At 60.7% G+C, this 56795-nt stretch carries 55 protein-coding genes and 1 pseudogene (1 of these 56 only partly in view); 14 read left to right on the top strand and 42 right to left on the bottom strand.

Annotated elements, in window-relative coordinates; genetic code table 11:
- Positions 1-11: 11 nt before the first annotated feature.
- Positions 12-575, bottom strand: coding sequence for a TetR/AcrR family transcriptional regulator (locus ABH944_RS32145; RefSeq protein WP_404611248.1), 564 nt, complete (start codon positions 573-575; stop codon positions 12-14).
- 130 nt (positions 576-705) lie between these two features.
- Between ABH944_RS32145 and ABH944_RS32140 the strand changes: the two genes are divergently transcribed.
- Positions 706-1539, top strand: a complete 834-nt coding sequence (locus ABH944_RS32140; RefSeq protein ID WP_404611249.1) for an SDR family NAD(P)-dependent oxidoreductase — start codon at positions 706-708, stop codon at positions 1537-1539.
- 128 nt (positions 1540-1667) lie between these two features.
- Positions 1668-2552: an SDR family NAD(P)-dependent oxidoreductase gene (locus tag ABH944_RS32135; protein WP_404611250.1), complete on the top strand. Its 885-nt coding sequence runs from the start codon at positions 1668-1670 to the stop codon at positions 2550-2552.
- Positions 2553-2583: 31 nt separating this feature from the next.
- Here ABH944_RS32135 and ABH944_RS32130 read toward each other — a convergent pair whose 3' ends face one another.
- From ABH944_RS32130 to ABH944_RS32115, 4 genes are all read right to left on the bottom strand, one after another.
- On the bottom strand, positions 2584-3342 hold the full coding sequence (locus tag ABH944_RS32130) for an OmpW/AlkL family protein (RefSeq protein WP_404659615.1): 759 nt from the start codon (positions 3340-3342) through the stop codon (positions 2584-2586).
- Positions 3343-3410: 68 nt separating this feature from the next.
- On the bottom strand, positions 3411-5201 hold the full coding sequence (locus tag ABH944_RS32125; protein ID WP_404611252.1) for an acyl-CoA dehydrogenase C-terminal domain-containing protein: 1791 nt from the start codon (positions 5199-5201) through the stop codon (positions 3411-3413).
- A 14-nt stretch (positions 5202-5215) separates the two neighbouring features.
- A complete protein-coding gene (locus ABH944_RS32120; protein ID WP_404611253.1) occupies positions 5216-6163 on the bottom strand; it encodes an electron transfer flavoprotein subunit alpha/FixB family protein in 948 nt (315 codons plus the stop codon).
- Between the two features lie 15 nt (positions 6164-6178).
- A complete protein-coding gene (locus tag ABH944_RS32115; RefSeq protein WP_404611254.1) occupies positions 6179-6928 on the bottom strand; it encodes an electron transfer flavoprotein subunit beta/FixA family protein in 750 nt (249 codons plus the stop codon).
- Between the two features lie 391 nt (positions 6929-7319).
- Between ABH944_RS32115 and ABH944_RS32110 the strand changes: the two genes are divergently transcribed.
- The gene (locus tag ABH944_RS32110; protein WP_404611255.1) at positions 7320-10052 is read left to right on the top strand and encodes a winged helix-turn-helix domain-containing protein; all 2733 of its coding nucleotides are present in this window, start codon (positions 7320-7322) and stop codon (positions 10050-10052) included.
- A 16-nt stretch (positions 10053-10068) separates the two neighbouring features.
- Here ABH944_RS32110 and ABH944_RS32105 read toward each other — a convergent pair whose 3' ends face one another.
- From ABH944_RS32105 to ABH944_RS32020, 18 genes and pseudogenes are all read right to left on the bottom strand, one after another.
- The gene (locus tag ABH944_RS32105) at positions 10069-11358 is read right to left on the bottom strand and encodes a DUF445 domain-containing protein (RefSeq protein ID WP_404611256.1); all 1290 of its coding nucleotides are present in this window, start codon (positions 11356-11358) and stop codon (positions 10069-10071) included.
- Positions 11355-12188 (bottom strand): poly(3-hydroxyalkanoate) depolymerase, encoded by an 834-nt coding sequence (gene phaZ, locus ABH944_RS32100; protein ID WP_404611257.1) that lies wholly within the window; start codon positions 12186-12188, stop codon positions 11355-11357. Before phaZ ends, ABH944_RS32105 begins: the two co-directional genes overlap by 4 nt.
- A gap of 72 nt (positions 12189-12260) precedes the next feature.
- Positions 12261-12683: a phasin family protein gene (locus ABH944_RS32095; RefSeq protein WP_404611330.1), complete on the bottom strand. Its 423-nt coding sequence runs from the start codon at positions 12681-12683 to the stop codon at positions 12261-12263.
- A 76-nt stretch (positions 12684-12759) separates the two neighbouring features.
- On the bottom strand, positions 12760-14466 hold the full coding sequence (locus tag ABH944_RS32090) for an alpha/beta fold hydrolase (protein WP_404611258.1): 1707 nt from the start codon (positions 14464-14466) through the stop codon (positions 12760-12762).
- 52 nt (positions 14467-14518) lie between these two features.
- Positions 14519-14983: a MaoC family dehydratase gene (locus ABH944_RS32085; RefSeq protein ID WP_404611259.1), complete on the bottom strand. Its 465-nt coding sequence runs from the start codon at positions 14981-14983 to the stop codon at positions 14519-14521.
- Positions 14984-15005: 22 nt separating this feature from the next.
- On the bottom strand, positions 15006-16649 hold the full coding sequence (locus ABH944_RS32080; RefSeq protein WP_404611260.1) for a fatty acid--CoA ligase: 1644 nt from the start codon (positions 16647-16649) through the stop codon (positions 15006-15008).
- Between the two features lie 387 nt (positions 16650-17036).
- The gene (locus ABH944_RS32075; protein WP_404611261.1) at positions 17037-18053 is read right to left on the bottom strand and encodes a helix-turn-helix domain-containing protein; all 1017 of its coding nucleotides are present in this window, start codon (positions 18051-18053) and stop codon (positions 17037-17039) included.
- Between the two features lie 266 nt (positions 18054-18319).
- Complete coding sequence (locus ABH944_RS32070; protein ID WP_404611262.1) at positions 18320-18820, bottom strand: Ros/MucR family transcriptional regulator; 501 nt, start codon at positions 18818-18820, stop codon at positions 18320-18322.
- Between the two features lie 136 nt (positions 18821-18956).
- Positions 18957-20483 (bottom strand): MdtP family multidrug efflux transporter outer membrane subunit, encoded by a 1527-nt coding sequence (locus tag ABH944_RS32065; RefSeq protein WP_404611263.1) that lies wholly within the window; start codon positions 20481-20483, stop codon positions 18957-18959.
- Between the two features lie 6 nt (positions 20484-20489).
- Positions 20490-22652, bottom strand: coding sequence for an FUSC family protein (locus tag ABH944_RS32060; protein WP_404611264.1), 2163 nt, complete (start codon positions 22650-22652; stop codon positions 20490-20492).
- Positions 22649-23749 carry a multidrug transporter subunit MdtN gene (mdtN, locus tag ABH944_RS32055; protein WP_404611265.1) on the bottom strand — a complete coding sequence of 367 codons (1101 nt, stop codon included), beginning with the start codon at positions 23747-23749 and terminating at the stop codon, positions 22649-22651. The genes ABH944_RS32060 and mdtN overlap by 4 nt, the downstream gene beginning before the upstream one ends.
- Positions 23750-23770: 21 nt before the next feature.
- On the bottom strand, positions 23771-24049 hold the full coding sequence (locus ABH944_RS32050) for a YtcA family lipoprotein (RefSeq protein ID WP_404611266.1): 279 nt from the start codon (positions 24047-24049) through the stop codon (positions 23771-23773).
- 42 nt (positions 24050-24091) lie between these two features.
- Positions 24092-25813, bottom strand: coding sequence for a ubiquinone-dependent pyruvate dehydrogenase (gene poxB / locus ABH944_RS32045; protein WP_404611267.1), 1722 nt, complete (start codon positions 25811-25813; stop codon positions 24092-24094).
- Positions 25814-25894: 81 nt separating this feature from the next.
- Positions 25895-26218: a hypothetical protein gene (locus ABH944_RS32040; RefSeq protein ID WP_404659612.1), complete on the bottom strand. Its 324-nt coding sequence runs from the start codon at positions 26216-26218 to the stop codon at positions 25895-25897.
- Positions 26219-26223: 5 nt separating this feature from the next.
- Positions 26224-27924, bottom strand: a complete 1701-nt coding sequence (locus ABH944_RS32035) for an NAD-dependent malic enzyme (RefSeq protein WP_404611268.1) — start codon at positions 27922-27924, stop codon at positions 26224-26226.
- Between the two features lie 122 nt (positions 27925-28046).
- Positions 28047-28994, bottom strand: coding sequence for an AEC family transporter (locus tag ABH944_RS32030; RefSeq protein ID WP_404611269.1), 948 nt, complete (start codon positions 28992-28994; stop codon positions 28047-28049).
- Positions 28995-29746: 752 nt separating this feature from the next.
- Complete coding sequence (locus tag ABH944_RS32025; RefSeq protein WP_404611270.1) at positions 29747-30109, bottom strand: acyl-CoA-like ligand-binding transcription factor; 363 nt, start codon at positions 30107-30109, stop codon at positions 29747-29749.
- 543 nt (positions 30110-30652) lie between these two features.
- Positions 30653-31096, bottom strand: a pseudogene (locus tag ABH944_RS32020) (HipA domain-containing protein); the annotation flags it as partial.
- A 178-nt stretch (positions 31097-31274) separates the two neighbouring features.
- On the opposite strand from ABH944_RS32020, the gene ABH944_RS32015 reads away from it, so the two are divergent.
- The gene (locus ABH944_RS32015) at positions 31275-31622 is read left to right on the top strand and encodes a hypothetical protein (RefSeq protein ID WP_404611271.1); all 348 of its coding nucleotides are present in this window, start codon (positions 31275-31277) and stop codon (positions 31620-31622) included.
- Positions 31623-31830: 208 nt separating this feature from the next.
- On the opposite strand, the gene ABH944_RS32010 is transcribed toward ABH944_RS32015, so the two are convergent.
- Genes ABH944_RS32010 through ABH944_RS32000 form a run of 3 tightly spaced genes read right to left on the bottom strand, consistent with a single transcriptional unit; the run spans position 31831 to position 33679 of the window.
- Positions 31831-32226, bottom strand: a complete 396-nt coding sequence (locus ABH944_RS32010) for a nuclear transport factor 2 family protein (protein WP_404611272.1) — start codon at positions 32224-32226, stop codon at positions 31831-31833.
- 49 nt (positions 32227-32275) lie between these two features.
- Positions 32276-32890 carry an NADPH-dependent F420 reductase gene (locus tag ABH944_RS32005; RefSeq protein ID WP_404611331.1) on the bottom strand — a complete coding sequence of 205 codons (615 nt, stop codon included), beginning with the start codon at positions 32888-32890 and terminating at the stop codon, positions 32276-32278.
- Between the two features lie 54 nt (positions 32891-32944).
- Entirely contained in the window at positions 32945-33679 is a 735-nt protein-coding gene (locus ABH944_RS32000; protein ID WP_404611273.1) for an SDR family NAD(P)-dependent oxidoreductase, read from the bottom strand.
- A 109-nt stretch (positions 33680-33788) separates the two neighbouring features.
- Between ABH944_RS32000 and ABH944_RS31995 the strand changes: the two genes are divergently transcribed.
- Positions 33789-34190: a winged helix-turn-helix transcriptional regulator gene (locus ABH944_RS31995; protein ID WP_404611274.1), complete on the top strand. Its 402-nt coding sequence runs from the start codon at positions 33789-33791 to the stop codon at positions 34188-34190.
- Between the two features lie 59 nt (positions 34191-34249).
- Here the strand turns inward: ABH944_RS31995 and ABH944_RS31990 are convergent, their stop codons facing one another.
- The 4 genes from ABH944_RS31990 to ABH944_RS31975 form a co-directional block, all read right to left on the bottom strand.
- Positions 34250-34870: an NADPH-dependent F420 reductase gene (locus ABH944_RS31990; RefSeq protein WP_404611275.1), complete on the bottom strand. Its 621-nt coding sequence runs from the start codon at positions 34868-34870 to the stop codon at positions 34250-34252.
- Positions 34871-35031: 161 nt separating this feature from the next.
- Entirely contained in the window at positions 35032-35973 is a 942-nt protein-coding gene (locus ABH944_RS31985) for an SDR family oxidoreductase (RefSeq protein ID WP_404611276.1), read from the bottom strand.
- A 174-nt stretch (positions 35974-36147) separates the two neighbouring features.
- Positions 36148-37107, bottom strand: coding sequence for an SDR family oxidoreductase (locus ABH944_RS31980; RefSeq protein ID WP_404611277.1), 960 nt, complete (start codon positions 37105-37107; stop codon positions 36148-36150).
- Between the two features lie 52 nt (positions 37108-37159).
- The gene (locus ABH944_RS31975) at positions 37160-37840 is read right to left on the bottom strand and encodes an NADPH-dependent F420 reductase (protein ID WP_404611278.1); all 681 of its coding nucleotides are present in this window, start codon (positions 37838-37840) and stop codon (positions 37160-37162) included.
- 81 nt (positions 37841-37921) lie between these two features.
- On the opposite strand from ABH944_RS31975, the gene ABH944_RS31970 reads away from it, so the two are divergent.
- The gene (locus tag ABH944_RS31970) at positions 37922-38374 is read left to right on the top strand and encodes a winged helix-turn-helix transcriptional regulator (protein ID WP_404611279.1); all 453 of its coding nucleotides are present in this window, start codon (positions 37922-37924) and stop codon (positions 38372-38374) included.
- Positions 38375-38822: 448 nt separating this feature from the next.
- Complete coding sequence (locus ABH944_RS31965) at positions 38823-39749, top strand: LysR family transcriptional regulator (protein ID WP_404611280.1); 927 nt, start codon at positions 38823-38825, stop codon at positions 39747-39749.
- Between the two features lie 332 nt (positions 39750-40081).
- Here the strand turns inward: ABH944_RS31965 and ABH944_RS31960 are convergent, their stop codons facing one another.
- The 8 genes from ABH944_RS31960 to ABH944_RS31925 form a co-directional block, all read right to left on the bottom strand.
- Entirely contained in the window at positions 40082-40534 is a 453-nt protein-coding gene (locus tag ABH944_RS31960; protein WP_404611281.1) for a pirin family protein, read from the bottom strand.
- Between the two features lie 32 nt (positions 40535-40566).
- The gene (locus ABH944_RS31955) at positions 40567-41157 is read right to left on the bottom strand and encodes an NADPH-dependent F420 reductase (RefSeq protein ID WP_404611282.1); all 591 of its coding nucleotides are present in this window, start codon (positions 41155-41157) and stop codon (positions 40567-40569) included.
- 32 nt (positions 41158-41189) lie between these two features.
- Positions 41190-41798, bottom strand: a complete 609-nt coding sequence (locus ABH944_RS31950; RefSeq protein WP_120310670.1) for an FMN-dependent NADH-azoreductase — start codon at positions 41796-41798, stop codon at positions 41190-41192.
- Between the two features lie 1835 nt (positions 41799-43633).
- Positions 43634-43846, bottom strand: coding sequence for a hypothetical protein (locus tag ABH944_RS31945; RefSeq protein ID WP_404611283.1), 213 nt, complete (start codon positions 43844-43846; stop codon positions 43634-43636).
- Between the two features lie 353 nt (positions 43847-44199).
- Positions 44200-44988: an anti-sigma factor family protein gene (locus tag ABH944_RS31940; RefSeq protein WP_404611284.1), complete on the bottom strand. Its 789-nt coding sequence runs from the start codon at positions 44986-44988 to the stop codon at positions 44200-44202.
- Positions 44985-45524, bottom strand: coding sequence for a sigma-70 family RNA polymerase sigma factor (locus ABH944_RS31935; RefSeq protein ID WP_404611285.1), 540 nt, complete (start codon positions 45522-45524; stop codon positions 44985-44987). The genes ABH944_RS31940 and ABH944_RS31935 overlap by 4 nt, the downstream gene beginning before the upstream one ends.
- Before the next feature lie 726 nt (positions 45525-46250).
- Positions 46251-47843, bottom strand: coding sequence for an MFS transporter (locus ABH944_RS31930; protein ID WP_404611286.1), 1593 nt, complete (start codon positions 47841-47843; stop codon positions 46251-46253).
- A 245-nt stretch (positions 47844-48088) separates the two neighbouring features.
- Positions 48089-48391 (bottom strand): hypothetical protein, encoded by a 303-nt coding sequence (locus ABH944_RS31925; protein ID WP_404611332.1) that lies wholly within the window; start codon positions 48389-48391, stop codon positions 48089-48091.
- Positions 48392-49246: 855 nt separating this feature from the next.
- Between ABH944_RS31925 and ABH944_RS31920 the strand changes: the two genes are divergently transcribed.
- The 6 genes from ABH944_RS31920 to ABH944_RS31895 all read left to right on the top strand — a co-directional run bounded on the left by ABH944_RS31920 (position 49247) and on the right by ABH944_RS31895 (position 53399).
- Positions 49247-50191: a metallophosphoesterase family protein gene (locus tag ABH944_RS31920; protein WP_062091396.1), complete on the top strand. Its 945-nt coding sequence runs from the start codon at positions 49247-49249 to the stop codon at positions 50189-50191.
- A 36-nt stretch (positions 50192-50227) separates the two neighbouring features.
- A complete protein-coding gene (locus tag ABH944_RS31915) occupies positions 50228-50572 on the top strand; it encodes a cupredoxin domain-containing protein (RefSeq protein ID WP_062091397.1) in 345 nt (114 codons plus the stop codon).
- Positions 50573-50735: 163 nt separating this feature from the next.
- The gene (locus tag ABH944_RS31910) at positions 50736-51116 is read left to right on the top strand and encodes a DUF2946 domain-containing protein (RefSeq protein WP_404611287.1); all 381 of its coding nucleotides are present in this window, start codon (positions 50736-50738) and stop codon (positions 51114-51116) included.
- 108 nt (positions 51117-51224) lie between these two features.
- The gene (locus ABH944_RS31905) at positions 51225-52121 is read left to right on the top strand and encodes a hypothetical protein (RefSeq protein WP_404611288.1); all 897 of its coding nucleotides are present in this window, start codon (positions 51225-51227) and stop codon (positions 52119-52121) included.
- A gap of 14 nt (positions 52122-52135) precedes the next feature.
- Positions 52136-52516 carry a copper resistance CopC family protein gene (locus ABH944_RS31900; RefSeq protein WP_404611289.1) on the top strand — a complete coding sequence of 127 codons (381 nt, stop codon included), beginning with the start codon at positions 52136-52138 and terminating at the stop codon, positions 52514-52516.
- 1 nt (position 52517) lies between these two features.
- Complete coding sequence (locus ABH944_RS31895; RefSeq protein ID WP_404611290.1) at positions 52518-53399, top strand: CopD family protein; 882 nt, start codon at positions 52518-52520, stop codon at positions 53397-53399.
- A gap of 192 nt (positions 53400-53591) precedes the next feature.
- Here the strand turns inward: ABH944_RS31895 and ABH944_RS31890 are convergent, their stop codons facing one another.
- The 4 genes from ABH944_RS31890 to ABH944_RS31875 form a co-directional block, all read right to left on the bottom strand.
- The gene (locus ABH944_RS31890) at positions 53592-54146 is read right to left on the bottom strand and encodes a cytochrome b (RefSeq protein WP_404611291.1); all 555 of its coding nucleotides are present in this window, start codon (positions 54144-54146) and stop codon (positions 53592-53594) included.
- A 383-nt stretch (positions 54147-54529) separates the two neighbouring features.
- The gene (gene tatA / locus ABH944_RS31885; RefSeq protein ID WP_404611292.1) at positions 54530-54769 is read right to left on the bottom strand and encodes a Sec-independent protein translocase subunit TatA; all 240 of its coding nucleotides are present in this window, start codon (positions 54767-54769) and stop codon (positions 54530-54532) included.
- Between the two features lie 344 nt (positions 54770-55113).
- Positions 55114-55446 (bottom strand): DUF4148 domain-containing protein, encoded by a 333-nt coding sequence (locus ABH944_RS31880; RefSeq protein WP_404611293.1) that lies wholly within the window; start codon positions 55444-55446, stop codon positions 55114-55116.
- A 35-nt stretch (positions 55447-55481) separates the two neighbouring features.
- Positions 55482-55745 (bottom strand): DUF4148 domain-containing protein, encoded by a 264-nt coding sequence (locus ABH944_RS31875; protein ID WP_404611294.1) that lies wholly within the window; start codon positions 55743-55745, stop codon positions 55482-55484.
- Positions 55746-56609: 864 nt separating this feature from the next.
- On the opposite strand from ABH944_RS31875, the gene ABH944_RS31870 reads away from it, so the two are divergent.
- Positions 56610-56795: the 5' end (the start) of a sigma-70 family RNA polymerase sigma factor gene (locus ABH944_RS31870; RefSeq protein WP_404611333.1), read on the top strand. The gene runs 354 nt beyond the window's last position; the window shows 186 of its 540 coding nt (coding positions 1-186); its start codon is at positions 56610-56612; the stop codon falls past the right edge of the window.

The following is a 56795-nucleotide window of genomic DNA, read 5'->3' as shown; positions in this document are numbered from 1 at the left end:
GTCGAAAAGAATCAGCCTTTCCGGCCAATCGCGGCAGCGACGATCGCGACCTGCACGCCGATCATTCGCCGCATGTCTGCCCCATCGCGAGCGATTTCCTTGAACCCCTTGATCGCAAACACAATGGTCTCGGCCAGGTCCCCGGCCGCTATCCCGAGGCCGGATTCGGCAAGTGGCGCGCTGATGATTTCCGTCAGCAAGTCGCCGAACGCGGAGAACCCATTACAGACGGACGCGAAACCGAGGTCAAACATGTCTTTCGCGTCCGGGTGCGCCTGCACCAACTCGAATCCCTCCGCTCCCCACGCCTCGCAGGCATAGCGCAGCTTTTTTTCGAAGCCGCGATAGCGCGGCAGCCGCTGGCGAATCTCACTCAGCTTGTCAGCCACCATTGCGTCCACGACCGCGTGAAAAATCGCGTCCTTGTCGGGAAATGCCAGATACAGCGTCGGACGAGACAGACCCGCCGCTTGCGCGATGTCCGCCATTGTCGTGCGCGCGTAGCCATATCGTAGAAATACGCCTATTGCCGCCTGGACCACCTGGTCACGGCGCGTTGAAGTTGTTTCGCTCATGACCCCGATTATGGCACATCGACGACAAGACACTTTGACGAAAACTGTCAGATGAACTAGACTTTTGTCATTGACATTTTTACCAAAACTGTCAATTAGTAACATCTATCAACCAACTCGAGAGATACATATGGCCAGCCCCAAAGTGTGGTTTATCACCGGTGCGTCGCGTGGCTTTGGCCGTCGATGGGCAGAAGCCGCGCTGGCACGCGGAGACAAGGTTGCGGCTACTGCACGTGACGTGCAATCGCTCGTTGCGCTGCAAAAACAATACGCCGATACCCTGTTGCTGCTCCCGCTCGACGTCACCAACCACGACGAGGTTGTCCGCACCGTCAATCGAGCGCACCAGCATTTCGGACGCCTCGACGTGATTTTGAGTGTTGCCGGTTATGGCTATATGGGCGCCATCGAAGAGGTCAGCATCCAGGACGCCCGCGCCAACTTCGAGACCAACGTGTTCGGAACGCTGTCTGTAATTCAGGCCTCCCTCCCTCTGCTTCGAGCGCAGGGATCGGGACATATCCTGCCGGTGTCGAGTGCGGGAGGAATCGTTGCGTTCCCGACGGGTGGCATCTACGAAGCCACCAAATTTGCGGTCGAGGGTTTGGCCGAAGCACTTGCCGCAGAGGTGGCCGCATTCGGGATCAAGGTAACGATCATCGAGCCGGGTCCGTTCGCTACGGATTTCATGAATGAATCGTCCATCAGGCAGGCACCACCCATGCCGGCTTACGAGCCTGTGCGTCAGCACCTGGCGTCGATGTTGTCAGCCGACGCCTTTGGCGATCCCTCCGCGACGGGAGAAGCGATTCTCAAGGTGGTCGATTCGCTCGAGCCTCCCCTTCGTCTCATCCTTGGCAGCGCAATGCTGCCCTTGATCAAACAGGTCTACGCAGAACGCCTGAAGGTTTGGGAAAGCTGGGAGAACGTCTCGAAGGCCGCGCAGGGGAGCCACAACTAGATTGCCGTCACGAGACGCGCACGTTTTTCAATATTAATCGCACTACGAACGACGTTCACATCGTGATCCTGCACACGCGTTTGTAGCTAACATCGTTTAGATCTGTTGACCTGAAAATGGAATTCACTATGTCTGATACTTCAAAAACCTGGCTGGTAACCGGCGCTGGGCGCGGCCTTGGGCGCCTCATTAGCGAGGCGGTCCTTGCCGCAGGCGATCGCCTTGTTGCTGGCGCCCGCGATCCCGAACGTCTGGCAGATCTGGTCGAGCGCTATGGAGACAGGATTCATCCCGTTGCCCTCGATGTCACCGACGAGGTTGCCGCGCAGCACGCGGTCGACCACGCGATCAATGCCTTTGGCCACCTCGACGTGCTCGTCAATAACGCGGGTTATGGCCACACCGCTCCGTTCGAGCAAATGACATCGCAAGATTTTCGCGACCAGGTGGAAACCAACCTGTTCGGTGTGGTCAACCTGACCCGTGCGGTGCTGCCAGTGATGCGCAAACAGCATTCCGGTCATATTTTCCAGGTGTCATCGGCGGGCGGCCGTACGTCGACGCCGGGATTGTCCGCCTACCAGGCAGCGAAGTGGGCGGTCGGCGGGTTCAGCGACGTCGTTGCAAAAGAGGTTGGCCACCTGGGCATCCGCGTATGTACGCTGGAACCGGGAGGGATACGCACCGAGTGGGCCAGCGAAGCACGTTGCGGCATTGACGACATGTTGCCGGACTACGAACCGTCGGTCGGCAAGATGCTCACCCTTCTGGAAGCTTATGGCGGTCATGAGATCAGCGACCCTGCGAAGATCGCGGCATTGATTGTCCAACTGTCACGTCGTGACGAGCTGCCGCTGCGTCTGTTGCTCGGCGGCGATGCGCTGCACGTCTGCAGTCTCGCAGACGCCCAGCGCGCCGAGGAACAGGAACAGTGGCGCGCAACCACCCTTTCCACGCATTTCCCGGACGCGCAGTTGCCGGAAGGGCTCGACGTACTGAAGAAGCCGACATGACATGAAGTGGGCGTTGCAGCCGCTACGCTCGCTAGAACCGGTATCCAATTCCAAGAAAGACGATCACCGGATCCGCCGTGATGCGCGTCTTGCTGGACAACACCGTCTGACCGTTGGCGGCCACGGAACTGACCGTCGCATTTGTCTTCAGAGACAGATAGGTCACCGACCCGGTCGCATACCAGTTCTTGCTGATATTGTAAGAGGCGCCCGCGGTAACCGCTGGGTTCCATGATGGACTGAGCGAAGCCTTGACCTGTCCTCCCGGCCCTGCAATCTGCTGCAACGCACCACCGAATGTCGAATTGAGATTGGTATGTGAGAACCACGTGTAGTTCCCGCCAATACCAACGAACGGGCGCAGCTTCGTCTGTGCGTCGAAGAAGTAATACTTCAGGAACAGAATGGGCGACCACGACCGGGTGGTGGCGAGCGGCGCCAGATTCCCAAGATTGAGCGATGGGCCGCCAGCACCGAATGGTGTGGCGTTGCCCTGCGCAAAGAGCTGGAGCTTGGGCGGTATGCCCGCCGCCAGATCGAAAGCAATATGGTCCGTGACGAAATAAGTGGTCGATAGCTCCAGGGTGAACGTGTTATGTATCTGACCGCCCGTTCCCGTTGACGTGAATGTGCCGAAAGCCGAACTGCTCTGCAACGACGTTGCGGAAGACGGACCAAAGTCGAGCCAAACTCCACCCACGCTGGTTATGAGACTACCCGCGCTCTGCGCCATCGCACTGGAACATATCGCGGCCGGTATTAACGCAAGGTATGCAATTTTTTTCACCATGTCTCCTCAATTTATTTCGCAATACATATTAATGTTCTTGAATCACCGTTTTATTGCACCACCACTGCTCAGAACTGTTCAATCGGAAGGCTCGACCCGCTCGATGCGCCGCTGCGGATTGTCTCCAGAAGTGCGGTCGCTTTAGGCAAGACCTTGTCGGCGTAGAAGAGCGCGGTGGCAAGCTTCGCGCGATGGAAGTCCGGATCTTCACCCGCTGCGGCTTTGCTTGACGCAGCAAGCGCTGCACGCCCCATCTGCCAGCTGCCGCACACGTAGCCGGTGAGCATCAGATAGTCGACGGAGCTGGCAAGCGCTGCGTCGGGCTGAGTCGCCAATGCTTGCAGCATCCATGCAGTAGCGTCGTCCAGCGCCTGGATGCCGGCTGCGAGCGCGGTGCCAACAGACGCCACTTGGGTATCCGTGCTGCGCGCGAGCTCCAACGCGGCCTGACGCATCTCCGCGACTAGTGCAGCCATCCCTGCGCCCTGGTCCGACGCGAGCTTCCGGCTGACGAGGTCCGCAGCCTGGATCCCTGTGGTGCCTTCGTAGATCGGCGCGATTCGTGCGTCGCGCAGGAACTGGCATGCACCCGTCTCTTCGATGTAACCCATCCCGCCATGCACCTGCACACCCGTCGACGTAATCTCGACGCCCAACTCCGTGCACCATGCCTTCAACACGGGGATCAGCAGATCGACACGCGTCTGGCGACGTATGCGCTCATCGGCGTCAGGGTCGCGGTGCGCGCGGTCCATGTCCGCGGCCATCACGTACGCGAAAGCACGCATCGCTTCGACCTGGGACTTCATCGTCATCAACATGCGCCGCACATCCGGGTGATGAATGATCGTCACACCACCAACCGACTTGCTGGCCGCGAGCCGCCCCTGGACGCGTTCCTTCGCGTATTCGCGGGCCTGCTGATAAGCGCGTTCCGCAATCGCGAGCCCTTGAATGCCTACCTTCTGGCGCGCTTCGTTCATCATCGTGAACATATGCGCGAGACCTTTGTTCTCCTGCCCCACCAGATACCCGATCGCCCCGTCCTGATCGCCGAAGCTCATCACGCAGGTCGGGCTCGCGTGAATGCCGAGCTTGTGTTCGAGGGACACGCAGTGAACGTCGTTGCGTTGCCCGCTGGAGCCGTCGGCATTCAGCAGGAACTTGGGCACGACAAAAAGCGATATGCCGCGCACACCCTCGGGCGCATCCGGCGTGCGTGCAAGGACGAGATGAATGACGTTATCCGTCATATCGTGATCGCCCCACGTGATAAAGATCTTCTGGCCGTAGAGGCGATAGTGGTCGCCTTCGGGCACCGCCTTCGTGCGCACGGCGGCGAGATCCGAGCCCGCTTGCGGTTCGGTCAGGTTCATGGTGCCCGTCCATTCACCGCTCACGAGCTTGGGCAAATAGCGTCCCTTGAGTTCTTCCGAGCCGTGCTGCCTCAACGCCTCCGTGGCGCCCGCGGTCAGCAGGGGACACAGCGCAAACGCCATGTTGGACGAATTCCACATTTCGACGGTTGCCGCTTGCAGCAACTCGGGCAATCCCTGTCCGCCGAAATCCGGGTCACCGGAGAGGCCGGTCCAGCCGCCTTCGGCGAACTGCCGGTAGGCTTTCGCGAAACCGTCCGCCGCAACAACGCCGTCCTTGGTCAGGCGCGCGCCCTGCTCGTCGCCGGGCTTGTTAAGTGGCGCCAGCACTTCTGTCGCGAGCCTCGCCGCCTCGTCGAGCACGGCTTCGGTAAGATCGGTACTCACTTCCTCGAAGCCCGGCAGCGAAGACAACTCATCAAGACCGGCCAGTTCCGTCATCACGAAGCGCATGTCGCGCAGCGGTGCAATATAGGTGCTCATCATGGTCTCCGGAATCAGTTTTGTTGCAGTTTGTCCAGCTCACCGGACAACTCGGGCAATACCTTGAAGAGATCGCCGACGATCCAGTAATCGGCGACCTGGAAGATCGGCGCCTCCTCGTCCTTGTTGATCGCGACGATCACCTTCGAGTCCTTCATGCCGGCCAGATGCTGGATCGCGCCTGAGATACCGACCGCGATATAGAGTTGCGGCGCGATGACCTTGCCGGTCTGGCCCACCTGATAGTCGTTCGGCACGAAGCCGGCATCGACGGCAGCGCGCGACGCGCCGACCGCGGCGCCGAGCTTGTTGGCGATGTCCTCCAGCAGTGCGAAGTTTTCGCCGGAACCCATGCCCCGCCCACCCGAGATCACCCGCTGCGCCGCTGTCAGTTCAGGACGCTCGGAACGGGTCAGTTGCTGGCTCACGAAACGCGAACCCGGGACCTCGCGGGCCGGGGCGAGCGATTCGATCGCCGCCGCGCCGCCTTCGGCGGGCGCCGCGGCAAAGGCCGTCGTGCGTACTGTGATGACCTTGATGCGGTCCGAGCTTCGCACCGTCGCCAGCACATTGCCCGCATAGATGGGGCGCACGAACGTATCGGCGGACTCGACGGCAACGACATCGGAGATCTGCGCGACGTCGAGCAGCGCGGCCACGCGCGGTATCGCGTTCTTCGCGGTGGTGGTCGCAGGCGCCAGCACGTGGGTATAGTCGGCCGCGACCGTCGCAATCAGCGCAGCCAGGTTCTCGGCCAGCGGATGCGCATAGTGCGGCGCATCGGCGACGCGCACGCGGTTCACGCCGGCGATGCTCGCGGCCTGCCCGGCCACTGCTGCGCATTGCGCTCCGGCGACGAGAACATGAATATCGCCGCCAAGACGCGCAGCGGCGGTGACGGTGTTCAACGTCGCAGCCTTCAGCGTCTGGTTGTCGTGTTCTGCAATAACGAGTACGGACATGGTTTCCTCTTTCGATCAGATGACGTGCGCAACGTTCTTCAGCTTCGCCACGAGATCCGCGGCGTCGGCGACACGAATGCCTGCCTCGCGTTTGAGGGGCTCCGCGAGCTTCAGTGTCGTCAGCCGCGGCGTGATGTCGACGCCGAGGGAATCGGGTGTCACCACATCGAGCGGCTTCTTCTTCGCTTTCATGATGTTGGGCAGCGTCGCGTAGCGCGGTGTGTTGAGCCGGAGATCGGTGGTCACAACGGCCGGCAGATCGACCTCGATCGTCTCGAGTCCACCATCTATCTCACGCGTCACGGTCGCCTTGCCTGCTTCGACGCTCACCTTCGATGCGAAGGTCGCCTGCGGCCAGCCCAGCAGCGCCGCGAGCATCTGGCCGACCTGATTCGCGTCATCGTCTATAGCCTGCTTGCCGAGCATCACGAGTTGCGGCTGCTCCTTGTCCACCAGCGCCTTGAGCAGCTTCGCCACGGCGAGCGGCTGCAACTCGGCGCTGGTCTCGACGAGGATGCCGCGGTCGGCGCCGGTCGCCATCGCCGTGCGCAGCGTTTCCTGGCAGCCCTGCGCTCCGCAGGACACAACGACCACCTCGGACGCCGCGCCGGCCTCCTTCAAACGCACAGCCTCTTCCACGCTGATTTCGTCGAAAGGGTTCATCGACAGCTTCACGTTCGCGATGTCGACAGCGCTGCCGTCGGCCTTCACGCGAACTCTCACATTCGCGTCGACGACGCGTTTGACAGGAACCAGTACTTTCATTGCCTCCTCCGTTTCGATAAAAGACTTCGCCACGCCGGCCGTCCAAACCAATCTCGTTGTGTTCGTGCGAGATACACGCCGCGGGTCCGGGCTTATGCACTGCACTACGATTCAATTGGGGTAGACATGTCTCCTCGCCCAAGGTGGTTGGGCGTATCATTTCTTCAGAAAACACCGTTTCAGCCAGCACCCGCCGAGAGACGATTTCCCAATGACCGGCCGGCGTGCCGCACCGTTGTCCGGCGCCGTTGTCCAGTTGCGGAACTTCGCGTCTCCCCCTGGAATGCATGGTGTCTGAATGCGGCGCCGCGCAAAATCCCCCTTACAGGGGAGCGCGCGTGCATGGACGGGGAATGGCAGTCAGGGTCAACCCGAACGCCTGGAGCAACTGATGCACGTGATGCAAGCGCCGCCGCCAAACAGGCCGCCTCTGTTCCTCGCAACAAAGGTCTTTCCGCCGCGCCTGCCCGTCGGGTTGATAGATCGACCGCGCCTCGTCGCGCTGGCCGGGAAGGCGGAGTACAAACGGCTTACCGTAATCAAGGCGCCGGCCGGTTTTGGCAAGACATCGCTTGCACTCACGTGGCTCGACGGGCTGAATCTGAGCGGCGCCTATGTCGCGTGGCTGTCGCTCGACACGGAGGACGACGAACCCGCGCGCTTCTTCCATCATCTGGCACAAGCATTGCGCAACGCCTGTGCGGCCGTCGGCGCCTCCGCGCTCAGCCTGACCACCGAGGCGTCGCTCGTGCCCGCGCACTCGGTCGTGTCGACGCTGATAAACGAACTCGTCGAAGTCGACGACGAGATCTATCTGTTCATCGACGACTATCATCTGATCAGCTTGCCCGCCATTCACGACGCCATGTCGTACTTCATCGTGAATGCGCCGTCGAACGTGCATGTCGTGGTCTGCACGCGTACCGATCCCCCACTGCCGATCGCCAACCTGAGAGCCAGGAACGAGCTGCTGGAAATCGACGCGCTGACACTTCGCTTCAACTTCGACGAAACCCGCAGCTTTGTCGAACACGAATGCCCAAGCGGACTGCGCGCGGCCAACGTCAAGTCGCTCTTCGCGAGCACCGAAGGCTGGGCCGCGGCGCTGCGAATCTCCGCCTCGGTGATATCGCGTGACGAATGCAAATCAGACTGGGATGTGAGTGCGCCGTCTGGTGCATCCCGGCCGTTCGCCGCGTACCTTGAAGACATGCTCAAGCGGTTGCCGGCCGACATGGTCGGGTTCATGTTGCGCACGTCGATACTCGAGCGGCTGACGGCGTCGCTATGCGAAGCGGTAACCGGTATTGCGGCGCAACAAGGCATGCTGGACACAATCTCCGCCCGCCAGTTGCTGCTCGAACCGCTCGATATGGAAGGACGCTGGTTCCGCTATCACCATCTGATGGGCGAGTACCTGCGCCGGCGGCTCGAGACCCGGCATCGCGATGAAGTAGCTGACCTGCATCGTCGTGCGTGCCAGTGGTACGCCAAAGAAGAGCAATGGACAGACGCGGTCAGGCACGCGATCGCCGCGGGCGATACACAAAATGCCGTCTCCCTGATGGCTCACTGCGCGATGGCGCTCGTCACGAAAGGCGACCTGCTCACGCTGCTCGGCTGGCAACGCCAATTCCCGGCGCATCTGATGCGCGGGCAGGTCAAGGTCACGCTCGCGATCGCTTGGGGGATGGCGCTTGCAATGCGTTTTGACGAAGCGCTCGCGATGCTCGATGAGATCGAGCGCGACGCGGACACCGGCTCGAGCGAGACCGCCGAAAACATCCGCTGGGAGTGCCAGGCAATCCGCTCGGTGGTGATCGCGCTACAGGACGACTCGGAGCGTGCGCTCGTGATCGCCCAGCGATGCCTCGACCGGCCGTCGACAGACAACTGGACCACCAACGTCGTCTCCAACGTCGTGCGCTTCGGGCACTGGAAAGCAGGCAACCTGAAAGCGCTCTACGCGACACCGTGGATCCCCGATTCGATCGAGGAAGACCAGCGCAATATGTTCGCTTCGGTGTACCGGCTATGCCTGCTTGGCCACGCGGAAATGCAGCAGATGCACTTCGGGCTCGCCGAGCGCTATTTCACCGAGTCGATGCAGCTCGCCGAGCGCCATTCCGGTCCGAAATCCATCTCGGCTGCGTTGTGCGCGCCCATGATTGCGCAGATCTGGTACGAGCAGGGACGGCTCGACGAGGCGGAAGCGTTACTGGTCGATCTCATGCCGATGATCGACCTGGCGGTCCTGCTCGACAGCACCTTGATCGCCTATCGTGTGCTCGTACGGATCGCTATCTCGCGGGCCGACGCCGGGCACGCTTATGCGTTGCTCGACCGGGCACAGGTTCTCGGTTATGCACGCCGCTGGGACCGGCTCATTGCGGGCGTCCTTGTTGAGCGCGCGCGGCTCTACCTTGCTGAAGGCAGGATCACGGAGGCGTCGGCATGTGTCGTGCAACTGGATCAAGTGGTGGGCTCCCGTTGCGCCGCGGAGGAAGCAGTCTCGCCGGAGATCGAAACTTACCGCGCGATCGCGGTGGCCTGGGTGGCGATGGCACAGGACCGGACAGAAGAAGCCCTCGGGTCATTGACATGCGCTTTGCGAAGCGTCGAAAGCCGGCACGGCGACTATCTCGCGCTGCGCTTGCGCACCGTGCTTGCGCTCGTCTGGTTGCGTGCGAACGAACAGGCTCGCGCCATCGAAATCTTTCGCGAAGTCCTGAACGCAAGTAGCGATATCTATCGCTCGATTCTCGACCAGGGGCCCGAAATCGGGCCGCTCCTGCGTGCGGTTCGCGATGACACGCGTTCCACCCCACAGACGAAGGAGAGCGTCGCTTATATCGATCGACTGCTGGACGGCTGGCGAGCGCTGTACGAGCCCGCCGCCGGCCCCAGGCGCGACCCGGAGCGCGAGCCGCTGAGCGCACGGGAGCGCGGCATCGTCGAGCTGATTGCCCAGGGCCAGTCGAACAAGGAGATCGCGCGCACCCTCGGGATCACGCCCGAAACCGTCAAGACCCACGTCAAGAACATCTTCGTGAAACTGGCCGTGGACAAGCGCGCGCACGCCGTTGCGCGCGCGCAAACACTGGGACTGGTCGCGGCCGGCTAGCGCACCTGTAACCGTGTCATCGCACGAGGACGAGTGTCGCGGCGTGAATCAGCACGCCGACCATGCCGCCCACGAAGGTGCCGTTGATCCGGACATACTGCAGGTCGCGGCCGATTTCCGCTTCAATCTTCCGGCTCACTTCATCTGCATTCCAGCCTTTTACGACCTCGGTGATCAGCAGGGAGAGCTGGCGCCCATAGCGCACGACGAGTTCGCGCACGAGCGTGAGCCACCACGCGTTCAGCTTGTGTCGAATCGCAGGCTCACGGCTGATCCGCTTGCCGAGTGAGGCCAGCATGCTCGTCAGCGCATCGCGCAGAGCTGATTGCTCGTGACCGAGATCGGCGGCCACACGCATGCGCAAGCGCTCAAGCAGCACACGGTAGTAGTCCGCATGCCTGAAAAAACGGATGCAGTCGCGCATCAACGACCTGCCGAAACGGCGATGCACTGCTGACGTCTGCAATCGCACAATCAGCGCCTGCAAGCTCTCATCGAACTGATGGCGAAGCTCATGGTTGGGATTCGCCGCCACTTCATGGAGGAGCGCAATGATCCCCTCAATGAATTTCCTGACGATATAGTCGTCCAACTGCGCGGGCGTGTACCTCGAGGTTTCGCTGAATTTCGCCTTGATCATTTCGACGTTCGCCGCCAGCCACTTCTCCAGCGCCTCAAGTCCGTGAACCAGCCACGGCCGATGCCGCTCACTTTCAGTCAGCACTTTGAGGACATCGCCGGCTACGCGGGACACATCGAGCGTACGCAACTGCGGTATCACCAGACGATCGAAAAACCACTGCGCGTCGGCTTCCTCCATGCGGTCAAGTAATCCGGCAACGGCGTGAGCAACGACATCGGCGACCCCGCGGCTGTTCGCCGGCTGCGCCAGCCATCGGGCAAGCGCGTGTGCGGTATCGTGGCCGCTCAACCTGTCCGCGATGAGATCCGGCGTCAGAAAATTTTCCTCCACGAAGGTGCCGAGGCTCTCGGCAATGCGCTGCTGATTTTGCGGAATGATCGCCGTATGCGGCATCCGCAGGCCCCAAGGATGACGGAATAACGCAACGACCGCGTACCAGTCCGCGATCGCCCCGGCCGTGCCGGCCTCCGCAAACGCCCGCGGCCACGCAAGCCATGAATGGTCGGGCTGCCAGGCGACACACACGAGCAACAACGCAATCATGCAGGCGAGCAGGCACGTCGCCGTTCGCCGCATGCGCTTCAGGCCTCTTGCCGTGTGATCCTCGCGTGCATGGACGGTAGCCCGCCGCGCGCCGTCGCTGTCGTCCGCGAAGCAACTCAACTCGCCTCCTGCCTGAGAAACCTGCGCACCACGGGCGCGACTTCACTCGCGCGCGAGATGAGAAACAGATGGCCGTCATCGATCACATAAAGCGTCGCATCGCGGATACGGGCGGCGAGAATCTTCGCGTTGGTCAGCGGCACGATAGGGTCGTCATTGCCGTGCATGACCAGCGTCGTCTGACGCAACGCGCCGAGCCACGGCAGGCTGCTCCAGCCTGTAACAGCCAGCAGTTGATAAAGGTAGCCGCGGCCGCGCGGCGGCTGAATGTGCTGGCTGTGCGCCTTCAGCAACGATGGATCGCGCCGGTAAGCGCCCCCGTAGATGTCCGCGCCGACCTCTTGCAGGTAGGCGGGATCGGTGTAGCGGCGCGGACCGATCAGCTTTGACAATACCGACAGTTTGCCCGGCACCATGATGACGCCGGGAGAGGTTGCCGCAAGAATCAGCCTGCGGCAGCGCTCCGGATACAGATGCGCGAACTGCTGCGCCAGCGCGCCGCCCCACGACACGCCAAGCACATCGACGGCCCCGTCAAGGCCCAACCGCGTCAACAGCTTGTCGGCCAGCACGGACAACGTCGAGAAGCGATACGGCACGACCGGTGCAGGCGAGCCGCCGACGCCGGGGATGTCGAAGATGATGACACTCACGTCTTCGAGCGCCGTGACGAAGGGTTCCACCAGTTCGAGGTTGGCGCCGATGCCGTTGAATATGAGCAGCGGCGGCGACGCGTCACTGCCACGGCACGTTGCGACACGCAGTGTCTGACCGTCCAGATCGATCGTCTGGATTTGCATGCTGCAAAGAGACTCGGGGTTCGTGTTCATTTCTTGTTTCCGGATCATCTTCTGGACGGTAATCGTTCGACGTGTCGGCGTGCCGCACGGGCCCGCGTCCCATTACTTCTTCGGCTGAAGAAGCGTCTTCAGTTCCTCGACATGCTCGGCGACGCGCTTGGTGACCACCGCGACGCTGTCCGACTGAGCACGGTATGCGGTGCCCGCGAGTTCCTGCATGTCCGCGAGCGCCTTGCGCAGTGCCTGCTGCACCACTTCGCCCGTGTTGGCGGCGGGCTGGCCTCCCGACTGGGCGGCGCGGGCCGCGAACGACTGCAATTCGGTCAGCGTCGTGCGGAGGATCTCCGACTGCTTCTGAGCTAGCGACTGCACACCAGCAAGCGCGGTCGTGTTGGCTTCAGCTATTGCCTCGATGTCCTTGCGGCGCGACTCGAGGATCGCGCTGACGTCCATGCCGGGCAGCTTGAACTGTCCAATGACCTTCTTGTACTCGTCGAAAATGCTATTCGGATTGGTTGAATCCATCATCAATACTCCAATGAAACTACATTGAGAAAAATGTTGGCCGCCGTGCGGTCAACGAATGTGCCGGTGCGTGTGCCTATGCTTGCAGGACATACGTTCCCGGCGCCTTCACTCCCGCGGGGTGCCGCTTGTTGCCGAGCGTCTTCGGTGCGGGCCGCTGCTCGCCGGAATGGTTGGCGAGCCACGTACGCCAGTCGACCCACCACGAGTCCTTTTCAGTCTGGGCATTGGCGAGCCATGCGTCGGCATTGCCGCCCAGATCCGGATTGAGGAAGAACTTCGACTTCGGATTACCCAGCGGGTTGATCAGGCTCTGGATATGGCCGCTCGAACTCAGCACGAAGCGCGTGTCGCCGCCGAATGTGCGCGCTGTGTTGTACACGCCCTTCCATGGCGTGATGTGATCGGTCATGCCGGCTACGACGTATTTGTCGCAGGTTACTTCGGACAGGTCGATGGGTGTACCCAGGACCGTCAGCGCGCGAGGCTTGCTGAACAGATTGCCCGTGAAGATGTCGAGCAGTTGCCCATGCATCGCCGCGGGCAGCCGGGTTGCGTCATTGTTCCAATAGAGGATGTCGAAAGCGGGCGGCGTTTTACCGAGCAGATAGTTGTTGACCCAGTAGTTCCAGACGAGATCGTTGGGTCTCATCCACGCGAACACGCGGCCCATTTCTTCACCGGCGAGCACGCCCTTCGAAGTGCTGTTCTGCTTTGCGGCCGCGATGGCTTCCGGGGTTGCAAAGAGCCCGAGCTGCGAGTCAGCCGTGTTGTCCAGCACGGCGACCATCAGCGTGGCGGCATTGACGCTCTTGTCACCCTTGCTTGCCAGGTGGCCGAGAAGCGCCGAAATCGTCATCGCGCCCGAGCAGGCACCGTGCAGGTTGACGTCGTCGCTGCCGGTGATGTCGCGCACCGCCGCGATCGCTTCAAGGAGCGCGGCCACATAGGTATCGAGGCCCCAGTGACTCTGGGCAGCGGTCGGATTGCGCCAGCTCACCACGAACACCTGGAACTCGCTCTTCACGAGATAGTCGACAATGCTCTTGCCTTCGGACAGGTCGAAGACGTAGAACTTGTTGATCTGGGGGGGCACGATCAGTTGCGGCCGGGCATGCACATTTTCCGTTGCCGGCGTGTACTGGATCAGCTCGAGCACGTCGTTGCGAAAGACCACCGCGCCCGCCGACGTGGCGAGATTTCCGCCTACCTTGAACGCAGACCTGTCGACTTGCGCGGGCATCCCCTGGTTCTGCAGCATGTCCGTCATCAGGTTCCTGATGCCGTCCAGCAGGCTGGCGCCGCCCGAATCGATGACTTTCTTGAGTGCGGCCGGATTGCCCAGCAACGTGTTTGTTGGCGACAGCGCATCGGTGAACAGCGACAGCACGAACTGCGCGCGTTCCTTGCTCTTCTGATCGAGCGCGGAGCGATCGACAAACCCGGTCAGCGCGTTGCGCCACGCCACATAACCTTGCAGCGCCATGCGGTAAAGCGAATTGCTCTGCCATGCAGGGTCGGTGAAGCGCTTGTCGCCCTGAGCCGGCGTGGAGTTCGCACTACCGCCAAGCACCGCCATCAGATCCCGCGCCAGCGCCGCCTCCTGCTCAAGGAGCAAGGTCGGTTGCCGCAGCGCCTGGGCGCCGATCTGCTGCGCGGTTGCCATGATGTCTTGTGGCCGCAATCCCACGAACGGATTCGGTCCGAGTATGCCTTCCGCGGCGGACGCCGCGAGGTCGTTCGGCTGCTCGCTTTGTGCTGTGCTTTCATTTTTTGCCACCATCGTGCTGCTCCTCAAACATCTCCATGCGCTTCGCCAATACAGTGGCTTGCGCTTACACGACCAGCATCGCCAATGTTTCGGCAATGAGCGCCGGCTTCTCCTCGCCCTCGACCTGCAGTTCGTTGATCGTCTTGACGACGATCCGGCCACCGCCCTTCTTTTCCACCGACGTCAGCGTCACGCGACTTCTCACCCGCGCTCCCGCTTTCACCGGCGTCATGAAGCGCACCTTGTCCAGCCCATAGTTCAGCCCCGCCGATGCGTCCTCGGGAATGACTCCAATCTCCATCGCGAGCGACGCCAGTAGTGACAGCGTCAGATAGCCATGCGCGATCGTGCCGCCGAACGGACTCTCGCGTTTCGCCAGTTCCTCGTTCACGTGAATCCATTGCTTGTCGCCCGTACACTCGGCGAACGCATTGATACGGGCCTGGTCGACGACAACCCAGTCCGATACCCCCAGTTCGCGACCAACGAAATCGTCGATGCTGGTGACGTTGTATCCCTTGATGCTCATCGTATTTGCTCCTTGTGACGGGTCAGGCGAACTGCTCGCGCAGCCACTTCTTGTTGATCTTGCCGACACTCGTCTTTCCCAGCGCATCGACGAACTTCACGATCTGCGGCACCGCGTATTTCGATATTTTTCCGGATGTGCTGAACGACAATACGTGCTGCTTGATGTCGTCCTCCGTGACTGCCGCTCCCTCCTTGAGCACGACCAGCGCCACCGGCCGCTCCCCCCACTTCTCATCCTTGATACCGATCACCGCCACTTCAGAAACGCCCTCGTATTGCGAGATCAGGCTTTCTATCTCGAGCGATGAAATCCACTCGCCGCCGGACTTGATCACGTCCTTGAGACGGTCGGTGATTTGCACATTGCCTGTCGGATCGATATTCGCGATGTCCTGCGTATGGAGATAGCCGCCGGCCCAGAGCTGCCTTGAAGCCTCGGGATTGTTCAGATAGCCTTGCGTGAGCCACGGTGCGCGCGCGACGATCTCGCCGGTGGCTTTGCCATCGCGGGCGAGTGGATCCATGTTGTCGTCGACCACACGCAGGTCAACGAGAGGAACAGGGAGTCCGGTCTTGCAGCGCAGGCGAAGCTGCTCGTCGGCGTCGAGCTTTTCAGCGCCGGGCGGAAGTTGCGCGAGACTGAGCACGGGGCACGTTTCCGACATCCCGTAACCGACGAACACGTCGATGCCCCGATCCAGCGCCGCTTGGGCGAGGCCTTGCGGCAACGCACCGCCGCCAATGATGATCTTCCACTTGCTCATGTCCGTGGCTTTCCCCTCCTCGCACGCGAGCAGCATGTGCAGGATCGTGCCGACACAATGCGAAAACGTGACGCCCTCTTCGCGCACGAGCCGTGCGAGCCGGTCCGGCAAATAGCGCCCGGGATAGACCTGCTTCACACCCAGAACCGTGGCGATATACGGCATGCCCCAGGCGTGGACGTGAAACATCGGGGTGAGCGGCATGTACACGTCGCCACGATGGAAACGCTGTCCCGAGACGGGGCTCGCCAATGCCGCCATCAGCGTGATGGTGTGCAGAACCAGTTGCCGATGCGAGAAGTACACCCCCTTGGGCAGACCGGTGGTTCCCGTCGTGTAGAACGTGGTCGCGCGGGTGTTCTCGTCGAAGTCGGGGAAGTCGTAGCTCGTTGCGCTCGCCGAGAGCATCGCCTCGTATTCCGTGGCAAACGCAATGGTGTGCGCACACGCTTCACTGCCCGGCTCGTCGATCCACACGAATGTGCGGACCGTTTCAAGCTGATCCTTGATCGCTTCGACCACAGGCAGGAAATCAGTGTGGACAAACAGCACTTCTGCGCCGGCGTGGTTGATCGTGTAGGCGATCTCCGCGTCTGACAACCTCACGTTGACCGTCTGAAGCACGGCACCCATCATCGGGACTGCAAAGTATGACTCCAGATAGCGGTGGCTGTCCCAGTCCATTACCGCCACGGTGCTGCCATGCCGCACGCCGAGCCGGTTGAGTCCATTAGCGAGCCGAGCGATGCGTTCCCTCAGCGTGGTATAGGTCATCCGCAACTCGCCGCGGTACACGATTTCCTGGTCCGGCGCCTGAACAAACGATGTATGCAGCAATTGCTTGATCAACAGCGGATAGGCATAGGGGGATGACGTGGAGTCCTGCACAGCGTCCTGCATCTACATCTCCTGAAGTCGAGAAATGGATCGGGTTGACACAACTGACGCAAGTCCGTCGGTGCGTATCGCGCACGGTGACATCCCGGTTGATGCCATCATCGAATTATTCGCAGGCAGGAGACATCCCCCGAAAAGGGGAGATTCAAGGGGAGGCAGGAAGATCGGGGAAGTTTTGACGGATCGCGCGCAAAGCGACGGGAGTGGTCGGCGCGAGAAGGATCTCCCACGCAGTGACGAGCGAGACATTATCGGCCGATAGCCGGCGATTCTCACCGTTCACTGGCACCGCGGTCATACGGAAAGGAAATCGCGTCGACTGGAGCCTGTTGTGAACCGCAGGCCCGAAGTTCGTCACGTCGGCCGTGCTGATTTCACCGGTAAGACGATTCACTTATTTTGTTTCAATTCCTTACTACCAGATATCACGACTGGCCCCTCGCCGCGCATACGGGTCCGCCAGCTGTTGGGCGACTCACCGACCATCCGCCCGAAGACGGTCGTAAAGTGCGCATGCGACCCGAAGCCACAACTGACCGCAACGTCGAGGACGCTGAGTGCCGTCGAGCGCAGCAGCATCTGGGCATGCTCGATCCTGCGCCGCAGGAGGTACGCGTGCGGCGAATAACCGGTCGTCGAGCGGAACTGCGCGGCGAAATGCATGCGAGTGAGGCCGGCGCTGGCGGCGACATCGGCAAGTCCGATCGGCTGCGCCAGATTCGCTTCGATGAAATCGAGCGCACGCCGCAGACGCCACTTCGGCAGCGGCGACGCACGTCGCGCAGCGCCTGGCGTGAGTTCGGCATCCGGCGTGAGCAGGCGCGTGATGATTGCGTCGCAGATGCTGTCCGCGTAGAGCCGGCCCGACGCGTCGGCGACCGGATTGACTTCCTCGAGCGCGGTCGCGAGCCGCTCGACCGCGACGTCGCGAAAAATGCTTGGGTTCTGGATCGACCGGAGCGGCTCCTGAAGCCCACCCTCGGCCTCCTCGTAGCGTTTCGACAGCAGATTCGGCTCGATGAAAAGATGCATGACGCGGCACGACGTGGAATACGACGCACTGACGCTTTCGCCGGGTGTCGTGATCTGGATCGAGCCCGGCATCACGGGGCCATCCCAGATCACGTTGCCACCGTGCTGGAAGCGCACCGTGGCCGGCGTCAGACTGATACCGACAATGCAAAAGCGGTCGTCGCAGCGGCTCGACACCTTGAGCGCTTCGCCGGGCTCCCGGGCCCAACGCGCTACGGCGATCCGGTCGCTGGTAACGCTGCCGGCCGCGGATGGCGGCGGGCAGCGCCAGTCTTGCTCGATCAGCACGACCGGATGATTGGCCGTGGTCCTGCTATCGGCGGCGAAACCTGCTGCCTCGTTGGCGAGCGCAGCATTTGATGCCCGCGTAGTCATGTGCGCCTCCTGTCGGCCGGAGTTAGCGCTTTAGCGCCCACTCCGGTCCCATGCAGAGCTGTCGGCCGGAGTTAGCGCTTTAGCGCCTACTCCGGCCCCGTGCCCGATGGTTGCTGTCGATACCGGCGACGTGCCCGCGTCCCAAATCAGACGGCTTCCGGGGGCGGATGTCGACAGCCCTCATGTTGCTCAGTCCGGCGACGACGCGACATCCCCTCTTCGGGGGAACGCGAGCGCAAAGGGTGCGGCGTCCCCCGTTCGCGGGTTCAACTCGGGTTGCCGCGCCGGGGCTTGATTGCGCCCGCGGGATGGCGCTTCGCGATCGCCGAGCGCAGCGCGGAATAGGCCGGTGCGACCATCGGGTAGTCGGCGGGCAGGCCCCACTTCGCGCGATATTCGTCAGGGGTTATCGCAAAGTGGCGCTGCAAGTAGCGCTTGAGCGACTTCAGCTTGTGTCCGTCCTCCAGGCAGACGAGGTAATCGTCGTGCACTGATTCCTCTATTGGCACCGCGGCCCGCTGCAGCGCAGCCGGTGCCGAGCCCGTACGCAATGCGGCCAGCGCGGCGTAGGTGCTTGATATGAACGCCGGCAGATCGGCGGCCGGCAATGGATTGCACGACACGAAGCTCGCCACGATCTCGGCAGTGAGCTCGATCAGATCGATGTCCTCCGTCTCACCCTGCGTCGACGGATCAACGGTTCCGGGTGGAACAGCGACACTGCCCGAAGTGGAGTGTGGATTCCCCAAAACATCACGAGTCTTCATGACCAGGCTCCCTGACAGGCGGGTCATTCGGTTACGTTAGGATTGCCCGGGCATCGCGATCAATCCCCCGAACGGGGGACGTCACTCCTGCACGGTCGACCGGCAGCAGCAACGAACCCGGCGCGCTCACCCATGTCTAATGCGCCTTCGTGCTGGCGAGGTCGCCCGGCAGGTCGTCGCTGCGATAGCCGCCGCCAAGCGCGCGGGTCAGCACGATGCCCGCCTCGATCTCGTCGCCGGTAAGCCGCACGAGCTCAATGCGCCCCTGGATTACCGGCGCCTTCGCCTGGATCGCGCTCGTCCTGTCGCCAAGGCCGGTCTGGTAGCTCGCCTCGGCGCTGTCGCTCGCGAAGCGCAACGCGTCGATCCGTTCATGCTGCAGATGGACGCGATGATCGATGTCATCAATCTCGCTGCCGCTTTGCGCGACGTCGCGCACCGCGTCGAGCACCGCCTGGTCGTACTGCTCGATCAGCGTGTTGCTGGCCGTGCGTGCGCCGTGCAGGTTCGCGTTCAGGCGGCCGCCATCGAAGATCGGCAAGGTAAGGCCGGGAATGAGGTTGATCTGCTGGCTCGAATGCATGAACAGGTCGCGCATTCGCAGCGCATTGAAACCGAAGAACGCGGTGATATCGAAGCTCGGGTAGAACGCCGCTTTCGCTGAATCGATCTTGTCGAACGACGCCTGTACCAGCCAGCGCATCGCCTGCAGATCCGGGCGCCGCGCGAGCAGTTCATACGACAGCGTCGAAGGCAGCGAAACCGACGGCGCCGGCAGCGGCACCGGCGCGATCGCCGGCAGGTCGTCGGGACCGGCACCCGCCAGCGCGCGCAGCGCCTCGCGCGCGTGCACGACCTGCTCCTCGCTCGACGCGATCTGCTGGTCGATCGCGAGCAGCTGTGCGCGTGCGTCGGCGCTCTGGGTCAGCGCTTCGAGACCGCGTTCGTGCCGCGCCGATCGCGTGTCGAACTCGAACGCGCGCACTTCGCGAAGCTGACGCAACAGATCGAGACTCGCGTAGGTGATCTGGATGCTGTAGTAGAGCTGCGCAACGCCTGCCGAAAGCTCGAGCTCGGCCTGCGCCGCCTCCGCGCGCCGCGCGTTCTGCTCGCCGATCGCTGCGCGCACGAGGTCCCGCTGTTTGCCCCAGATGTCGATGTCGTAATGAGCGTCGACACCAACCAGCCCGGTCCAATACCAAGGTCCATACGCGCCGATCGCCGGATCATGCGACGCATACGCGCTGAGGAAACCGTGCCCCGAGACATGCTCGCGATCTGTTTCGGCAAGCGCGGACATCTGCAGACCGGACGCCGCGCGGATCAGCTCGACCTGCGCGTTGGCCTGCGAGACGTGCTCGCGCGCAATGGCGAGCGTCGGCGCACGGGCGAGCGCGAGGTCGACGAGCGTATTGAGTTGCGGATCGTGATACTGCTCCCACCAGCGCGCCGACGGCCAGCCTTCGTTCGCGAGATGAATGTCGTCGGCGAGGCGGATCTGCTGCGGCGTGATCATCGCGGCGGGCGGACTGTCGTGATGAATGATCGCGCACGAGGCAAGCAACGGCAGCACGAGAGAAGCGCGCCAGTGGTCGGCCAGTATTGTGACCAGTACATACGGTAAGCGCGGAAGGCGGCGCAGGAGTCGGGCGAAGCGCGTCATTGCAGATCACCCCGCACTCGCGAATTCGCCGGACGCGCGTTCATCCGCCGACCAGCGTGGCAACCCGGCGAGCGCCGCATCGATCTGTTGCGCGAGCCGTTCCAACGCACTTGCGCCCGCCGGCGCGGCGCGCAGTGCACCTGGGTCGACCGGTGCAGGCGTCATCGCGCCCGGTGGCTCGGCCTCAAGCTGTGACGCGTATCGCTCAAGGGCATCCGCGACATCCGACTGAAACTTCGCTGCGCCCTCCATCGACGCTCCTGCCAACGCGCCGATCATTGCCTCGTGGTGAAACGCTTCGATCGCGATGAGCATCGCACGGCTCTGCGCGAGCACCGTCTGCGACAGCAGCGTAATGCGCGCCGTCTCGCCCTCGCGCCAGTCGGGTTCGAGCGCGACGCGCGCCAACACCATCTCGCAGTCCGCGATCATGGCCCACGTTGCGACCACCTCGGGCGAATCCGTCGCGCGCGGGCCGGTGAACATAGCGTTCGCCTCGAGGCGCACCAGCGCCGCGATCTTGCGCAATACCGAGGCCAGTTGTGCACGCAGCGTATCGGCTTCGCCTTCCGGCCACAGCGACATCTGGATGAAGGTTGCCACACCGACGCCTAGCAGAATGCCGACGATCCGGTCGCGGATTTCGGTGAGATCGGACGGCGGCGAGAACGATTCGAGCAACGCCAGCGCAAACGTAAACATGATCTGGATGCCGGCATAGCTGCTCCGCTCGGAACCGGCCGACACCCAGGCGCCGAGCGCAATCACGGGCAGGCTCATCAATAGCAGCCCCGTCACGCTCTCCAGTTGCGGAATCACGAACGCAACCATGAACAGCGCCAGCGCGCTGCCGATCGATGCGCCGCTGATCCGCAGCACGCCTTGACGGCTTGACGCACCAAGGTTCGGCAGCGCGACCACGAGACATGTCAGCATGATCGTGTGGATGCCCGGCCAGTTCACCGCGTTGTAGAACACGTAGCAAATCAACACCGAGAACAGCGTACGCAGCGAGAAACGCGCGTAGCGCGGATTCGCGAAGATGTCCGGTTCGGGCAGCGCGGAGCTCGCCGCCGCCGGTTTTTCCGCCGCTTTCATCGCGGCGCTGCCGGCGGCGGCATCGTCCGGCGGCGTTGGCGCGACGGCGTTCCGCGTGGCATCGGAGAACGCGATGAGCGCGCGCTGCATAGCGTCGAGCGCCGGTATAGAGGTCGACACCGGCACCTGGCGCGATGCGCTCCAGTGTAGCCATCGCGCGTCCTCGCCAATCGCGTGGTCGAGCGACACGAGTTCGTCCTGCACCGCGCGGATGGCATCGATCTGCCCGGCGCCGTGCGTGACGGCATGGGCATGGTCAGGCAGCACCGCCGCGGCCTCGAAGATGCGCGATACCACGGCCACGCAGGCCAACCACGCCGCCGCATCTTCCGGGCTGTAGTGGTGACGCATGGTCGAGAAGCGCAAGAGCTTCTGCAACGCCAGTGCGCCGCGCTCGAGATCGAGCGCGGCGATCCGCACGGCGGGCTCATGCGCGTCGATCACGGCAGCGAGCCGCGCATGGGCCGTCGCGAGCTGCCTTTGCATCGCGGCACGCAATTGCCGCTCCGGCTCGGCCGGCAGAAACAGCGTGTTGATGATCAGCGACAGGACAACTGAGTAGTTGACCGCTACCCACACCCACAGACAGTCACGCACCAGCGCTTCCGCGTTGTCGGTCAGGTCGGCAAAGGTCTGCGCGTAAATCACGATCAGCGAGACGAGAAAGAACACCAGCCCCAACTTCGCCACGGCCCGCATCAAATAGGCGCTGCAAAAAAAGATGGCGCTCGCAATAATGATGCGCAGCAACGGATAGTCGAACGTCAGCTTGTAGATGCCGATAATGCAAGCGATCGCGCAGGTCGTGCCGATCACGATACTCAATGCGACCACGCGGGTCAGGACAATGTTCGACTGCGTGACGAAGAACACCGCGATGAGCGACAACGCCAGCTCGGGCACCTGCAAGGTCATCGACGCGACAATCACGATCGCGCAGCCCAGCACGCAGCGCATGGTCACGTTGGCGCGCCCTGGAAACGCGGCAAGCTCGGAGCGCAAGAAGACTGCGAGCAGCTCGAGCGGCCGCGGCCATGCGAGACGGCGCCCGACGCCGTCGAGCCCGCTCATGACGGCGCTCCATTGGGCGTGGCGTGGTTGTTGCGATTGTCGCTATCCTCGCGACGTTCAGGCTGCAGCACGGCAACGGCGGATGTGCCGATGCGGAACATCCGCGGATCGGGATGATCGATCAGTATCTTCACCGGAAAGCGCTGCGCGACGTGCACCCAGTTAATGCTGCGCTGGATGTTCGGCAGACCGTTTGCAGTACCGCCGCCGTCCTGCGGATCGACGCCGAAGCCGATCGAGTCGACTGAACCGCTGAAACGAATGCGGGTATTGCTCATCAGGTACACGGTCGCTCGGGTGCCGGGCCGGATGTTGCCGAGCTCGTTCTCGCGGAAATTGGCGACCACGTACCAGTGCCGCGTATCGATGAGCGTGAAGACGGGTTTTTGCGCGGACACTAATTGCCCGATAGAAGTGCGCAGCTCGACAACCCGGCCATCGAACGGTGCACGCACGGTCGCGTATTCGAGATTGAGTTGCGCCGTCGCGATTTCGGCCGTCAGCACTCCGCGTTGCGCGACGAGTGCGGCGACGCTGCTGACCGCCGCCTGTGCCTCGCGGGCCTGCGCTTGCGCGGCCGCAAGCTCGGCCAGTGCCGAGCGTTGCGTGCTACGCGCGCGCTCCAGTTCGTCGGCGGAGATGTAGCCCTTCCCGATCAACGGCTCCATTCTCGCCAGCGTGTCCCCCGCCTGCCTCGCGGCGGTCTGCGCGCGCACGACCGCGGACTTTGCCGCGTCGGCGCTGAAGCCTTGCGCATTGACAGTGCGCTGGGTCAGCGGAATCTGCGCATCGAGTTGCGCTAGCGCCGCCTGCGCACGCTGCAAGGCGAACTGGTACGGCCGTGGGTCGATCTCGAACAGCAGATCGCCCTGCTTCACCGCCTGATTGTTGCGCACTGCGAGCGTCACGATCTTGCCGCTGACTTCGGGCGAGACGCCGATCGTGTCGGCGTACGCATACGCGTCGTCGGTACGCGGCACGGTATCCACGCGCCAGATCACGGCGATGAGCGCGATCACGGCCAGCACGATCAGCAGCATGGCGGGCCAGGTTCGCGGACGCTGCTTTCCTGCATCCGTGCTGTGGGCAGCGGTCATGGTGGGACGGTCAGTTAGAGACTAAAGGTTAAAGCCAACGACCCAGAGCGCGATCGCAAACAACACGGTCAGCGCCGGGTAGACGATCGCGGGCGGCGTGAGCCAAGCGCCGCGCCTGCTGCGCGACAGCAGCACGTGCACGCATGCGACCAGCAGCACAGCGCCCGCGATGCAAAACAGCCAGTCTGGAAAATACGCGCCCAGCACGCCGACCGATGGTGCGTCGCTACAGGCAGTCAGCGTCGTGCACGACATCACGATCGCCCACGCATGGCGCGCAGGGCGCAAACCACTCGACATCGCCATATCCCCCTGAAGGCCCAAGCAATGAAGCTATACAGTTCAGCGCGTCAGGTTCACTTTCGCGAGATCGATCAACTCGCCGCCGCGGCCGTCCATCACCGCCTTCATCATGAAGAGGCCGAAATGCCAGGCTTCATCGATGGTGGTCTTCGGCGGCATGATCAGTTCCTGACGCGCGCTGACAACATCGACAAGCGCGGGCCCGTCGTGTGCGAGCGCTGCCGTGAGTGCGCCTTCGAGTTCCTGCGGTTTTTCGACGCGGATGCCCTTCACCCCCACCGCTTCAGCCATGCGCGCGAAGTTCGGATTGACGAGTTCGGTGCCGGTGTCGACGAATCCAGACGCACGCATTTCGATTTCCACAAATCCCAGCGTGCCGTTGTTCAGCACAACTACCTTCACCGGCAATCCCGCCTGAACCAGCGTGATGAAGTCGCCCATCATCATGGTGAAGCCGCCGTCACCGGACATCGAGATCACCTGGCGGCCGGGATACGCAGCCTGTGCGCCGATTGCATGCAGCATCGCGTTCGCCATCGAACCGTGATTGAACGAACCGACCAGCCGGCGCCGGCCGTTCAGCTTCAGATAGCGCGCCGTCCATGCGATCGGTGTGCCGACGTCGCAGGTGAAGATCGCGTCGTCGTCCGCGAGCTGGCTCACGAGCCGCGTCACATACTGCGGATGGATCGTGGTGCTCGACGGATTGCTCTCGGCAAGCGCGTCGAGATCCTTGCGTGCTTTCCGATAGTGATCGAGCGCACTGTCAAGATGCAACGAATCGGTCTTTTCCTTGAGGAGAGGCAGCAACGCGGCGAGCGTGTCCTTGACCGTGCCGAGCAGGCCAAGATCGAGCGAACAGCGGTTGCCGAGCGCTTCGGGACGCACGTCGATCTGCGCGATCTTTGCGTCTTCCGGATAGAACTGCCGGTAGGGAAAGTCAGTGCCGAGGAGCAGCAACATGTCGCACGCCTTCATCGCGGCGTAGCCCGACGCGAACCCCACCATGCCCGTCATGCCGACGTCGTACGGGTTATCGTGCTCGATGGACTCCTTGCCGCGGAGCGAGTGCACGACAGGCGCCTTGAGGCGCTTCGCGAGCTCGACCACTTCGTCGTGCGCGCCTGCGCAGCCGGCGCCACACATCAGCGTCACGCGCGATGCCGCGTGCAGCATATCGGCCAGGCGCGCGATCTCGCCGTCGGCCGGACGCAGCACGGGCGGTGTCGATGGTATGAGCCAGGGCGCAACCTCGGCAGTCGTCGCCGACAACGCGATGTCACCCGGAATCACGACGACCGCCACGCCGCGCCGTCCGACCGCGACCCGCATCGCGCGGGTCAGGATCTGCGGCAACTGGCCAACGTTCGACACGAGCTCCACGTAGTGGCTGCACTCCTTGAACAGGCTTTCCGGATGCGTCGCCTGGAAGTAGTCGATGCCGATCTCCGAGCTGGGAATGTGCGCGGCTATCGCGAGCACAGGCACACCGCTGCGATGGCAGTCGAACAGCCCGTTGATCAGGTGCAGGTTGCCCGGTCCGCAGCTGCCGGCGCACACGGCCAGCTGCCCGGTGAGATGCGCTTCAGCGCCGGCCGCGAAGGCAGCGCCTTCCTCGTGCCGCACGTGGATCCAGTCGATCTCGCCGGAACGCCTGAGCGAGTCGGTGATGCCGTTCAGCGAGTCGCCGACGACGCCGTAAATGCGCTTCACGCCGGCTTGCGTCAGAGCATCGACCAGATAGTCCGCTGCAGTGGTCATGATGCCTCCCGGATGTGCAGCGAACGTGAGTGAGCTTGGGGGTTGTTCAAGATGCGCCTCCTGTGGTTTCGCGCCATGCTCTCAGCCCGCGTGGCGTTGCGTCAGGTCCTCGAGCAGTTGCAGGTCCGTGACCGTGTACGAGATGCCCATGCGAAAGTCCGCGCCATTGCGCACCGGCGCGAGCGCCGACAGTTCGTTGATCGCAGAGTCGGGAAACGTCACCGTGCCTTCGCCGGTCCAGGCGTCGACCACCTTGAGGTCATCGGTGATCGAGAGCACCAGTTCGTTGATCGCAGGCTGGCCGTCATCCTCGGTTTGCCTGCGATCATGGTGTCGCGGCTCGTCTGCGCGCGCTTTAGGATTCGCACGATTACAAATTGGAATCGCGGGTATGAAGCCATCCATCACCCTCACGAACCGCCCTTCACATAGCGGCGATAGTGCGGCGTCCACATGTATTCCTCGATACGTGCATCGACGCCCGACTCGTCAAGAAAGGTGGCAACCCCATCGCGCTGTGCCTGCCGAGCCACCACTCTCGCGACCGAAATTGCCACATCGCGTAACTGGCTCACCCTCGGCAAGAGCCTTCCTTTCGGGTCGGTAACCGTCGGCGACATGGCAGCGACCGCCTTGCCCGCCACCATGAACATTGCGTCCGTTACACGTTTCGCTTCCACGGCCAGAATGCCGAGCCCCATGCCGGGGAAAATGTATGAGTTGTTCGTCTGATTGTTGGCTATTTCCACGCCATTCCAGGTGACGGGCTTAAACGGGCTGCCTGTGCCAACCAGCGCGCGCCCTTCCGTCCACGTGACGAGTTGCTCAAGCGTTGCCTCGCTGCGCGATGTCGGATTCGACAGAGGGAAAATGATCGGCTGTTGAACATGCTTTGCCATCAAACGGATCGCAGGTTCCGTGAAAGCGCCAAATTGACCCGACACACCGATCAGCACGGTCGGGTGCGCGTTCGCGACCACATCGAACAAGCCGATCTTGCCCGGCGACTCGCTCTTCCAGTTGGCAACCGCCGCCCGGCTCTGCACGAATGGCCTCTGCCAGGTGGTGATACCCGGCATCCCGTCAACCAGGAGCCCGTCGCGATCGATCGCATAAAAGCGGCTGCGCGCCTCCGCTTCACTCGCGCCCGCCTCGATCATGGCCCGCAGCACGAGCGAAACGATTCCGCAGCCGGCAGAACCAGCGCCCAGCAGGGCGACGCGCTGCTCAGTCAGCGGTACGCCGGTGACGTTGATGGCCGCGAGAAGCGTCGCCAGCGCGACCGACGCGGTACTCTGGATATCGTCGTTGAACGTGCAGAGCCGATCGCGATAGCGTTCAAGCAACGGTCCAGCGTGGTAGCCCGCAAAATCTTCCCACTGGAGAAGCACATCCGGCCAACGCGCCATCACAGCGGTCACAAACGCTTCGACAAATTCATCGTATTCGGCCCCGGTGACACGCTCGTGCCGCCATCCCATATAGAGCGGGTCCTTCAGACGTTCCTGATTGTTAGTGCCGACATCGAGCAAGATGGGCAGTGTCTCTTCCGGGTGAATTCCCGCGCAACCAACGTACAGTGCCAGTTTTCCGATCGAGATTCCCATCCCCCCGGCCCCCTGGTCGCCGAGCCCAAGAATCCGTTCCCCGTCGGTCACCACAATGGCGCGAACCTGATCGAATCGTTTGTCTGCCAAAATATCAGGAATCCGATGTTTATTGGCGTAACTCAGAAACACTCCGCGCGGCTTTCGCCAGATTTCACTAAAGCGCTGGCATCCTTCGCCGACGGTCGGCGTATAGACAATCGGCAACAGCTCTTCGAGGTTGTTGACGAGCACCGAATAGAAGAGCGTCTCATTGGTATCCTGCAGGTCGCGCAGATACGCGTAGCGTTCAAAATCGGTTTCGTAACTGCGCAGTACCTTGATCCGTCGCGCGGCTTGATCTTCCAGCGTGCCAATATGAGGCGGGAGCAGGCCATGCAAGTGGAACAGGTCGCGCTCCTCCTCCGGGAAGGCGGTTCCCTTGTTCAGTGCGGGTTGATTGATCAGGTCATAGCTCATCAGTTCCGTCGCAAGGCTCTGTTCGACCTCAGATGCTTTTTCCATGACGCACTCCTGAATAATATTAGATCAAGTTCGATTCAGATCCTGGTGCGAGACGTGCCGACACCAGAACGGCCGGATTGTACGAAGCGACTTCGCGATGGTCACCTGAAGTTCAGAATCCGCTACCTGGAGAACAGGCCGATCAGTATTGCTTCCGTTCCGATTCCCAGGACCGTGCTGAGCAGGATGGTTGCTGTCGCGTCAGCGGTATAGGTCTTGTTCTTTAACGCAAACATGGCGGCTGCGGTCGCAGTCGGAACTGCTCCAGTGATGATGGCCTGATGCGCGGGATCTCCGGTCAGCTTGAAAAGCAAAACGCCCAACAGCATCATGGCCGGCATGAAGAAATTCTTTATGCCAATGTTCGTCAGGACGTCGAGATTGATCCGGAATTTCTCTCCATAAAGCATCAAACCAAGCGCGAACAACGACGTGCCGCCGGACGCCTTCCCGATCAAATCCACTGATGAAAGTACAGGCGTCGGGAGCTTCACGTGGCAAAAACTCAAGACGACACCGAAGATTGGCAGGAAGACGATCGGATTGATAGCGGCCCCCCAAAGGCTATGGCCAAGGACGTGTACGGAATCCTTCCAGCCGTGCCCCGCTTCTCGTTTGTCCGACAGGTGAGTCAAGACAATGGTCAGGGGCAACATGAGAATACTGGTGACCAGGTTGCCGACGAGAACAACGAGGAACCCTCGCGGACCGAACATGGCTGCCAGGATTGGAGCACCAAAATACGCCATGTCGGGATACCCGCACACCAGTGCCTGCATGGTGGCGGTACGCAGGTCGTGCTTGAACACAAGGCAGCCCAGCGCAAGGGCTATCAGATAGCTGCCCATCAAGCCAAAAGTCAGGCACAGGGCGAGTCCTGGATCAACGATCTGGTCCGCGGGTGTGGTGACCGCCGCGTAAAAGAGCGCAAACGGCAGTGCAAAACGGATGACCAAGGTTGCCAGCACACCGGCATCATCGTGCTTCAGGAGACCAATCCTGGCCGACAGCCATCCAAGAACAATGGCCAATGCGACCGGCAGGAGTCCGTTAAGGATCGTTTCAATCACGGAATTGACCTTTAGCGTAGCCGTGGAATGCCCGGCGAGTGCCCGAGTCAGCTCGCCGTACTGATTGCCGGACAGGCCAACAAATGCCTCGCCGCAATACTGCGGGCGGTTCCGCGGAATGTACCGCTACGACGCTTCGGCCGCTTTTCAATTCGCACGATTGTCACCACTTCACGACCATTCAGCATTGCCGCAAATCGATCGTGATCGAAGTCGGCCGAGGCTTGCCAGTCCGACTCAAGCCGCCCATTTATGGCGTGGGGCTTGGCCGCGACACATCGAACAACAGGAATGCGTCACAACCTTGCGGAACGCGATGAAACAAGCCGACTCGTTGTGTCTTGCCAGCGTCAATCGGGCGTCATATTCAGGCGCCAAAGTTGCGGAGCATCGGGGATTTTCGCCGTAGCGTGAGCACAGGGTCATCCGCAATGTGCGGCGGCGAGGCACCATTCGCGAGTAGATGAAAGCAGGAACCGGATCTCAGGTGAGCGCGATCACTGGATCCGCGACATCGGCCGCTTCGGTAAATGAGCCTGCTTTTGAAGGCAAGAACGTGTTGTTCGTGTCTGGACTTAACGTGGATGTGTCGCCGCGTCCCGGCGTGCTAACGAAATCGAATTCGATGCGGCGATCCGGACGATGTCGAATGATGAAGGGGTGGAACTGCCGTCGCTGTAGCGTTGTGGTGAGGCTCATGTCATCGAAGACATTGGGGTGTTGTGGTCATGACCGTCTAGTAAGCGAACCGGTCAGCTAGCCGTGAGCGTTCTCAGCCGCGCAAGCGATGCCTTCACGATCTCGACGTAGCCGTGTTGCTCGGACTCGCTGAGCCACTGCATGAACGCAACCCGAAAAACGGCGATGCCCGCTTCGGCCGCAAGACTCGCGTCCGGCTCGCCGACACCGCGCTCGCGCAGCGCCCGCGCAAGCGCCTCGGACAGCGTTGCCAGCTTGATCAGCTCGCGCTCGCGCAGGTCCGTGTTGGCCGCGATCACCGCGCCGCGCACGCGCGCGAACGGGCGACGGTCGTCACCGAAGAAATCGCCCGCACTCGTCAAGGCGGCGGCGATCGCGTCTATCGCTGAAGCCTTCGCCGGCGCCATGAGGTTCATTCAACGCCTGCCTGCACTCGCCGTCGCGCGCCCCGGACTCACGGGGCATGGGCAGGCGTCGAACAAACCTCAAAAGGTACTCGCATTGGACATCGGCAGGTATTGGTGTGGACCAATCGTTCGAGTGACGGCTCTGGGGGCTCGGCGGCCGGCGACAATTGGCCGATTTCTACCTGTCAGAAAATTGACACAGGCGCGCCCTCGCGCGAGGTCCGGCATGTGACGTTCCGCGAGCAAGTAAGTGTCTTCAATGAAGAAGTAATCCTAATTACTTACAAATAAAAAATTTGCAATTTCGACGAGAATGCCGAACGTTTCTGCCATTTGGCTCTCACGCACGCATCGTAGCAGCGACTCTCAAGCGCCGGCCACTCGTTCCCGATACCGTCATCGATGCCGAAGACGGCTGTTGTCGGAACACACCAGAGGATCAGCGGCCGCCTTGTTTGAAAAATCGCGAGCACTAGCTGTCTCAGGGCGATTTGTGAACGCGGTACCGTCGCTGATACCGTCAGGCTTGTTCGAACGCGGCCCCCGATACCGTCACAACTGCAGTGCTGCACCAAGATCGTCGTGCTCGAACGCGCTTGCCATGCGTGCGATTTCTGCGCGCCTGCAACCGACCTCCTGAGCAACCGCCTGCCATGTCCGGGTGACGTTGGCCACCTCGCGGGTCGTGGCGCGTGCCTGTTTCAACGACAAGCCGAAAAACTCTGCCGCATTTTCAAGGAGGCCGACCGAACACGTTCCCTCGTCGAGATCGATGTTAGTCGTCAGGATGCGCGCCTTGACGTCGGTTGGCGTGGGATTGAGGTCATAGGCCGGTGACAAAACCCAGCCGTCGTGGCCGGCCCAGAGGAAACCGTGGTTGCGCAAATGGTCATCGACATTGGAAACCAGTACGTTGAAGGTCACACGGCGATATAACTGGGCAGCATCGGTCCGCGCCTTCGCACCGTGTTGTGTCAGTGCATCAACCAGTTCGGGATAGCTGCCACGTTGGCCGTCTCACGATCCTGTCATTGACATTGCCGAGAGAAAGGGAAAGGGAATGCGAATGCTCCCAGCGCGGTCGAAGCGACGCGACAACAGCACAGCCTTACCCGCTACCAGTGGAAGTACCTCGACGGAAATCCTGACGTATCTTGCCGAAGTCGCAATACGGATGAAACCGACACTCTCGGCGCCTCAGGCCCGGCGCGTAGCGGAGGTCGTCCTCCATGCATTGGACAACAAGGCCAACAACCATCGCGAGTTCAGCTTAGAGTATTTTGATGCCTCAAGCGGGAGCACCGACAGCATTCGGTTCCGCCTTGTACGGTTCGAGCCCGACGCCGAAGATGTATATCGGTACCGCCCAACGGCGGAAGGCTATCTGGTCTACCTCGAAATGTTGGATCTCTCGCCGGAGGACTCCCAGGAGCTGCTCGAAAGGATGCTGGACCTTCTGGTCCAGCGCGGGCGCGCCGATGCAGCCCTGGAAATCGCACGCCGTGCGCGCAAGCTAGCGTGACCGTATCAAAGTGACCAATAAGGACATCAATGAAGGCGCGGACCTTTCCTGACATGCTGCGGCGTGTCGGATACAGCGCGTGAAGCTCGAAGGGTTCGCGTCTCAATGAGGTAAGTACCCGCACTAACGTGCCTGCCTGCGACTTCCACATACTCGGTTCGACCCAACTGATTGACTATTGTTGTTAGATTCATCGCTAACTTCGGCTTTAAAGATCGGAGGCCCGCGTCAATGCAAGCGTGTCGATGTACTCCCGGATGTTGGTCACTTTGCCGTTTCGAACGGTAATGGCGAAGACCCAATGATCCTCAAACGTCCTGTTCGTGGCTTTGACTCTGCCCGTGGCGAAGCCGGCGACCAGAACCCGGTCGCCCTGCGCGACGAATTCGGGGGGCTCCGGGTATGACGTTTCCACCGTTTCGGAAGCCTTCTGAAGCAGATCCGCCAACCCCGCGTGTCTGCGGTGCGTGCCGGCCAGGGCCCACTCGCCCGGAATGATCCACTCAATGTCTTCGGCAGAAATCGTCAGCAGACCTTGCTTATCGCCGCGGCCCATTGCTGCAAAAAAATCCTTCACAATCTGGACATTCTCACGCGTGCTCATCGACATCTCTCCATTGCAGGATCGCATCAAAATTTGCGATCACGATTCATCAGTCGAACTTGACCAGGTCCTTAAAGATCAGTTGACCCCAGCTATTTCCGCGGGCCTGCACCAGCAGCCCACCTTCCGAAAGCCCGCCAAGTTTGATCGGCGAGAAACCGAGATTTTCCGCAAGCGCACCAATCTCCGCTGCGGCGCCGTCATCGTCGCTCGCTAGAAACACGACTCTCCTGCCACCCTGTACGGCCGGATCCTGGTCAAGGACGGCAGCGCCCAAATGGTTGAAGCCCCTGACAAGTCTTGCACCAGTGAAGGCCTGCGCGACGACCCTGGAAGAAGGCTGTCCTCCCAGTTCCTCAGGGGGCACGCCGTAGGCATTGGTCACATCGATGATGGTCTTCTCCTGCCAGTTCGGCAGCGCCTTCGCGACATCCGGGTGCGACTCGAAACGGACAGCCAAAAAGACTATGTCCGCCTTGACGGCATCCGCCAGTTTTTTGGGAATGATCGTGGGTCCGATCGCGGCCGCGGCCGAGGCAAAGCTTTCCGGGTCGCGAGTGGTTGCAACGGATACCTCGATGCCGCTCCGGGCGAACGCCTTGGCCAGGGCCTGGCCAATTTTGCCGAAGCCAATGATTGCGTAGCTCATATATTTCCTTTGGATTGCCGAGCCCCACGGCGCTCCGAATTATCGAATGGCGCGCCGTAGGGCGTAGCGTCAGAGTTGCGCCAGGCCGCCGTCGACGGCGACTTCGCTGGCGGTCATGAAGCTGCTGTCCGACGACGCGAGAAAGGCGGCCGCGGCCCCGATCTCCGCGGGATCGGCCATGCGCTGGAGCGGAGTCATCGAGGCGTAGACCTTTTGGCCCTCCTCGCCGAGCGCTGCCTTCGCGAGTTCGGTCGCCGTCGCCCCGGGCGACAGCACATTTACGCGGATGCCGGTACCCTTCAGGTCCTCCGCCCAGGTCCGCGCGAGGTTGCGCACTGCCGCCTTGCTCGCGCTGTAGGCGCTCATTCCCGGGGCGCCCGTGGTGCCGGCGCTCGATCCGGTCAGGATGATCGAACCGCCCTCGCCCATCAGCGGCAGCGCCTTCTGGACCGTGAAGATCGTACCCTTCACATTGGTGTCGAAGGTTTCGTCAATGTGCTCGGCGGTGATCTTGCCGAGCGCCAGCGGGCTTCCCGCCCCGGCGTTGGCGAAGACGATGTCGAGGGTTCCGCGCTCGGCCTTCACCGCTGCGTAGAGTCGGTCGAGGTCGGCCTCCTCCGAGACCGAGCCTTTCACCGCCCGGGCATTGGGCCCGAGCTCGGCCACAGCGGCTTCGAGCGCTTCTTGTCGGCGGCCGTAGATGAAGACGAAGGCCCCCTCCTCGATGAAGCGCTTTGCTGCGGCGCGGCCGATGCCGGTAGCGCCACCGGTGATCACAGCGGTCTTTCCATTCAGTCTGGTCATGTCGTGCATCCTTCCTTGGAGTTGTACGGAAGCAGGGAACTGCTTACTTGAGACAAGCATGCACTTCTGATAACCTATGCACAAGTATGCACCTTTTGGTAACCATAAAATGACCGACTGTTCTCAACATTGCGGTGGCCGCTACTCCTACGGGCTCGCCGCCACGCTCAGCATCATCTCGGGCAAGTGGAAGCCGCTGATCCTGTACTTCCTGCTCGACGGCCCGAAGCGCTACGGCGAGCTCAAGCGCAACGTTCATGGCGTCAGCGCCAAGGTGCTGATCCAGCAACTGAAAGAACTGGAGGCCGATCGCGTGCTGGTGAGGACCGACTACAAGGAGGTACCACCGCGCGTGGACTACGCGCTGACCCCGCTTGGCCGCAGTCTGGCCGACAAGATTGTCCCGCTGTGCACCTGGGGAACCGAGAACATGGCAGAAATGGTGAACATGCTCGCCGAGCGCGACCGCTTGCTTTTGCCGGATACGCAAGAACTGCTGAGAACGACGTGAGAGACGTGTTGTTCCCAGCGGTGTTGTGGACCTGTCGATGAAGACGCGGCGTCGGTGATTCAGCCGATCTCGACGTTCAAGGCGATATCCCACGTGCCTGCGCCGTTTTTGGCCAGGCCGATCATCATCAGACCAAGCGCCTCGAGCGTCGAGGCCATGGGCAGGCCACCGACATCCAACGGACGCAGTCCGAGACTCTCGATGAAGGTCGAGACTCGCGCCTTGGCCTCCGCATCGTCGGCTGCGATGAACGCGTCGAGGCGTCCGTTCTTGGCAAGTACGTGGCCAAAGACAGTGTTGAACGCTTTTACGACGTGCGCGGTGGCGGGAAGACCCTTGGCGATCTCCTGCGCGCCGGAACTGCCGTGCGGGGTGACGAGGCCGGAAAGGTCCGGGGCGACCGGATTGGTGATGTCGATGATCACCTTGCCTTCGAGCGCATCTCCGTAATCGGCCACTACCGCCGCCGCACTGCCGTACGGCACGGCGAGGATGACGATATCGCCCGTCGGCGCGGCGGCGTAAGTCCCCGTGGTCGCTCCCGCTGAGAGCTTATCGGCCAGCGCCCTCGCTTTGGCTGGGTCGCGGCTTAGGACCTCGACGGTATGTCCTGCCTTGGCGATACGGCCGGCGACCGCCGTGGCCATGCCTCCTGCGCCAATGATGCTAATAGTGCTCATCTAAAATCTCCTTCTGAGTTGGGGCATCCCCGTAATCTGTACGAGGCTTTCGCCCATCATGTTTTCCGTGTGCGCCGAGCCACTTGCGTCCCCCTCCTACCACTCCGGGAGGAAAGTGTCTTGGTCGGGCTCGGCGCGATGCGGGAGTCCCTGCCATCCGCTCAGCTGGCAGGGAAGTAGTGGCCATTGTCCATATCGGCAAACAGGCCGGGCTGCGTTGGTGTCCAGCCGAGCGTCTGGCGCGTGATGGCACTCGACGCCGGGGTATCCAGCGTGACCAGATTCGCAAGGAACCCGAAATACCCCGGCAGCATCAGCACGTCCGCGGGAATGGGCACAGCGGGCAGCTTCAAGCGACTGCCGATGGCCTCGGCGATCTCGCGATACGGAATGCTCTCGTCTGCAACCGCGTGCCAGCTTCTGCCGGCGGCGCCCTTCTCAAGCGCCAGGCGGAACACGGTGGCGAGGTCGCGGGTGTGCACGGCGGCCCACCTGTTCGCACCGTCTCCGGCGTAACCGACGACACCCTTTTCCTTCGCCAGCCCGATCAGCAGCGGAAGGAAGCCGGCATTATCGGTCGTGCTGTGCATGATTTCAGGAATCCGAACAACCGAAGATCGCACGCCTTTTTCGGCGAGGCCGAGTACAGTGGTTTCCACGATGTTACGAACCCGCAAGGTGTACTTGTATGGATCGCCGCCGGGAAGAGGCGGATCCTCCTCGGTGGCCGGCCGACCCAGGTTTTCCCAGCCGGGCGAGCCGATGCTTCCCGATGAGACCAGCGGCTTTCCGGTTCCGGCCAGCGCCTCGCCATATGCGAGCATGATCTGAAGTTCCGCATCGGCCACGGCGTTGATCCCACCGACCGGAATCAGGTCTTGCCGGTGTGCGACATGGATGACACCGTCGGAGGCGGCGGCCGCTTCTTTAAGACCGTCAAGATCCTCGAGGCTACCGAGACGCGCCTTCGCACCGAGTGCGGACACCGCAGCAGCCGCCTTGTCTGAACGAGCCAGGGCGGTGACCTCATGGCCGGCGGCGATGAGCTCGGAGATGATGTACGGACCGGAATGGCCGGTCCCGCCAGTGACGAATACGTGCATGTTAGGGATCCTATTGATGATGTGATGCGATAAGTTCTGCGAGTGCGCTCAGCCGAGAAGGCTGGTGCCGAGTGTGAAAGTGACGGATTTTGTAAAATTCATGGGCAGTTTTCTCATGACTTTGGGTATGACGGCCGGGTGCTTTTTTGCTACCAGTTCCCTGCCGTCAGCTTGTCAGCCGGCAGGGAAGTAATGACCGTTGTCCAAGTCCGCGATCAGGCCGGGCTGAGCGGGCTCCCAGCCGAGGACCTGGCGCGTGATCGCGTTGGATGCCGCGAGGTCCAGCGTCACCACCGCCGTCAGGAACCCGAAATAGCCTGGCAGCATCAGCTCGTCGGCGGGAATGCTCACGGCGGGCAGGCCCAGGCGGGCGGCAATGGCCTCCGCTATCTCGCGGAACCGGATACCCTCGTCGCCGACCGCGTGCCAGGTCTTGCCGGCAGGTCCTTTTTCGAGCGCCAGGCGGAACAAGGTGGCCAGATCGCTGGTGTGCACCGCGGGCCACCGGTTTTCGCCTTTGCCGGGGTAGCCGACGAAGCCCTTCGTTTTCGCGAGCCCGATCAGTTGCAGGCGCCCGGTCGAACTATGCACCAAGGTAGGAATTCGCACGACCGAAGACCGCACGCCCTTCTCTGCGAGCCCGACTACAGCAGTCTCCACGATGTTGCGAGCCACGAGCGTGCCCGCGTCCATAGGTCCACAAGGAAGGGCCGGGTCATCCTCGGTCGCCGGTCGGCCGAGGCTGGCTGGTGCGAGGAGCGGGCCTGCCCGCCCCAAGTTCGTGGGCGCGCCGATGCTCCCCGCCGCGACGAGTGGCTTTCCGGTGCCCGCCAACGCCTCGCCGAACGCGAGCACGATCGACAGCTCCGAGTCGCCTAAGGCAGTGATCCCGCCGGACGAAAGCAGTTCGGCCCTGTACCCGAGGTGGATGACGCCGTCGGACTCCGTCGCCGCCGCCTTCAGACCGTCGAGGTCGGCAAGGTTTCCACGTCGTACCCTGGCGCCGAGCGCAGACGCCGCTGCCGCAGACGCGTCCGACCGGGCCAGGGCGACGACTTCATGCCCGGCGGCGACGAGGTCAGGAATGAGGTATGAACCGACCTGACCGGTCCCGCCAGTGACGAAAACGTGCATGCGAATGTTCCTGATGAGTAGTGTGATGCGGGAAGCGGTGGTACCGGAGCACTCAGTCGAGAAGGCTGACGCCGATTGAGAAGTTGGTGTGCTTGACGGAGTGGGTGAGGAGGCCCAGCGACAGCAGGCAGGCGTGCTCCAGTGTCCTCGCCATGGGCAGCGGCCCGGTATCCATCGGGCGCAGTCCGAGGCTCTGGATGAACGCCGAGACGCGTGCTTTCGCCTGCGCGTCGTCCCCGGCGAGGAACACGTCCAACGGGTGGCCCGGGACGGGACCGGCCGCCAGGACGTGAGAGAACTGGGTGTTGAACGCCTTGACGACTTTCGCATCGGCAGGGGCAGCCTTGCTGATCTCCTTCGCGCCGAAACTGTCGCCGGGGGTCACGAAGCTCGTGTGGTCGGAGGCGACCGGATTGGTGATGTCGACTAGAACCTTGCCTGCCAGCTCTTCGCCGTACTGCTTCACCACGTCAAGAACGGCGGAGTAGGGAACCGCCAGGATGACAATGTCCCCGGCCGGGGCGGCGCCGAACGTTCCTGTCGTCGCGCCGGCTCCGATCTGCTCGGCGAGCGCCCGCGCCTTGGCGGCGTCGCGACTCATCACCTCGACGGTGTGTCCGGCCTTGGCGGCAAGGCCGCCGATCGCTGCGGCCATGCCGCCTGTGCCGATGACGCTGATAGTGCTCATGTGCAGCCTCCTGGTTTGTTGGGTGCTGCTCGTACTCCCGAACAACCATCCTAATCACATTGCTTGTAAAAAACAAGTAAACATGAGATTTTACTTGTGCAATGCAAGCGATGTTAATATCTAGCCATGAAGACGACATCTAAAGAAGACATTCGGTCCCATTGCGCAGTGAACTACGGCGTGGAGGTCTTCGGCGACCGGTGGTCGCTCTTGATCATTCGCGACATCGTATTTGTTGGCAAGAAGACGTATGGCGAGTTCCTGAAATCGGAAGAGGGAATTGCGACCAATGTGCTTGCTTCCCGCCTTGCCTTTCTTGAGGAGCAGGGGATTCTCTCGAAGGCACCCAGCCCCGACGATGGGCGCCGTGACTTTTACACGCTGACCGAAAAGGGCCTGGACCTCGTTCCTGTGGTGCTTAACATAGTCCTTTGGAGCGCGAAGTACGATTCGAAGTCGTACGTGCGGCGCAGTAAGGAGTTCGTCGCTCGATTACGTCAAAGCCCCACGCAGGTGAGCGAAGAGGTGAAGGCGTTGGTCCGCAATGGCGGGTGTATGTTTCCTGAGAGCAAGGAATGACCAAGACGGCAAGCGCTCCTGTCACGTCGCACGAACGATATGCGCACACCACCGGCTACGTGGTGCAGCGAATAGCTGGGCCGATGTCCGAAACGGTCCTGGAAGCCGCCATTAATGTTTCACCAATCCCAGCGGTAGTTCAGGGTCCGACATGAGCCCGACACGTGCAGCAGCACGCGGCCACAACCTGCCAGTCGCCAGCGGCTGCTTTCGGCACACTCGTTGTGTTGTCGATGACCCGTTGGAACGAGCTACTGCTTGGCGGCTTCGACTTGGACGACAAGCTTGATGTTGTTCTCCTTTTCTGGGATTGAATGGAACCATGCCGCCGCTCCTAGAGCTGGATTGCACCGGTCCGTGGATACCATTGATGGGGGCCGCCACCCACTCTGAGAATCCGGTATATTGCGATGCGAGACATCGCTCTCAGAGATAGATAAAGGCTTATATGCTCGACGGCGTATCCCTCGACCAGCTCAGAACATTCATCGCTGCGGTGGACGAAGGAAGCTTCTCCGCGGCGGCTCGACGCTTGAACCGCGTGCAGTCCGCAATCAGCGGCTGGGTGAGTGCTTTGGAGGAGCAGATCGGCATCACACTATTCGACAGGTCAGGGCGTTTCCCAAAACTAACGCCTGAAGGCGTGCTCCTTCTTGCGGATGCGCGGGCCATCGTCTCGGGCGTTGACACCTTCAAAGCTCGGGCAAAGCTCATGGCCTCGGGAGTCGAGGCCGAGCTCTCCGTAGTGTTCGATGTCTTCTTTCCCACTGCCGCCATCAGCGAGGCAGCCAGAGCGTTCGCCAAGCGCTTCCCGTTGACGCCGTTACGGATCTTCGTGGAGGGTTTGGGTGCTGGGTATCAGCCGGTACTGGAGGGGCGCTGCACGTTGGGAATCCTCGCCTCACTCCCAATGGACTTCCCGTCGCTGGCTGTCGACCGCCTCGGCACCGTCCCCTTGGTGATGGTTGCTGCGCGTGGCCACCCGCTTGCAAACTTCGAGGGCTGTATCCCCAAGAAGGAACTCTCCAAGCACGTGCAACTGGTCTTGACCGATCGTTCACAGCTGCTCGCTGGCCGCGACTACGGGGTCCTATCGTCTACGACCTGGCGCTTGGCCGATCTGTCCACGAAATATGCGTTGCTCAAGGACTGTGCCGGCTGGGGAGGGATGCCTCTTCACATGGTGGAGAAAGACATCGGCTCCGGTGACCTGGTCGCCCTTGACGTCGATGGTGTCCCGCGCGCTGGAGCCATGCTGACCATTTCTGCCGTCTACCCAGCCGCAGCGCCTCCTGGTCCCGCCGGCCGCTGGCTCGTTGAGCATCTGAAAGACTGGTCGAGCGCAAAAGAGTCGCCTGAACCTGCAAAACTCTAGCGCTAGGCAGCGGCCTTAACCGAAAGTCATTCGACCGCACGAGCCAGAAGGTAGACCGCAAAGCCCGTCTTGCCGTCACCGTGTCACGACCGCACACTACTCCACCCCGCAACTGTCTGCGCGTGTGGCGCTCCGATGCCGCCGGCAGAGTCCAGGTCGCGTTCGGTGACATCTTCACGGCCCAGACGGCCATATCGGATTTTGGATCGGCTGCCCAGGAGTCCTGGCGGAGGTGGTGGGGGCACCTTGTGCCCGTCTTGGCCATTCAAAGCCCCGGCGATGCAAGTGATTTCCGTACGATCAGTCTTACTCACGAATTCGGCGCGTGGAACCTACGGTTCCCAGAACATGGTGAACTTCGGATCAGCCATCTTCTTCTTTGCCGGAAGGTTGAGCCAAATCTGGATGACCTCCGCTGTGTTGGGCCCATCAGGATTGAGGAGCGGAAACATCTCGGCGTGGACGATTCCGCGTCCGGCCGTGAGCCATTGCACATCACCCGCGCCGAAGCGGGCGCTCGCGCCCAAGGAGTCCGAGTGATCCACCACACCTTGCCGCATGATCGTGATCGTCTCGAAGCCGCGATGCGGGTGAGCCGGAAAGCCAGGCACGGTCTTGCCGAAGTACATGCGCCAACCCTGCGCGCTGGTGGAGGCGGCCACGACCGGACCCAAATCGGAATTGCCGGCCGGATAGTGGTCGACGTGATGCGCACAGAGGAGAAAGGGATCAATGGTCTGCAATCGGGATCCCAATGGTTCGACTTTGATGATCGGATTGGTCATTGGATAATCCCCCCGACGAGCATCGGAGCCGCCTACTCGTCCAGCATGATGAGGTTTTGAAGAACAAGCGGACCGCGATACTGCAGCAGGCGACCGCCTTGGTCAACGCGGCCAAGCACGATGGGCGCGAACCCGAGTGCCGATACGAGCGAGGCGACTTCGGCGTTTGCATCTTCGTGATTTCCGGCCACGAACATCACCCGCCGTCCCCGCCCCTCTTTGGGCGCGCGGGTCAACAACGCCGCGGGCAGTTGATTGAATGTCTTGACGACCTTCGCTCCAGGCAGGGCGTTGGCCACGAAATCGCTGGATTGAAGGCCCCCAAGTGGTTCGAAGTTCATTTCGCGGTAATTCATCGCGTCGATGACCGTCTTGCCGCTCCAGTCCGCCCTTGCTCGTGCTACAGCTTCATGCGAAGCGAAAGGCATGGCAAAGATGATGATGCTTACCTCCAATGCTTCCTTGAGCGTGACGGGCCGAACCGCCGGTCCCAAGCCATTCGCCAGTGCGACGAGCGACTCGGGACCGCGCGTGTTGGTGACTGCCACTTCAATGCCATGCTCGGCAAACTGCGTTGCTAGCGCCGTGCCGACACTGCCCGATCCGATGACGGAATACTTCACGATCAGATCCGTTGGTTGATAGAGACCTGGCCTCAAGCGGCAAGGGCCGCGATGTCCTCGGAAGCACGCGCAAGTGCCGCGTCCTTGGCCTCAGGCCCGATAGCCAGACCCTCCGCTCGAACGATCGTGAGGTCTGTCATGCCGAGAAAAGCGAGCAATCCGGTGAGGTAGCTTTCCTGATGATCGAAGGCTGCGGACGGCCCGTTGGCGGGATAGGAACTGCCACGCGCCGACGCGATAAAGGCCTTCTTGTTTTTCAGCAGACCTTCAGGGCCAGCCGCTGTATAGCTGAAAGTCTTGCCGGCTACGGCGATGCGGTCGATCCAGGCCTTCAAGGGTGTGGGAATCGAAAAGTTGTACATTGGCGCGCCGATCACAACAATGTCTGCTGCGAGCAGTTCGTCCAGGTAAGCGTTGCCCTTGACCAGGTCCTCATTGAGGGTCGCGTCTTCGATGACCTCGCCCATGCGCGCTGCCATGTGCGCCGCAGAGAGGTGGAGTGGTGGATCAGCCGCCAAGTCGCGGTACGTGACCGCTAGGTCAGGGAGGAGAGCGAGCTGCCGGGCAACGATCTCGGCGGACAATCGGCGGCTCGCCGACGCCGCACCGAGCACGCTGGAATCAAGATGAAGAAGCTGCATGTTAGACCTCGCGAATGAATGGAAACGAAGCGTTCGAACGCCCTGATTTCCAATGGTGCGGCCGAAGCGGGCTCATGAGAAGCCCTGATATTAAGAACCGAACCATCCGTTTTAGCGATGGATAGTGCTCGTGCAACTTGGAAAGCGTGCACACGGCAGAGAGTCTTTTCTCGCTTGGGACCGGCCAAGCGCGTCCCGCGTCCATGTGCTTGGACGGCAGGCCGTAATTCAACGCGTGCGCAATACTTGTTGGCCATCCAGGAGTCGAGACTGGTGCACTGGTTCAAATGTGTGGATCAGTGATCCGTGCACGGGCGGCCTCTGGCATCGTCTCCGGTTATCGGAACCGCGAGGACCAAACAGGTTCATTCGCGACCGAAATCAGGGGCACGCGGCTTATTTTCACACAACTCGATCGTGCTAAAACCCTGCCTTTGTTTGACACAAACCAAAACCGAACGACCCGCGATAGGGACGTTCGGCAACCCTGAAACCCGGCTTACCATGTGGCCGCTGCGGCATCACCATTGCATGTCGTCATGCAACTCGCCCCCACAACAGATCACGAGGGAACATGCCGCGTAGCGGCCTGATTCGGAAGACCCACTTTCTTGTTTTCACACAATTTGCCCTTGCTCAATGTCCCGTTTTGTTTGACACAATGCGAGATGACCGGTCATACCGAATAACTGAAGCTGAACAAAACAAGGGATTTCTAATCTATTGAAGCATAGGCTACCGCCGGTTTTGGGCACCATGCCGCGGTGAGCGCCTCGCATACGGTTTTGGCTTGCCCGTGAAGACACCGTTTTGACGCCACCGGATGGAGGGGGAAAAACTAGACCGGCGCGAGCGAGTTGTCGGCGGGATGTCGCGATTGGCCGAAGTAGAGCTTTGCTCTCCTTGGCTAACGCTCACCGAATCGTGACTTAATGAGAGGTCGTAGGAACCTGCGATTCGTACAAGATCAAAGACGAAAAATTGACCATTTGATTTGTATAAAGTCCTGTATTCACGTTAAACCGAAGCCCAAGCGGTGAACTGCAACATGCATCGATTCATGAAAGCGGGATTGATGTGATGGACGGCTTCTCCACTTTGGCATATGCCTATCCCCGAAGGGATGGAGTCGTCCATCACATCAGAGCCTTGGCATCCACGGGTTCCGATCGATCTCAGTATCCGAATCACTTACAAATTGGGCGAGCGACAGGCCGGACCAGCATCTCAATCTGGCTGTGGCACTCAGTAGCCGCCTGCACTACCTGCACTGCTGCTAGTACTGGATGCACCCATGCCACTCTCCGATGAGCAGGCCGTTACCAGCGACGAAAATGCAAGCGTCAAGACGACGCACAGAGCGCAAACGATGCGGGACTTATTCATTCTAGACTCCTGCTGGAATGGGGTTCGGATGGACGGCACCTTCCGTCGCAAAGCTCACCCCGAAGGTTAAGGTCGATATGGCCAGCACCGCACAGTCAGCACTGCCATACAGACATAACTCTCGCGAGCAGCGGTATATTCCCGGACCTACATTGTTCTTAGCTCAGTCTCGCAGCTCAGCCCGCCGTCGAGGGCAACGTGAGCTAGCGCTAGCAACCGTAAGAGCGGCCAAACAAGGCCATCGGATAGCGGTGTACTCATCAGAAGCTCACACGCCGCGCGAATTCGTTTCGAAGGCCGTCCGGCCTTTCGGGTATCCAGCATATACCCGTCCATCCCGACCACTGCATAAGCACATGTATCGCCGTGCCCCTACTTTCAATCGCTGCGGCATGCCAACGCGGTTTCACACGTCGCGATCAGAGATTGCCGTCTGATACGCGAGTTCTTCAACCCGCTGTCATGCCAAGACGACGGAGTAGTTCCGCCCCTGCCGGCGTCAGCCGAAATCTGCCATCGTCGAAAGCCGTAGACACGATTTCGACAAGGCGCGCTTCTTGAAGAGCGATCGCATCTGGATCACCAGCAGCGACCTGGTTGGGCGCATCGAGCAGTAGAAACAGAATGGCAATCTCATGGTGGCTCAGCAGCGATTTCATCATCGACCTCAGGCATACACGAGTACTGGGCAGGGAGCGCACGAAGATCACCTTGTGTCTCGAATGGCTTGCATATTGCGACGAGTCCGACGTGGTTCCCGCCAGAACTCTGTTGATCGGCTTGACGGAACCCCTCTAACTACGGAGGCGCTGTCAGCGATCTGGCGCCGTCGTTTCCATTCGTGGACCAGATGGTGTGCCCAGTCACAAGCGTCACGCGAGATTGTCCGCCGCAAGCAGCGGGCTATCTCAAGACAGCACGATCGGATGATGTGAGTAAAGCTTGTGGTATTCCCTGCCCTGATTGTGTGTAATGCAATGCGACAGGGAACCGTGCGCCTACCGCATTGCGACGGCTAGGACGCGGCATGCGCACGCAGGTCCACGATGAAGTTGTTCAACTCGTTGTCCCCGGCATCGGTAATCGCCCAGTAGTTCATCCCTGCAGCACTCCAGTGGGCGAGGTGATAGCCCTGCTGCTCGTATATGTGAGGCGCGGCGCCGGCGTCGCTACCCGGCCATACATAAAGATTGATCGGGTGCAGCTTGTAGCGATAGACCATCACAGCTACTGACCGCCCATTCAGGTAGTCCAACCGACCGCCGACCAGCGGATACCCCTGCTGCGCAAGATCAACCACGGGCGGGGTATAGTCCAGCTTGCCATTGAACCAGGGCTTGACCGTATGCTTGTCGGTTGAAATCACATCGGAAAGGTGATTGAACTGCAGCGAACGGATATGGTTATCCACGAGCTCCTGAGTCAGGCGCGTCTCGCTCGATGGCACCGAGAAGTACAATCCCGCGCTCCAGCTCAAGGCGACCACACTCATCACCATCGCGCCAACTGGAGCCCAGCCCAACGATCCGCCACCGCTCCATTGACCAAATCGGTCGCCCAGCCGCTGCCAGAGCGAGCGCCGGCCTGGCAGCGCAGCCTTGATACGCTTCACCAGTTCCGCTGGCGCCTCGACGCGCAAATCAGCCTGCCTGAGCTGCACGCTCACTTGACGCTGCTCCTCGTAGGCCCGCTGACACTCTTCGCAGCCGGAAAGATGGCGCTCGAACTCGAGCGCCTCGGACAGGCTCAGTTCCTGGTCGATATAGCCTGGAAGTAGTTCAAACGACTGTTCGTGGTCCATCATGCCTCCTGATCCGTCGGTGCCAGCAGCGCCGCGAGTTGCTGGCGTCCGCGCCCGAGGCGAGACATCACCGTGCCCATCGGGATGCCCACGATGGCGGCGATTTCCTTATACGACAATTCTTCAAGCTCCCTCAGCACGACCACCTCCCGGTATTCCAGCCGCAAACTCTGCAGCGCCCTATGCACCCGTTTCTGGCTCTGGCTGCGTATGAGCATCGCCTCAGGGCTGTCGTCGTGTTCCGCGGTATTCGTCTCAAGGCTATGCATGTCTTCCTCGAACTCCGTGGTGTCCGCCGCGTGGCCCCGGTTCTGCTGATGCCACGTGTAGAAGGTGTTGCGCACGATACTCAATAGCCAGGCGCGGGCATCCTCGCCGCGGAATCCGCCAAAAAACCTGAACGCGCGAAGGTACGCCTCCTGTACGACGTCCTGGGCATCCTGATCGTTATGCGTCAGCCATCGCGCAACATTGAAGGCCGAATTCATATGAGGTAACACGAGCTTCTCAAACCGCTGCGCGTTGACTGGATCGGCCATTGTCAAATTCCTGAGTATCCGCAATCCGTGACCGACAGTTAATAGACCGCCGGCATGCCATTTTTATTCCCGGACCCATCGCCACGAACAGATGCCAAGTTGCCCCCGGCATAACAAGCACCGGTCAAGCGATCCGTAGACCCACGCGGAGAACACTCTCAACACACGCAATCTCATCCACCCAGTCGGGCTTGCCGAAGTCGTTTTCGCCTCCGGCCCTACCGGGTGGTCGAATGTCGGACTGGGCTGGTGTGGCAGACAATCCGACGTTTTTTCATACAACTGTCAGACAATAACTGTGGCTTTGAGTGGGTGCTAAAACCCGACGCACGCGGTGCCCAGCAGAAAGCCGTCTCAGGCGTCAATAACGCCTCCCTCAACAAGCTGACTTCATCGTCTGCACGGGCGACCTGTCCCATAACCGACGCCCCGCTCCAGCGCCGCAAGCCGCGATTTCGGACGCGATGCCGGCTCGCGCTGCGCCTCCACATCGATCACAGCCGCTTCAGATAGAAGAGTAGCGCCTCTTTTGAATTCTCGGTGGGTGGTTTGGCGAGTCAAGGGCGGCCGTGAGTACGGTGAAGCGAACTCTTGAGGTGCACTGAATCGACAAGCTGAAATGTGGCTGGTTACGGAAGCAGGCGGTTAGAGTCCGCTACGCGACATAGTCTTGCACAAGAGGCTAACAGCCTTCGCCGCCGGCGTTGATGCAAGCCTCAGCCACCGCTATTCGCCCCGCACTTTGAGATCGAGATGGCTCACTCGCACCGGCGGCACAAACCACGTGAGGCATAGCCCGGTGATCGCCGCTGCGGCTGCAAGCGCAAGACCGGCGTGGATCGATTCAATAAGTGCGCTGTGCGCCGAATTCATGATTGCATCTCCAGCGTGGCCTGCATCGACAAGTCGGCTGACCAACGCGGCCTGCTCTGTCCGGTCGATCATCAGTGCCGGACTCGCGAACGACTTGAACCACTGCATCGCCTGATAGGAGTCCAGCGAGCTGTGCACACCGCGCGCGTAAAAGTGACTGAGCAGCGAGCAGGTCATCGCGGTACCGAGGATGCCGCCGAAAGTCCGAAGCGATTGCAGCAACGCGGTGGCCGCACCGAGATGACCGCGCGCTACAATTTGCTGTGAAAAGATCGTGAGGTTCGACGCCACCAGACCGAGCCCGATCCCGCTGGTGCCCATGCACATCACCCAGACGAGATGAGGCATCTTGCTCGTGATAGCGATCACGCAGAGGCAGGCGATCGTGAACAGGCCAAAACCGGCATACATCGTGATGTTGGCTCGCTTGACCCGCGTGACAATCCGATTGTTGATAGTGCTACCCACGGTCGTGCCTACTACGAGGGGGGTGATCAGCATGCCGGAATGGGCCGGAGACATGCCAAAGCCTCCCTGGAACAAGAGCGGGACGTCGAACAGCAGCGAGAACATAGCGAAGCCGCCCAACACTGACATCGCAAAGAGCGCCGCCAGCTTACGATCGATCAACATGTCCACCGGCATGATCGGGTTGGCTGTGCGCCTTTCCCGGATCCACAGCGTCAGTCCGCCGATTGCCGCGACCAAGCCGAGTGGTACTGTCAGCTCAGTGATGCCTTCTTTCGACAAAAATTCAATCAGCAGCAATACTGCACCGAACGTCACCGCGAGCGCGCATGCGCCGAGCCAATCCAGACGCGCCAGTCCAGGTTGGCGCAGGTGACGCAAGTGGGGCAAGAAACGGTAGACGAACAGCAAAGACACAATGCCGATCGGTACGTTGACGAAGAACACGAGCCGCCAGTTGCCATACTGGGTCATGAAGCCTCCAAGGGCAGGTCCAATGATGTTGGCCGCGCCGAATGCCGAACTGATGAAGACCTGCCAGCGCAGACGTAGTCGCGGGTCGGGGAAGAGGTCAGCGACGGTTGCGAAGACCGTGCCAATCATGATGCCGCCACCGATCCCCTGCACGCCTCGCGCGATCACGAGGTACAGCATGCTGTCGGCCATACCGCATAACAGCGAGGCGACGGTGAAGAGAACTATGGCCGCGAGCAGCAGGGGCTTGCGACCGAAGAGGTCGCCGAGTCGGCCGAAAATGGGGATCGTTACTACCGATGCCAGCATATAAGACGTGGCGACCCATGCATACAGGTCAAAGCCCTTGAGATCTGTGACGATCCGAGGCAGCGCGGTACCAACGATTGTCTGGTCCAGCGCGACCAGCATGGCCACCAATGCCACGCCCAGCATCGCCAGCAGCGATTCGCGAAAGGGCAGCAATTGCCGGTTCTGGTCATGTGGAGCGGCGTCGGCAGTCATGGTGTGTTCCATTAGATGTCAGGGGCAGTGGAAGCCGGTAGAGCGGGCGACATGCCTGCTCGCGCAGCACGTTGATGGATTGGCACGCCTTCGAACCAGCCACGTGACATGCAGGAACTCCGTGACCATCCTGCTGCCGATTCAAATCCGCAAGCGTGGTCAGACGCGCCCTGGCCCAATAATCGGCGTGGCCTGAAATCGCCGATACCGGCAAGGGTATTGCCGCACATACCCAGCCTTACCGCTCAATTTGCCGACTGTGGCCGAAAATAAGTCCTTAGGCCGGCGAGCGGGGATCCGTATCCACCTGACTGCGTATTGTTCGGCAAGCCATTGACAAGTTGCGCTCGCGGATCCATCGGGTTCAGGTTCAGCTCTCCGGCCTGGCGATTACCGTGAGTGGGATACTCGCTGCCGCGTGCAGCCTGCGGCATCAACTGCGTGCTGTTTTCGGGCGCGTTGACATCGTCATAAGGACTGAGGCCTTTCGCCGCGACGCTGCCCGCAGCGCTACACAACACTGCTAGCAGGAGTGCCCTCAATGCCATCGGCGCTTGCTTCACGCTCACTCTCTCGAAGAATATTTTCATGTCAACGCTCGTTAAGGTATCGAAAGCGTGAAGCCTGCTATCGACTTGGTTAGTCAGAGCGACGCTCTGTACAACAAAACAGCCGAGCCGATTTCCTTATCCCCAAGTTCCGTTCGCTGCTTGCTTCACAACTCGCGCAACATCCGCTACGCCTGGGCAGTCGGGACGATACGCTTGTTGTTTAATTGGCGGCGCTGTTCCCTATGGCTGCATCCTGTTGCGCCAACTGCTGCCTCATGCGGGCGACCTGCGCCGTGAACATCGGGTTGACGTCTGGCTACGAGGTTTCGGTCATGTGGTTCAGGCTGTTCTGCTACGGGTCGATCATTTCCTGAGTGACCACGGCGCGGGTCTTATCTTGAGCAAACGCCCTCGACGACGTGAAATCCGCTAGAGAAATGGCGGTCATGGAAAATTTCTTCATTGCGGCCCCCCTGAGCGTGTTGTGCGATCTGCAATGAATAGACGCCGGTTCCTCGAAAAATATTCCCGCGTTTTCAATAAAAATATCTGCCGCCCGTCAAGGCAACTCGGCAGTGGCTAGCCAGCATCAGACAGCAGGTCCGTATCCGCTAGCGGTCTGATCACGTTGTCGCGACACACCTTGCCAGTGCTACCCAGGTGCACGGCCAGTTAAGCGGGCACTGCCTTCAGCCAGGACGGGAACCGGTCGCGCGGAACCCACTGCCTCAGTCGAAATGTTATGCCTCCTGGAATAAAACGAAAGGCCCGACAGTCTAGCTATCGAACCCATTCAAAAGGCCCGTCGGATACTCCGGCGATCTACCTCTTGAATCTATTCGTGAGGTCACCATGTCGTCAAATCTTCCATCCGATCCATCCCGTCGCGGCGCGTTGAAATGTCTCGCTTTCGGAGGCGTGGGTACCGTATTTGTCTTGGCCGGCGGTATTCTCGCGCCGGTGGACCTGGCTCTCGCCGCCACGGCGAAGGATTCGTCAGTTGCCTCGGGGATCCCCCTGTTCCTCCAGATCAGCGACTCTCATATTGGCTTCAACAAGGAAGCCAATCCCGACGTCGCGGGTACGCTCAAGCAGACGATTGACTACGTGAACGCTATGCCAATCAAGCCGGCGCTGACGATCCACACGGGCGATATTACGCATCTCTCCAAGGCGGAAGAGTTCGACCTGGCAGCCCAATTGATGTCAGGTTTAAATATCACCGAGTTGCATACCGTGCCCGGCGAACATGATGTGACCGATGGGACAGGGACGGAATACTTCAAGCGTTTCGGCCAAGCCTCCGACAACAAAGGCTATTACAGTTTTGACCACAACGGCGTGCACTTTATCGGCCTCGTCAATGTCATGCATTTCAAGCCAAACGGTTTGGGTGGTTTGGGCGACGACCAACTCGCCTGGTTGGAAAATGATCTGAAGGGCCGTTCGTCCAGCACGCCGATTGTCGTCTTTGCGCATATGCCGATGTGGACGATCTACGAACCGTGGGGTTGGGGCACAGGCGATGCTGGCCAGGCGATGAGCTATCTGAAGCGCTTCGGCTCGGTCACGGTCCTGAATGGGCATATCCATCAGATCGTGTCTAAGGTGGAAGGAAATATCACCTTCCATACGGCGCGCTCGACGGCCTATCCGCAACCGACGGCCGGCAACGGGCCCGGACCCGGGCCGCTGAAGGTGGCGAGCGATCAGCTTCCGAAGATGCTTGGCGTGACCAGCATCAAGATCGTGCGCCATCCGCTCAAAGCGACGCTCTCCGACACGACGCTCGTCTGAATTTCCACATCGCGCTCACCAACCAGGAACCACGTCATGTTAACCACCGCTCTTCGCCGCGCCTTCTTCCTCTCCCTCGGGGTCGGGATGCTCATGGCGGCATCCGCTGATTTCTCCGTCGTGCAAGCACAGGAGACCAACGCCGTTGTTTTGAAGAATTTCATGTTCTCGCCGATGTCGCTCACGATCAAAGCCGGCTCGACCGTGACATGGAAAAATCTTGATGGCGAACCGCACACAGTTGTCAACGACTCCGGCCTATTCCGCTCCAGCGCGCTCGATCAGAACGACACCTACAAGTACACCTTCGATAAACCGGGTGTCTACAAAATCTTCTGCGGCATACACCCGAATATGAAGGAGACCATTACCGTCCAGTAAGGACGCTCTACCGGAGCTAGCGCCGCGCGAAATTGGGAAACCGTTCGCAAGCTGAGGTTCGAGGACTGGGCCATCGCGAACTTGATCGCGGGCCTTGGCGGCGCTCACACCTTCCCATTAAGCGCGCCCTATCGTCATTGCATTATCTGCGTCCGCCTGGCATATGCTCAGCCATTTCCACCGGAAGATTGGCAGTATTTTAGGATTGCTTGCGATTCTGATGGCAACGCTCGCGCCGACGGTCTCGCAAGCGCTCGCCGCGAATCTTCGTGTGAACACCGTGTCGAGTGCACATTGTTCCATGCCTTCGATGCGAGACCATGAGCCAGACATCAAGTCCAGTCCGCAGTCAATGATGTCCGACGGGCAGTCCTGCTGTTATTGCGGTCTGCTTGCGCACATGCCCGTGGTGCCCATTGTGCAAGCGCCTTTCGCCATCACGGTTAGGGCAGCCGCGTACCGTGTAACGGCTCGCTTGGAGAGCGTCCGCCACATCGAACCGCTCACTTCCTCGCAGCCTCGGGCTCCTCCAGTCTCGTCCTGATTTGAGTCACACCGAAGCGATGCATTTACCGCATCGCGATGTCTTCGCATGTTTTTTCACAGATGCGCGAGGGCTTACTACGACTCACAATAAGGATGAACCAGAACCATGCACATCATTTCAACGCGCCGCGGGAAACCGTTGCTCGCGGCGTCAATCGTTTCGGCTGCGGCAAATGCAACCCTGCTCATGCCCTCGCTCGCCACCGCTCACGCGATCGCTGGAGACCGTGTCTTTCCGTCGACACTTGCCGTGGACGATCCCGGCGTAGGTGACGAAGCTAACCTTGAATATGGTCATCAACGCGTTCCCGGTGACAACGGCGATCAAGGCATCAACACCTTCCAATTCGAATATGACAAGCTGATCACGCAGAGGCTGGCGCTATCGGTCGATGGCACGTATGCGTTGCAAAACAACCCGACGGCCCGCGGCTTTGATAACTTTGGGGTTGGATTGAAGTATCTGCTATATGTCAACGAGCCGCACGAATTCATGTCGTCCATCGGTGTCAATGCAGAGCTAGGTGGCACAGGAAGCAAGGCAATTGCCGCCAGTTTTTCGACCATTTCTCCGACGGTGTTCGCTGGCAAGGGATTTGGCGATCTGCCTGATTCACTTGCCTATTTGCGTCCGATCGCCGTGACGGGCGAGGCTGGCCCCGCGTTAGCCATTGGCGCAGGGCACCCTAACGCGTTCAACTATGATTTTACGGCGCAATACAGCCTGCCGTATCTACAGCAGCACGTGCATGACATCGGTTTGCCGCAACCGCTGGCGAACACTATCCCGCTGGTCGAAATCCCACTGTCGAGAAGCCAGGGCCAGACGACGGGGACCGTCAACCCGGGCTTCATCTGGATCAACCGCTACGGTCAATTTGGCATCGAGGCTCAGATTCCAATCAACCGAGCGAGCGGTTCACGCGTGGGTATCCTGGTGCAGGCCCACATTTTCTTTGACGATGTAGCGCCGACTACGATCGGCAAGCCGCTATTCCAGTGATGAAGGAGCAAACGATGAAAGAGCACGGAAACGTTTGTCGGCAGCTAGCGAAGAAGTGTCTTGCGTCTGTCGCGGCGCTCTGCCTCGCGAGCGCTGCGTTCGCTCATGTTTTCCCGCAGAAGCAGGAGCCAGGAGCCGGCACAACGGTCGCGTCGCCCCAGCGGATCAAAATTGCATTTGACGGGCAACTGGAGCCGTCCTTTAGCACTTTGACGGTAACTGATACCAGCGGTAAGCAGGTGAACACCGTAAAAGCCGCCGTTGATGCTGAGCAATCGACGGTAATTTCCGTTCCCCTGCCTTCTCTATCGGCGGGTCACTACACCGTACATTGGGCGGCTGTGGCCTCTGATGGGCATCGTACCCATGGTGACTATTCATTCGACGTGAAATAGCGTGCAACACACCTTTGACTCGCCCGTCATCGCGCAGATGGTGCTAGCTGCCGGCGCTGACATTGCGTTCGCGATTGCGGTGGGATCCGCCTTACTCGCCGTTGGAGGCGCAGTGCGCCTTCGTGCCATGCGGACAACGCTTGTCGTGTGGCTCGTCTTGCAAGGACTCTATCTGCCTTTGCAGGCGAGCGTGATGTCTGGCATGACACTTGGCGATGCCTTGCCCGCGATTCCGCTCGTGATCACGAAGTCACACTTTGGGCTAATGTGGACGATTGGAACCGCAGCCGGATTCACCGCATTGATCGCGGCGTTTGCGCTGCGCCCCGCAACAAAAAAGTCGACTTGGACGAGTCTGCTTATGACTGGATTGATCGTTGTCGCCCTGGCCCATGCCGCTTCGACTCACGCGGCAGATGCGGGTAACTTCTCGGTTGCAGAACTGGTGCATTTCATCCATCTGCTGGCGACAGCAGGATGGGCGGGTGTAGTTATCGCTGCGGCTTGGCCGTTACGACGAACATTTACGGTCACGCCGAACGCTGTCGCGCACATCACGCGACTGTCGAACGTGGCAACGCTCACGTTCTTGTTCGCGATCGGGACAGGCCTCATGAATGCGTATCGCGGACTCGGTGGATCGCTGGTTCCGCTGACCAACAGCCTCTGGGGCCAACTGCTGCAAGCGAAAGTGCTAATTGCGATTGTGGTCATCACGATCGGGGCGATTAATCGCTTCGCCTTCATGAAACGCATACGCATGGGCGATTCTCGTGCACTACCTGTCTTTATGCGGCTAGTAAAGGTAGAGGCCGTCCTGATGCTCATCGTGCTGATGGCGGCCGCGGTTCTGGGACACAGCATCCCTGCCGCGGCCGGCTAACCGCCATACACCGTTTCCGTATCGGCGACGCTCGTGACGTCACGAGTCAACATCTGTCCCATGATGTCGAGATCGCTGACGACAGTTTAGGTGTCGCATTTTCGCTGGTTGGTTGCCCGCAGTGGATGAGTCAGCAACAAGGCGAGTAGACGTATCTGATCGAAAGCGAAATCAATAGCCGCTGTGCGTTTGTCACGTCACCCGTGCACCACGGTTCGGTCGATCAACATTGGGCGCTTCGCCTCCGCTCGCCATGCTGGAAAACACGCCATCCCTGCGGATCAATCCGTGGAACAACGCCGCCGACGCGTGCATCAGGAAAGTCCCGGACAGTAGTAGCGCGAGAAACATGTGGGCCTTACGCAGCATCAGGTAGAGGTGCATGTCATGCGGTGCAATCGGCGGCAGATGCAGCGAGCCCAGCAGCACAATCGGATAACCCTCGGCGGAAAGCATTGACCAGCCCACCAGCGGCATCATCACCATCAGCGCGTACAGCGCAAGGTGCGATAGCGAAGCCGCCAGACGCTGCCAGCCGGGCATGTCGCGTGGCAGCGGTGGCGTGCCGTTCTTCAGCCGCACGACGATGCGGATCAGCGCCAGGACCAGTATCAAGATGCCCAACGGCTTGTGGAGCCCGAGCAGGTTCCGGTCCAGACCAATGATCAACATCGCAGCAATGAGCACTGCCATGAGCCAGTGCAGCGAGCGAGCGGGAAAACTATAGTGGGTAGTGTGTTTATTCATTGGCTGTTTCCCTCTCTTGGGAGAAAAATGGTGCTTGTGTTTGGTGATGATTCTTTACGGGGGTTGCCGGATGGTTCGGCGCTGCGGGGAAAACTATTGGGTCGGAGTTGCCGTCAAGGCCCGCACCGTGGGTCCGCGCTGCGCCCGCGATGGGCGAACCACGGATCGATTGGGCGATACACCGATCTCGTGAAATTGATTTCACGTCATTGCGGTTTTGACCTTCTGACCGGTGATGCCATAGCCGATTGAACTCCGTGGAGACACGCTTCGCACGGATAGACTGCGAAACCCGCTTTTTTATTCCGGACCCTCTCGCGCTGCAACTAGACGGAGGCCCAGCACGAAATGAGGTATACGCCAGCACGCGATGTAACCGGCGTTTAGCGGCAATCACCAAAGCGCGGCGTCTTTTTCTTCCCGTCGACATCGACGGTGTCGTCGCACGGCAGTTCGCGCTGCTGCGCATCGGCCGCTAGCGTCTCTGCCTCTTTCGTGCCTTCCTTAAAGCCCTTCACCGCAACGCCCAAGTCCCTGCCGATATTGCGCAGCTTCTTCGTGCCGAACACCAGCGCGACGATCAGCAAAACGATCAGCCAATGCCAAATACTCAACGAACGCATGACTTTACTCCTTGGCCCCGCCCTCGCGTTTCCACACGGCGAATATCTTGTGCCTTGCAGCCTGAATCGAGCCGCGCACCCCTAATCTGCGTGACATCGGGTGGCGTTGCACGGAAATGAGCTAGGGCGGGGCTTCCCTGGTCGCGCGATCCACGCTGGTGCGACGCGCGGCTCACGGCCTTCTCGACTGTGACGCTCAGCGTCACCGGCTGCTTCAGCAGGTAGCCCCCTCCACGCACCCAGGCACTTCTCAATCAGATCGCACACCGCCTTAATGTCGTACGGTGCACACCTATCGGATCTGGACGGTAATCTGGCGTAGATGCGGATCCGCTCGCGCCGACTCAAGGCGACGGCTGAGACGTCGGTTTTGTCTGCGCGGTCTGGCCTGCGGCCGCCAGCGCGTCCCTTTCCGCTTGATGTTTAGCTGCGACCTTTTGCTCTGCCGCAAGAATGTCGGCAGGGTAGTCTCCGTCATCGCCCTGAGAGGGGTTATAACCGACCGACTCCAGCTCCTCGAGCTCATGCAGCACTTCTGCTCGAGTGAGTTGATGCTTGTTGGATTCCGTCGGCGTTTGCGCGTACACACAGCCGGACGTTGCCATCAGCGTTACGCTCACGATGAGCGAACCAAGCATTGGCTGGACGATAGACCCGTTCAAATATTTCGATTTCACGTCAGTACTCCTTGTGTTTTTAGAAATCTTGCGTGTCAGTTGGAGGTGCTCTCCGTCATTCCGGTATTTGGCGCCTTCGCTGCATTTTGTTGGGCCAGATGCTTCTCCTTCATACGGGCAACCTGTGCTGCAAACATTGGGTTGACGTCTGGGTACGAGGATTCAGTGATGTAGTTCAGGCCATTCTGTTGTGCTTCGATCAGTTCCTGATAGACCTCGGCGCGGGTCTTGCCTTGAGCAAATGCGCTCGACGATGCGAGAACAACCAGAGAGATGGCAACCATTGCAGATTTCTTCATTTCCGACTCCTGAGTGTGTTGTACGGTAGCAATGAGTAAACTCCGTTTCGGCGTTGGATATTCCCACGCCACTCAAAACATCCGACTCGCGGGCCTAAAGATAATTTCAAGTGCAATGGGAATAAACGCGCTGCGATCCAGGTAAACATTCATGTCCGGCCATGCATCTCGCCCACTGGAGTGCCACGAACGGCTGCAGCGTCATCGGAGATGTCGTGCGTGACAAAAGCTGGAAGTCGATCACTCCTTGGCCCGGTGTTCCAATTTCTTAAAAGTCCGTTTAATGCTTTTTGGATCGCTCGATGAAGAAGCAGCTTCTCGCATTGGTAATCTTGTGCCCACCGGCGGGTACTATGCGCGCGCAAAGTCGTGTGACGCCGTATGGCCTGATCGATAAAGGCTTCGAGGCGCTAAGCAATATGCGCGTGACCGGCAAGACCGCCAGCGGTCGACAGTGCTTGCTCGATACAACCTTCGGTCTGAACAGTCCCGTGGGGGTTGAGAGGCACCGGGGATCTGGGCGGTGGTCTGGCCGCGGTATTCACACTTGAGAAAGGCTATGGACTCAATACCGGAAAGCTCGGCCGAGGTGGTGCCAAGTTCGAACGCCGGGCCATCGTCGGCCTGAGCAGCAATCGGTACTGAACCGTCACGCCGGGTCGTCAGTACGCCGGCGCGGCGGAGTATCTGGGAGACTTCGAATTCGGTGATTTCGAAGCCCGTAGCCGCCCGGCGCGAACATGAAGAACATCATTCGCACTACGCAACGCCACGACTAAAATGCGTGAGAGAAGGAGCGACTAAATGAAGATGTCCCGCGTTCTCTCGGGCGAATCGCCCGTCGGTGGCTCTGGCATTCGTTCGATGAGTTTCGAAGCGGAGGTCGTTTCATGGCTCCCGCAGTTGCGCCGCGATGCGAGAGGACTAACGAACGATCCCGCGTGGGCCGACGATTTGGTACAGGACACCGCCGAGCGCGCGCTCACGCGCTGCACGACATTCCGTCCGAGCAGTAACCTGCGTGCGTGGCTCCTCGCGATCCTTCGGCAC

Source organism: Caballeronia udeis, assembly GCF_044909315.1.
GTDB classification, from domain to species: domain Bacteria; phylum Pseudomonadota; class Gammaproteobacteria; order Burkholderiales; family Burkholderiaceae; genus Caballeronia; species Caballeronia udeis_A.
Note: the sequence above shows the minus strand (reverse complement) of the source record. Positions and strands in the feature narration are given on the sequence as shown.

Bases quoted from the DNA above. Each gene is read 5' to 3' on its own strand.
- ABH944_RS32015 (WP_404611271.1), top strand. From the start codon at position 31,275: ATGAAACCGACACTCTCGGCGCCTCAGGCCCGGCGCGTAGCGGAGGTC.
- ABH944_RS32085 (WP_404611259.1), bottom strand. From the start codon at position 14,983: ATGAGCATCAAGGGATACAACGTCACCAGCATCGACGATTTCGTTGGT.
- ABH944_RS31920 (WP_062091396.1), top strand. From the start codon at position 49,247: ATGTCGTCAAATCTTCCATCCGATCCATCCCGTCGCGGCGCGTTGAAA.
- ABH944_RS31960 (WP_404611281.1), bottom strand. From the start codon at position 40,534: ATGACCAATCCGATCATCAAAGTCGAACCATTGGGATCCCGATTGCAG.
- ABH944_RS32110 (WP_404611255.1), top strand. From the start codon at position 7,320: ATGCACGTGATGCAAGCGCCGCCGCCAAACAGGCCGCCTCTGTTCCTC.
- ABH944_RS32075 (WP_404611261.1), bottom strand. From the start codon at position 18,053: ATGACTACGCGGGCATCAAATGCTGCGCTCGCCAACGAGGCAGCAGGT.
- ABH944_RS31915 (WP_062091397.1), top strand. From the start codon at position 50,228: ATGTTAACCACCGCTCTTCGCCGCGCCTTCTTCCTCTCCCTCGGGGTC.
- tatA (WP_404611292.1), bottom strand. From the start codon at position 54,769: ATGCGTTCGTTGAGTATTTGGCATTGGCTGATCGTTTTGCTGATCGTC.
- ABH944_RS32145 (WP_404611248.1), bottom strand. From the start codon at position 575: ATGAGCGAAACAACTTCAACGCGCCGTGACCAGGTGGTCCAGGCGGCA.
- ABH944_RS32040 (WP_404659612.1), bottom strand. From the start codon at position 26,218: ATGGATGGCTTCATACCCGCGATTCCAATTTGTAATCGTGCGAATCCT.
- ABH944_RS32125 (WP_404611252.1), bottom strand. From the start codon at position 5,201: ATGAGCACCTATATTGCACCGCTGCGCGACATGCGCTTCGTGATGACG.
- ABH944_RS32090 (WP_404611258.1), bottom strand. From the start codon at position 14,466: ATGGTGGCAAAAAATGAAAGCACAGCACAAAGCGAGCAGCCGAACGAC.
- ABH944_RS32065 (WP_404611263.1), bottom strand. From the start codon at position 20,483: ATGACGCGCTTCGCCCGACTCCTGCGCCGCCTTCCGCGCTTACCGTAT.
- ABH944_RS31900 (WP_404611289.1), top strand. From the start codon at position 52,136: ATGAAAGAGCACGGAAACGTTTGTCGGCAGCTAGCGAAGAAGTGTCTT.
- ABH944_RS32050 (WP_404611266.1), bottom strand. From the start codon at position 24,049: ATGTCGAGTGGTTTGCGCCCTGCGCGCCATGCGTGGGCGATCGTGATG.
- ABH944_RS31965 (WP_404611280.1), top strand. From the start codon at position 38,823: ATGCTCGACGGCGTATCCCTCGACCAGCTCAGAACATTCATCGCTGCG.
- ABH944_RS31945 (WP_404611283.1), bottom strand. From the start codon at position 43,846: ATGATGAAATCGCTGCTGAGCCACCATGAGATTGCCATTCTGTTTCTA.
- ABH944_RS32010 (WP_404611272.1), bottom strand. From the start codon at position 32,226: ATGAGCACGCGTGAGAATGTCCAGATTGTGAAGGATTTTTTTGCAGCA.
- ABH944_RS32070 (WP_404611262.1), bottom strand. From the start codon at position 18,820: ATGAAGACTCGTGATGTTTTGGGGAATCCACACTCCACTTCGGGCAGT.
- ABH944_RS32000 (WP_404611273.1), bottom strand. From the start codon at position 33,679: ATGACCAGACTGAATGGAAAGACCGCTGTGATCACCGGTGGCGCTACC.
- phaZ (WP_404611257.1), bottom strand. From the start codon at position 12,188: ATGAACACGAACCCCGAGTCTCTTTGCAGCATGCAAATCCAGACGATC.
- ABH944_RS31905 (WP_404611288.1), top strand. From the start codon at position 51,225: ATGCACATCATTTCAACGCGCCGCGGGAAACCGTTGCTCGCGGCGTCA.
- ABH944_RS31930 (WP_404611286.1), bottom strand. From the start codon at position 47,843: ATGACTGCCGACGCCGCTCCACATGACCAGAACCGGCAATTGCTGCCC.
- ABH944_RS31940 (WP_404611284.1), bottom strand. From the start codon at position 44,988: ATGATGGACCACGAACAGTCGTTTGAACTACTTCCAGGCTATATCGAC.
- ABH944_RS31875 (WP_404611294.1), bottom strand. From the start codon at position 55,745: ATGAAGAAATCTGCAATGGTTGCCATCTCTCTGGTTGTTCTCGCATCG.
- ABH944_RS32135 (WP_404611250.1), top strand. From the start codon at position 1,668: ATGTCTGATACTTCAAAAACCTGGCTGGTAACCGGCGCTGGGCGCGGC.
- ABH944_RS32120 (WP_404611253.1), bottom strand. From the start codon at position 6,163: ATGTCCGTACTCGTTATTGCAGAACACGACAACCAGACGCTGAAGGCT.
- ABH944_RS32140 (WP_404611249.1), top strand. From the start codon at position 706: ATGGCCAGCCCCAAAGTGTGGTTTATCACCGGTGCGTCGCGTGGCTTT.
- poxB (WP_404611267.1), bottom strand. From the start codon at position 25,813: ATGACCACTGCAGCGGACTATCTGGTCGATGCTCTGACGCAAGCCGGC.
- ABH944_RS31990 (WP_404611275.1), bottom strand. From the start codon at position 34,870: ATGAGCACTATTAGCATCATTGGCGCAGGAGGCATGGCCACGGCGGTC.
- ABH944_RS32060 (WP_404611264.1), bottom strand. From the start codon at position 22,652: ATGAGCGGGCTCGACGGCGTCGGGCGCCGTCTCGCATGGCCGCGGCCG.
- ABH944_RS31995 (WP_404611274.1), top strand. From the start codon at position 33,789: ATGACCGACTGTTCTCAACATTGCGGTGGCCGCTACTCCTACGGGCTC.
- ABH944_RS31925 (WP_404611332.1), bottom strand. From the start codon at position 48,391: ATGGCATTGAGGGCACTCCTGCTAGCAGTGTTGTGTAGCGCTGCGGGC.
- ABH944_RS32130 (WP_404659615.1), bottom strand. From the start codon at position 3,342: ATGGTGAAAAAAATTGCATACCTTGCGTTAATACCGGCCGCGATATGT.
- ABH944_RS31890 (WP_404611291.1), bottom strand. From the start codon at position 54,146: ATGAATAAACACACTACCCACTATAGTTTTCCCGCTCGCTCGCTGCAC.
- ABH944_RS32025 (WP_404611270.1), bottom strand. From the start codon at position 30,109: ATGAACCTCATGGCGCCGGCGAAGGCTTCAGCGATAGACGCGATCGCC.
- ABH944_RS32115 (WP_404611254.1), bottom strand. From the start codon at position 6,928: ATGAAAGTACTGGTTCCTGTCAAACGCGTCGTCGACGCGAATGTGAGA.
- ABH944_RS31970 (WP_404611279.1), top strand. From the start codon at position 37,922: ATGAAGACGACATCTAAAGAAGACATTCGGTCCCATTGCGCAGTGAAC.
- ABH944_RS31980 (WP_404611277.1), bottom strand. From the start codon at position 37,107: ATGCACGTTTTCGTCACTGGCGGGACCGGTCAGGTCGGTTCATACCTC.
- ABH944_RS31910 (WP_404611287.1), top strand. From the start codon at position 50,736: ATGCTCAGCCATTTCCACCGGAAGATTGGCAGTATTTTAGGATTGCTT.
- ABH944_RS31950 (WP_120310670.1), bottom strand. From the start codon at position 41,798: ATGCAGCTTCTTCATCTTGATTCCAGCGTGCTCGGTGCGGCGTCGGCG.
- ABH944_RS31935 (WP_404611285.1), bottom strand. From the start codon at position 45,524: ATGGCCGATCCAGTCAACGCGCAGCGGTTTGAGAAGCTCGTGTTACCT.
- ABH944_RS32095 (WP_404611330.1), bottom strand. From the start codon at position 12,683: ATGGATTCAACCAATCCGAATAGCATTTTCGACGAGTACAAGAAGGTC.
- ABH944_RS32080 (WP_404611260.1), bottom strand. From the start codon at position 16,649: ATGCAGGACGCTGTGCAGGACTCCACGTCATCCCCCTATGCCTATCCG.
- ABH944_RS31985 (WP_404611276.1), bottom strand. From the start codon at position 35,973: ATGCACGTATTCGTCACTGGCGGGACCGGCCATTCCGGTCCGTACATC.
- mdtN (WP_404611265.1), bottom strand. From the start codon at position 23,749: ATGACCGCTGCCCACAGCACGGATGCAGGAAAGCAGCGTCCGCGAACC.
- ABH944_RS32035 (WP_404611268.1), bottom strand. From the start codon at position 27,924: ATGGAAAAAGCATCTGAGGTCGAACAGAGCCTTGCGACGGAACTGATG.